This window comes from Staphylococcus caledonicus, from assembly GCF_016238465.1.
GTDB classification, from domain to species: Bacteria; Bacillota; Bacilli; order Staphylococcales; family Staphylococcaceae; genus Staphylococcus; species Staphylococcus caledonicus.
In genome coordinates this window covers 1-57671 of record NZ_JABTXV010000003.1, presented here as the reverse complement: position 1 = coordinate 57671, position 57671 = coordinate 1, and the positions used below count along the sequence as shown (strand labels likewise).

The 57671-nt window shown below is 35.0% G+C and carries 50 protein-coding genes, 1 tRNA gene, 1 other RNA gene, 2 pseudogenes and 1 riboswitch (1 of these 55 running past the window's edge); of the genes and pseudogenes, 36 read left to right on the top strand and 18 right to left on the bottom strand.

Translation table 11 applies throughout. The features are described 5' to 3' along the window. Positions 1-235, bottom strand: the 5' portion of a protein-coding gene (locus HS848_RS10005; protein ID WP_198612216.1) for an XRE family transcriptional regulator. The gene continues 23 nt to the left of window position 1, outside the view; the window shows 235 of its 258 coding nt (coding positions 1-235); it begins with the start codon at positions 233-235; the stop codon falls past the left edge of the window. A 403-nt stretch (positions 236-638) separates the two neighbouring features. Here HS848_RS10005 and HS848_RS10000 point away from each other — a divergent pair, with 403 nt between their 5' ends. Further along, positions 639-887 carry a GlsB/YeaQ/YmgE family stress response membrane protein gene (locus HS848_RS10000; protein ID WP_119527553.1) on the top strand — a complete coding sequence of 83 codons (249 nt, stop codon included), beginning with the start codon at positions 639-641 and terminating at the stop codon, positions 885-887. Between the two features lie 71 nt (positions 888-958). On the opposite strand, the gene HS848_RS09995 is transcribed toward HS848_RS10000, so the two are convergent. Further along, a complete protein-coding gene (locus HS848_RS09995; RefSeq protein WP_198612215.1) occupies positions 959-1216 on the bottom strand; it encodes a hypothetical protein in 258 nt (85 codons plus the stop codon). Positions 1217-1686: 470 nt separating this feature from the next. Here HS848_RS09995 and HS848_RS09990 point away from each other — a divergent pair, with 470 nt between their 5' ends. Continuing rightward, on the top strand, positions 1687-2265 hold the full coding sequence (locus HS848_RS09990; protein ID WP_198612214.1) for a histidine phosphatase family protein: 579 nt from the start codon (positions 1687-1689) through the stop codon (positions 2263-2265). Between the two features lie 56 nt (positions 2266-2321). On the opposite strand, the gene HS848_RS09985 is transcribed toward HS848_RS09990, so the two are convergent. The 4 genes from HS848_RS09985 to HS848_RS09970 all read right to left on the bottom strand — a co-directional run bounded on the left by HS848_RS09985 (position 2322) and on the right by HS848_RS09970 (position 6662). Next, positions 2322-2957, bottom strand: coding sequence for an NDxxF motif lipoprotein (locus HS848_RS09985; protein WP_198612213.1), 636 nt, complete (start codon positions 2955-2957; stop codon positions 2322-2324). A gap of 316 nt (positions 2958-3273) precedes the next feature. After that, positions 3274-4797, bottom strand: coding sequence for an alkyl hydroperoxide reductase subunit F (gene ahpF, locus HS848_RS09980; protein WP_198612212.1), 1524 nt, complete (start codon positions 4795-4797; stop codon positions 3274-3276). Between the two features lie 14 nt (positions 4798-4811). After that, positions 4812-5381 (bottom strand): alkyl hydroperoxide reductase subunit C, encoded by a 570-nt coding sequence (ahpC, locus tag HS848_RS09975; RefSeq protein WP_107507694.1) that lies wholly within the window; start codon positions 5379-5381, stop codon positions 4812-4814. A gap of 501 nt (positions 5382-5882) precedes the next feature. After that, the gene (locus HS848_RS09970; RefSeq protein WP_198612211.1) at positions 5883-6662 is read right to left on the bottom strand and encodes a 2-keto-4-pentenoate hydratase; all 780 of its coding nucleotides are present in this window, start codon (positions 6660-6662) and stop codon (positions 5883-5885) included. A 158-nt stretch (positions 6663-6820) separates the two neighbouring features. Here HS848_RS09970 and nfsA point away from each other — a divergent pair, with 158 nt between their 5' ends. Next, positions 6821-7576, top strand: coding sequence for an oxygen-insensitive NADPH nitroreductase (gene nfsA, locus HS848_RS09965; protein ID WP_198612210.1), 756 nt, complete (start codon positions 6821-6823; stop codon positions 7574-7576). Between the two features lie 86 nt (positions 7577-7662). Here the strand turns inward: nfsA and HS848_RS09960 are convergent, their stop codons facing one another. Further along, the gene (locus HS848_RS09960) at positions 7663-9051 is read right to left on the bottom strand and encodes an L-cystine transporter (RefSeq protein ID WP_107507697.1); all 1389 of its coding nucleotides are present in this window, start codon (positions 9049-9051) and stop codon (positions 7663-7665) included. Positions 9052-9275: 224 nt separating this feature from the next. Here HS848_RS09960 and HS848_RS09955 point away from each other — a divergent pair, with 224 nt between their 5' ends. The 3 genes from HS848_RS09955 to HS848_RS09945 all read left to right on the top strand — a co-directional run bounded on the left by HS848_RS09955 (position 9276) and on the right by HS848_RS09945 (position 10842). After that, entirely contained in the window at positions 9276-9641 is a 366-nt protein-coding gene (locus tag HS848_RS09955; RefSeq protein ID WP_107507698.1) for a YbaN family protein, read from the top strand. Positions 9642-9657: 16 nt separating this feature from the next. Continuing rightward, positions 9658-9987: an antibiotic biosynthesis monooxygenase gene (locus HS848_RS09950; protein WP_198612209.1), complete on the top strand. Its 330-nt coding sequence runs from the start codon at positions 9658-9660 to the stop codon at positions 9985-9987. A gap of 66 nt (positions 9988-10053) precedes the next feature. Beyond that, positions 10054-10842 (top strand): SDR family NAD(P)-dependent oxidoreductase, encoded by a 789-nt coding sequence (locus tag HS848_RS09945; RefSeq protein WP_198612208.1) that lies wholly within the window; start codon positions 10054-10056, stop codon positions 10840-10842. A gap of 329 nt (positions 10843-11171) precedes the next feature. Here HS848_RS09945 and HS848_RS09940 read toward each other — a convergent pair. The 3 genes and pseudogenes from HS848_RS09940 to HS848_RS09930 all read right to left on the bottom strand — a co-directional run. Beyond that, a pseudogene (locus tag HS848_RS09940) lies at positions 11172-11670 on the bottom strand (DNA-binding protein); the annotation flags it as partial. 118 nt (positions 11671-11788) lie between these two features. Further along, the gene (locus HS848_RS09935) at positions 11789-12457 is read right to left on the bottom strand and encodes a hypothetical protein (protein WP_198612207.1); all 669 of its coding nucleotides are present in this window, start codon (positions 12455-12457) and stop codon (positions 11789-11791) included. 145 nt (positions 12458-12602) lie between these two features. Then, positions 12603-13010, bottom strand: a complete 408-nt coding sequence (locus tag HS848_RS09930; RefSeq protein WP_198612206.1) for a general stress protein — start codon at positions 13008-13010, stop codon at positions 12603-12605. Between the two features lie 213 nt (positions 13011-13223). Then, positions 13224-13326, top strand: a riboswitch (purine riboswitch). A 255-nt stretch (positions 13327-13581) separates the two neighbouring features. On the opposite strand from HS848_RS09930, the gene xpt reads away from it, so the two are divergent. The 4 genes from xpt to guaA all read left to right on the top strand — a co-directional run bounded on the left by xpt (position 13582) and on the right by guaA (position 18642). Continuing rightward, positions 13582-14163 carry a xanthine phosphoribosyltransferase gene (xpt, locus tag HS848_RS09925; protein ID WP_198612205.1) on the top strand — a complete coding sequence of 194 codons (582 nt, stop codon included), beginning with the start codon at positions 13582-13584 and terminating at the stop codon, positions 14161-14163. Then, positions 14160-15428 (top strand): xanthine permease PbuX, encoded by a 1269-nt coding sequence (pbuX, locus tag HS848_RS09920; RefSeq protein ID WP_198612204.1) that lies wholly within the window; start codon positions 14160-14162, stop codon positions 15426-15428. Before xpt ends, pbuX begins: the two co-directional genes overlap by 4 nt. A gap of 38 nt (positions 15429-15466) precedes the next feature. After that, the gene (guaB, locus tag HS848_RS09915) at positions 15467-16933 is read left to right on the top strand and encodes an IMP dehydrogenase (protein WP_198612203.1); all 1467 of its coding nucleotides are present in this window, start codon (positions 15467-15469) and stop codon (positions 16931-16933) included. Positions 16934-17100: 167 nt separating this feature from the next. Beyond that, entirely contained in the window at positions 17101-18642 is a 1542-nt protein-coding gene (gene guaA / locus HS848_RS09910) for a glutamine-hydrolyzing GMP synthase (RefSeq protein WP_107508244.1), read from the top strand. Positions 18643-18888: 246 nt separating this feature from the next. On the opposite strand, the pseudogene HS848_RS12925 reads toward guaA, so the two are convergent. Next, positions 18889-19663: pseudogene (locus tag HS848_RS12925) on the bottom strand (DUF1828 domain-containing protein). 154 nt (positions 19664-19817) lie between these two features. Between HS848_RS12925 and HS848_RS09900 the strand changes: the two are divergent. Beyond that, positions 19818-20042, top strand: a complete 225-nt coding sequence (locus tag HS848_RS09900) for a hypothetical protein (RefSeq protein ID WP_198612202.1) — start codon at positions 19818-19820, stop codon at positions 20040-20042. Positions 20043-20985: 943 nt separating this feature from the next. On the opposite strand, the gene HS848_RS13040 is transcribed toward HS848_RS09900, so the two are convergent. Further along, on the bottom strand, positions 20986-21048 hold the full coding sequence (locus tag HS848_RS13040; RefSeq protein ID WP_103165687.1) for an alpha family phenol-soluble modulin: 63 nt from the start codon (positions 21046-21048) through the stop codon (positions 20986-20988). A gap of 517 nt (positions 21049-21565) precedes the next feature. Here HS848_RS13040 and HS848_RS09890 point away from each other — a divergent pair. The 7 genes from HS848_RS09890 to HS848_RS09860 all read left to right on the top strand — a co-directional run bounded on the left by HS848_RS09890 (position 21566) and on the right by HS848_RS09860 (position 30538). Continuing rightward, positions 21566-23065: an NADH dehydrogenase subunit 5 gene (locus HS848_RS09890; RefSeq protein ID WP_198612201.1), complete on the top strand. Its 1500-nt coding sequence runs from the start codon at positions 21566-21568 to the stop codon at positions 23063-23065. 15 nt (positions 23066-23080) lie between these two features. Then, positions 23081-25651, top strand: a complete 2571-nt coding sequence (locus tag HS848_RS09885; protein ID WP_198612200.1) for a DUF2309 domain-containing protein — start codon at positions 23081-23083, stop codon at positions 25649-25651. Between the two features lie 68 nt (positions 25652-25719). Next, a complete protein-coding gene (locus HS848_RS09880; RefSeq protein ID WP_107508240.1) occupies positions 25720-26088 on the top strand; it encodes a DUF2294 domain-containing protein in 369 nt (122 codons plus the stop codon). 542 nt (positions 26089-26630) lie between these two features. Beyond that, positions 26631-27317, top strand: coding sequence for a phosphatase PAP2 family protein (locus HS848_RS09875; RefSeq protein ID WP_198612199.1), 687 nt, complete (start codon positions 26631-26633; stop codon positions 27315-27317). A gap of 33 nt (positions 27318-27350) precedes the next feature. Beyond that, on the top strand, positions 27351-28202 hold the full coding sequence (locus tag HS848_RS09870) for a patatin-like phospholipase family protein (protein ID WP_198612198.1): 852 nt from the start codon (positions 27351-27353) through the stop codon (positions 28200-28202). A 62-nt stretch (positions 28203-28264) separates the two neighbouring features. After that, a complete protein-coding gene (locus tag HS848_RS09865) occupies positions 28265-28996 on the top strand; it encodes an alpha/beta hydrolase (protein ID WP_198612197.1) in 732 nt (243 codons plus the stop codon). A gap of 213 nt (positions 28997-29209) precedes the next feature. Next, positions 29210-30538 (top strand): sodium-dependent transporter, encoded by a 1329-nt coding sequence (locus HS848_RS09860; protein ID WP_198612196.1) that lies wholly within the window; start codon positions 29210-29212, stop codon positions 30536-30538. Positions 30539-30629: 91 nt separating this feature from the next. On the opposite strand, the gene HS848_RS09855 is transcribed toward HS848_RS09860, so the two are convergent. Both HS848_RS09855 and HS848_RS09850 read right to left on the bottom strand, forming a co-directional pair. Next, positions 30630-31169 (bottom strand): hypothetical protein, encoded by a 540-nt coding sequence (locus HS848_RS09855; RefSeq protein ID WP_198612195.1) that lies wholly within the window; start codon positions 31167-31169, stop codon positions 30630-30632. A gap of 185 nt (positions 31170-31354) precedes the next feature. Continuing rightward, positions 31355-31885, bottom strand: coding sequence for a pentapeptide repeat-containing protein (locus HS848_RS09850; protein WP_198612194.1), 531 nt, complete (start codon positions 31883-31885; stop codon positions 31355-31357). Between the two features lie 280 nt (positions 31886-32165). On the opposite strand from HS848_RS09850, the gene HS848_RS09845 reads away from it, so the two are divergent. The 6 genes from HS848_RS09845 (at position 32166) to HS848_RS09820 (ending at position 38143) form a co-directional block, all read left to right on the top strand. Beyond that, the gene (locus tag HS848_RS09845; protein ID WP_198612193.1) at positions 32166-33062 is read left to right on the top strand and encodes a PLP-dependent cysteine synthase family protein; all 897 of its coding nucleotides are present in this window, start codon (positions 32166-32168) and stop codon (positions 33060-33062) included. A gap of 5 nt (positions 33063-33067) precedes the next feature. Beyond that, positions 33068-34216 carry a bifunctional cystathionine gamma-lyase/homocysteine desulfhydrase gene (locus HS848_RS09840; protein ID WP_198612192.1) on the top strand — a complete coding sequence of 383 codons (1149 nt, stop codon included), beginning with the start codon at positions 33068-33070 and terminating at the stop codon, positions 34214-34216. Positions 34217-34449: 233 nt separating this feature from the next. Beyond that, positions 34450-35472, top strand: coding sequence for a methionine ABC transporter ATP-binding protein (locus HS848_RS09835; protein ID WP_198612191.1), 1023 nt, complete (start codon positions 34450-34452; stop codon positions 35470-35472). Beyond that, positions 35473-36132: a methionine ABC transporter permease gene (locus tag HS848_RS09830; RefSeq protein WP_198612190.1), complete on the top strand. Its 660-nt coding sequence runs from the start codon at positions 35473-35475 to the stop codon at positions 36130-36132. Positions 36133-36174: 42 nt separating this feature from the next. Further along, on the top strand, positions 36175-37020 hold the full coding sequence (gmpC, locus tag HS848_RS09825) for a dipeptide ABC transporter glycylmethionine-binding lipoprotein (protein WP_107508230.1): 846 nt from the start codon (positions 36175-36177) through the stop codon (positions 37018-37020). A 313-nt stretch (positions 37021-37333) separates the two neighbouring features. Next, entirely contained in the window at positions 37334-38143 is an 810-nt protein-coding gene (locus HS848_RS09820; protein WP_198612189.1) for a LysM peptidoglycan-binding domain-containing protein, read from the top strand. Positions 38144-38225: 82 nt separating this feature from the next. Here the strand turns inward: HS848_RS09820 and HS848_RS09815 are convergent, their stop codons facing one another. After that, positions 38226-38504 carry a hypothetical protein gene (locus HS848_RS09815; RefSeq protein WP_103165656.1) on the bottom strand — a complete coding sequence of 93 codons (279 nt, stop codon included), beginning with the start codon at positions 38502-38504 and terminating at the stop codon, positions 38226-38228. Positions 38505-38827: 323 nt separating this feature from the next. Here HS848_RS09815 and HS848_RS09810 point away from each other — a divergent pair, with 323 nt between their 5' ends. Then, entirely contained in the window at positions 38828-39220 is a 393-nt protein-coding gene (locus HS848_RS09810) for an NUDIX hydrolase (protein WP_198612188.1), read from the top strand. Between the two features lie 178 nt (positions 39221-39398). Here the strand turns inward: HS848_RS09810 and HS848_RS09805 are convergent, their stop codons facing one another. From HS848_RS09805 to gltC, 3 genes are all read right to left on the bottom strand, one after another. Then, on the bottom strand, positions 39399-40202 hold the full coding sequence (locus HS848_RS09805; protein WP_198612187.1) for a YibE/F family protein: 804 nt from the start codon (positions 40200-40202) through the stop codon (positions 39399-39401). After that, on the bottom strand, positions 40199-41320 hold the full coding sequence (locus HS848_RS09800) for a YibE/F family protein (protein WP_408642069.1): 1122 nt from the start codon (positions 41318-41320) through the stop codon (positions 40199-40201). The genes HS848_RS09805 and HS848_RS09800 overlap by 4 nt, the downstream gene beginning before the upstream one ends. Positions 41321-41451: 131 nt before the next feature. Then, positions 41452-42339 (bottom strand): glutamate biosynthesis transcriptional regulator GltC, encoded by an 888-nt coding sequence (gltC, locus tag HS848_RS09795; RefSeq protein WP_198612186.1) that lies wholly within the window; start codon positions 42337-42339, stop codon positions 41452-41454. A 161-nt stretch (positions 42340-42500) separates the two neighbouring features. Here gltC and gltB point away from each other — a divergent pair, with 161 nt between their 5' ends. From gltB to recR, 11 genes are all read left to right on the top strand, one after another. Beyond that, complete coding sequence (gene gltB / locus HS848_RS09790; RefSeq protein ID WP_198612185.1) at positions 42501-47021, top strand: glutamate synthase large subunit; 4521 nt, start codon at positions 42501-42503, stop codon at positions 47019-47021. An 18-nt stretch (positions 47022-47039) separates the two neighbouring features. Further along, positions 47040-48503 (top strand): glutamate synthase subunit beta, encoded by a 1464-nt coding sequence (locus tag HS848_RS09785; RefSeq protein ID WP_198612184.1) that lies wholly within the window; start codon positions 47040-47042, stop codon positions 48501-48503. Positions 48504-48605: 102 nt separating this feature from the next. Next, a tRNA-Ser gene (locus tag HS848_RS09780) sits at positions 48606-48698 on the top strand. A gap of 231 nt (positions 48699-48929) precedes the next feature. Beyond that, on the top strand, positions 48930-50372 hold the full coding sequence (gene treP, locus HS848_RS09775; RefSeq protein ID WP_198612183.1) for a PTS system trehalose-specific EIIBC component: 1443 nt from the start codon (positions 48930-48932) through the stop codon (positions 50370-50372). A gap of 105 nt (positions 50373-50477) precedes the next feature. Then, positions 50478-52115: an alpha,alpha-phosphotrehalase gene (treC, locus tag HS848_RS09770; protein WP_198612182.1), complete on the top strand. Its 1638-nt coding sequence runs from the start codon at positions 50478-50480 to the stop codon at positions 52113-52115. Between the two features lie 29 nt (positions 52116-52144). Further along, the gene (gene treR / locus HS848_RS09765) at positions 52145-52894 is read left to right on the top strand and encodes a trehalose operon repressor (RefSeq protein WP_198612181.1); all 750 of its coding nucleotides are present in this window, start codon (positions 52145-52147) and stop codon (positions 52892-52894) included. A gap of 252 nt (positions 52895-53146) precedes the next feature. Further along, positions 53147-53416: signal recognition particle sRNA large type (gene ffs / locus HS848_RS09760), an RNA gene on the top strand. Between the two features lie 184 nt (positions 53417-53600). Then, entirely contained in the window at positions 53601-54131 is a 531-nt protein-coding gene (locus HS848_RS09755) for a GNAT family N-acetyltransferase (protein WP_198612180.1), read from the top strand. Between the two features lie 168 nt (positions 54132-54299). After that, complete coding sequence (gene dnaX, locus HS848_RS09750) at positions 54300-56018, top strand: DNA polymerase III subunit gamma/tau (protein WP_198612179.1); 1719 nt, start codon at positions 54300-54302, stop codon at positions 56016-56018. A 159-nt stretch (positions 56019-56177) separates the two neighbouring features. Next, the gene (locus HS848_RS09745) at positions 56178-56495 is read left to right on the top strand and encodes a YbaB/EbfC family nucleoid-associated protein (protein ID WP_107508217.1); all 318 of its coding nucleotides are present in this window, start codon (positions 56178-56180) and stop codon (positions 56493-56495) included. Positions 56496-56501: 6 nt separating this feature from the next. Continuing rightward, positions 56502-57098 (top strand): recombination mediator RecR, encoded by a 597-nt coding sequence (recR, locus tag HS848_RS09740; protein WP_103165590.1) that lies wholly within the window; start codon positions 56502-56504, stop codon positions 57096-57098. Positions 57099-57671 lie beyond the last annotated feature (573 nt).

Genomic DNA, 57671 nt, shown 5'->3' with positions numbered 1-57671 from the left:
CGAATTGTTTTTGGTATTCTTTGTATTTACTTTCGACTAACATTTGATATGGTGTGTCGAAGAAGTCTGCAAGGATCATTGCATCTTTGAATTTTGGTTCATGTTGATGGTTTTCCCATTCCCACAATTGATGTGGCTCATAGTGTGTACCATATTTTTTATTTATTAATTCTGTTAGTTCATTAATTTCTAAGTTTCTTTTTGTTCTTAAATTAAAAAGTGTATGTGAACTCATAAAGCATAACCTCCTCAAACTTAAAGTTTGTATTAAATATTAATTGTCTAAATTTCTTACTAATTAACTTCTCCAACAAACCCATTTAAGTCATTCATAAATCTAACCCTAGTTATTTTTCTATATTATTCCTGTTCACGATATTTATCAAGTGTTTAATTTAAGCCGACATTATAATAATTTCCAATTAAATTAACGCAATAAGTGAAGAACAATTAGTTGTTCCATATAAAATTAAAAGAAAAAATTAGATAAATATGAAAACTATACATAGATTTATTAAAATATATTCTGTTCTAAGTTCTAAAAAAAGTTTAAAAAATTTCAATAAAAATGTTTATACATGTGATGAGGTGGTACAAGTAAGAAGTAAATAAAAATAGAAAGTAAGGAGAGTTAAACTATGGGCTTTATTATTATGTTAATCGTCGGCGGCTTAATCGGTTGGATTGCCGGTATGATTATGGGTAAAGATATTCCAGGCGGTATCATCGGTAACATTATTGCCGGTTTAGTCGGTTCATTTGTAGGTGGTAAATTATTAGGTACTTGGGGTCCTGTATGGGGCGGAGTGCCAATTATCCCAGCATTAATCGGTGCAATTATCGTTATTTTCGTAGTATCATTAATTTTACGTGCTTTAAGAAAATAATATTAATAGATGATAAAAGAGGGCTACTTGTGAAAAGTAGTCCTCTTTTTTGATATATATCAATTGGAAATTTAGTTTATGATAATTCTACTAGGTGATTGAGTTGCTGTATTATACTTATGCACATCGTCATAATCATAATTTTTAATAATTTCACAACCTAATGGATGTCTACCGTTATCTACATGGTTATTGATTTCTTCAAGTACCTCTAAAATTTCATATTCAGGCGTTTCGGTATTGAAAGAATATTTAAATATATGACCGTGAGTTGATCTTACAGTGGCAATAAGTTCTTCATCTATCATTTTATAATCTAATAATTCCATTATTGCACCCCCAGTATTCGTAATTTGCTACCTTCAATGTATCACTTAAAAGCGCATAATGACAGGGGTTTTACTTAAATGTGAATGATTATCATTTCATAAATAATATGTGGTTATTAACTTCATTTTTAAAGGAAAATAAATTAAAAAATGGCATAAAAATAGGGTGACGTCGGGTTAAGGCGTCACCCAGGAGTATTATGTTCATGAATATAAAAGACTTTGTAGTTATCACTAACTACACATTTATAGTATCATGTATTCTATTCCAAAGACAATCATAAATCCTTAAAAAATACGAAATTTTTTCATTACTATAAAAATTGTAAAAATTTTTAATTGAGAGATGTTTATTATATTTAGATGTTTTATTGTAAGACTGCCTTCTGTCCTTATTATCAGATTGAATAAATATTATTTTTTTGATTTAGTAAGAGTAAGTAATTTTAAAAGAAAGTGAGGTTTTGAAAATGAAAATGTATTTAGTGAGACACGGTGAATCTCAATCTAATTATGACAATAAACATCATCGTGCTTACTTTTGCGGGCAATTAGATGTGTCGCTAACAGAGAAGGGCGTGGCAGGAGCGAAGGCTCTAGAAACGTATTTTAAAGATATACAAGTTGATCATGTTTATGTTTCGGATTTAACACGAACTCAAGAAACGTATCGCCATATCTTTCCTTATAAAATACCTACAACCGTTACGCCGTTATTACGTGAACGTTCGCTAGGTGTCTTTGAGGGCAAATATAAAGATAAATTGTCACAAGAAGAACAGTTTAGTCGTTATTTTAATCATCCCGATTATAAAGATTTTAGACATAGTTTCACGCAAAAAGCTCCAGAAGGTGAAAGCTATAGAGACGTTTATCACAGGGTTCAATCATTTTTTGAAAATGTGGTAAATAAAGAAGACAATGCCATTGTTATTGTTGCGCATCAAGTGGTAATCAGATGTATTCTCGTTTACTTTGAAATGATAACCGAAGAAGACGCTTTAGACTATAATGTGGAAAATTGTAAGCCATATTGCATAGAAATATAAAAAAACTCCCAATATTGATTAGAGTTAACATAACTTAATCATATTGGGAGTTATTTCTATTTATCTAATACATCAGTTTTAATATTTTTATCATCTAGGAATTTCTGAATCTTGTCTTGTTGTTTACCGTTAACATCGCCGGCATAATGCGTAGGTACGTCTACTACATTAATTGTATTTTGAGGCTCGTAATTGAGTTCTTCAATACTTTTATCAACGTCAGAAATTGTACTATTTAACGCGTGGAAATAGTTAATAATGCGGTCTACATTTTCTTTATATCCGCTAGGAAGAGTCTTGTTTTTAACAAATTTCTTGAAATGTAAATCGTTTTTAACAGCTAAGTTAGAAAGATTGCTAAGTTTTTTAGCTTGTTCGTCTGTTACTCGAGTTTGCCCAGTACTTTGACGATCAATTTCACTTTGCATTACATATTTATTATCTAAAATATCACTATTAACGTCTAAATATTTTTTAATTGCTTTATTCATTTCATCTTCGCTAAGTTTTTGACCTTTTTTATCAGATGAAAAGATATCGCTCTCAGTTAAATTTTTAGCGTGCTCTGGCGCGTTAACACCATTTTTATGATGCTGATTACTACTTGTATTTTGATTATCTTCTTGGGGCGCACAGGCACTTAAAGTAAGTAACAATGTTAAAAAGACACCTATTATCATACTCTTTTTCATAGATTTCAATAATCTCCTTTATCAGTCAAACATCTACTTTTAAGCATAACAATAGAGTATCATTTATAGAAAAAGATTTGAACGTCTGAAGCTTAAAATTATTCATAATCTATGAACAATTTGTGGCAATTTTAAAAATGCTCATTTTATTAATTTTTGAAAAGTATATAAAGTCAGGAGAAATATAAAAAAAGCAGAATGCTCATTAAGAGCTTCTGCTATACGACGATATTTGATAGGTTAAGTGTTTGTTTATAGAAATAAATTCTAACAGTTTTTGGAATAGTAGTTTGGTTAACTTAATTTATAATAATTATTAATTTCTAATGATATAATCAAACGCGTTTAGGCCTGCATTGGCACCAGCGCCCATTGAAATAATAATTTGTTTATTTTTTTGATCAGTCACGTCACCAGCAGCAAAGATTCCTGGAACATTAGTATTGTTATTACGGTCGATAACAATTTCTCCACGTTGATTCAATTCTACTGCGTCACCAATCCAACTAGTATTTGGAACTAAACCAATTTGTACGAAGATACCGTCTAGGCTTAATTCTTTCATTTCACCTGATTCTAAATCTTCGTAACTAATACCAGTTACATGGTCTTCACCTAAAACTTCAGCAGTTCTAGCATTTGTGTGAATGTCTACGTTTGATAGAGAACGTAAACGCTCTTGTAATACAGTATCTGCTTTAAGTTCTGATGAATATTCAAATAAAGTAACGTGTTTAACAATACCGGCTAAATCAATAGCGGCTTCAACGCCAGAGTTACCGCCACCTATAACTGCTACGTCTTTATTTTCAAATAAAGGTCCGTCACAGTGTGGGCAGAAAGCAACCCCTTTATTGATTAAGCGATCTTCGCCAGGGATATTAAGTTTACGCCAGCTTGCGCCTGTTGAAATAATAGCAGTTTTTGTTTCAAGAACTGCGTCATTTTCAAGTGTTACGCGAATAGCTTGGTCAGTTTTCTCAATATTTGTAGCGCGGATACCTGTCATAGTATCAATATCGTAATCTTCAATGTGTGCTGCTAAATTAGCTGAAAATTGAGAACCTGTTGTTTCTTTAACAGTAATAAAGTTTTCAATACCTGCTGTATCGTTAACTTGTCCACCAATGCGGTCAGCTACGATTCCTGTACGTAAACCTTTACGTGCAGTATAAATTGCAGCACTACCACTTGCTGGTCCACCACCGATGATTAATACATCGTATGGGTCTTTATTTTCATATTCAGAAGCGTCTTGAGTGCTTCCTAATTTAGTTAAAATATCTGAAATAGTCATACGACCATTGCCAAATTCTTCGCCGTCTAAGAACACTGCAGGTACTGCCATGATATCTTCTGATTCTTCACGGAAGACAGCACCATCAATCATTGTATGAGTAATGTTAGGGTTAACAACACTCATTAAGTTTAGTGCTTGTACGACATCTGGACATTTTTGACAAGTTAAACTTACATAAGTTTCGAAGTTGTAATGACCTTCTAAACTTTTGATTTGGTCGATAATTGATTGTTTCTCTTTAGGCGCACGACCACTTACTTGTAAGATAGCAAGTACAAGTGAGTTAAACTCGTGGCCTAATGGAATACCAGCAAATGTTACGCCGTTTTCTTCTTCAGGTTTACTGATTGTAAAACTTGGCGTACGTTTTAATTCTTTTTCAATAATTGTGATGTGCTCAGACATCTCAGCGATTTCATCTAAAAGTTCTTTTAACTCTTTAGATTTATCATCAGAACCTATACTAGCTCTGAATTCGACATCGCCTTCCATAAGGCCTAAGAGTTGTTGTAATTGTTCTTTCAAATCAGCATTAAGCATTTTTTAATGCCTCCTTAAATTTTACCTACTAAGTCTAATCCTGGTTGTAATGATTCAGAACCTTCTTCCCATTTAGCTGGGCATACTTCACCTGGATGTTTACGTACATATTGAGCTGCTTTGATTTTGTTTACTAATGTGCTAGCGTCACGGCCGATACCGTCTGCATTGATTTCAGCTGCTTGTACTACGCCATCAGGGTCAACGATGAATGTACCACGTTGAGCTAAACCAGCTTCTTCATCTAATACATCGAAGTTACGAGTGATTGTTTGAGAAGGGTCACCAATCATGTGGTATTGGATTTTGCTAATAGCATCTGAATGATCGTGCCAAGCTTTGTGTACGAAATGAGTATCAGTTGAAACTGAGAATACATTTACACCTAAGTCTTGTAATTTGTCATATTGATTTTGTAAATCTTCTAATTCAGTTGGACATACGAATGAGAAGTCAGCTGGATAGAAGCATACTACACTCCATGAACCTTTTAAATCGTCTTGGCTTACTTCTTTGAATTCGTCATTTTTAGGATCATAAGCTTGCGCTGTGAATGGTAAAATTTCTTTGTTAATTAAAGACATAACTTAAATTCCTCCTGATTTTCGTTAATTTAATTAGAACTACATAATAATAATTGCTTATTTATAATAATTCTAATCTCTTAGTTAATATTATTGCACTTCAGTTCTTATTCGTCAACTTAATGTGCTTATAGTCGTGAAATCATTGTTTTAATAGTGTCAAATTAGGATTTTTAATATTATGTTAAGAAGTTTAAGAAGTATTGAATTTTAAGATTTTTTGTTAAATAATATAAAGTTCAAATACCTCTTACTATCAATTATCCTTTATCATTCTCAACTAAACATCTGTATTTGATAATGAATAGTATCTAGGAGGATTTATTTTTGGAAAATGAAGAAGTAAAATGCCAACGAGAAACGTTTATATATAGTGAAGAAGATGAAAAAGAAAGAGGATAGGATAGAAACTATGAAATTTCAAAGGTTTCGTTATCCCGTCCCCACAAGGTTGTCTAAATTAAAAGCCAACACATATATCAATGTTATTTAAAATGATTGCTATTCTACAACTTGAACTGTAACAGAACCGACTTTATCATATTCAGCAGTATAATTACCTTGTTCTAAGTGTAAAGGAGAGATGAAAGTACCTGATGAAATAAACTGACCTTTCTTAAGTTGTTTACCATGAGAATGTAACTTTTTATTGAGCCACTTAACAGCTTCAACTGGGTTACCGAGTACTTCACTAGAATGACCTGTTTCAATTTGAGTCCCGTCTTTAAATAATTTCAAATTAATATCTGCAAATTTATCATAATCGAGCGGTGCTACGCGTTCGCCAACAACAATTAAACCTGTTGCCGTATTATCTGAAATCAAATCACCTAAAGTAAAGTTAGGGAACCAGTCTTTATAGCGAGCGTCAGGAATTTCTATACCTGCAGCTATTTTCACACTTTCTAATATCGTTTGGTTATCTGCATCTTCAGGAAGATCGGCTGTCAGCTCAAAAATGATTTCAGGTTCTAATAATGGATCAAATAAATTAGATAATGATACCTTAGCATCATTAAATACGACTTGATTTGATAATATCGTTCCGTAAGCTGGCTCGTCAGTATTAGCAATGGCCTGTGTAGCAGCGCTTGTCATGCTTACTTTGTAGCCTTTAACAGTAGTGTCATATTTAGTGTTGAGTTGGCTAATTAAATCATCTTGCGTTTTATATGCTTCGGGTTCGCTAATATTGAAAGATTTACTTACAAATTCGATTGGTTGTTTAGAAGCGTATGCTTGATATAAGGCGTTTGATACTTCTTTATTTGCTTGAGTCATAATATCTCTCCTTAAATATCTGAAAATTGTTATTATTATGATAACTATAATTATGTATTCATGCAAATTGTTTAAGTCGTATTGTGAGGTCATTTTTAAAGAAAAATAAAATATAAATTGTTACGATATAAATACTAAGGATAAAAGGAGAGAATGTGATGGCAGACTATGTTTATGATTTAATGAAAAGACATCATTCGGTAAGAAAATTTAAAAATAATCCGTTAAGTGAAGAAACAGTAAGAAAGTTAGTTGAAGCTGGCCAAAGCGCTTCTACATCAAGCTACTTACAAACATATTCAATTATTGGCGTTGATGATTCTAGAATAAAAGAACAATTAAAAGAGGTCTCAGGGCAGTCTTATGTTGTAGATAATGGTTACCTATTTGTATTTGTTTTAGATTATTATCGTCATAGTTTAATTAATGAAAAAGTAGATACTGATATGGAAACGTCTTTTGAATCAGCAGAAGGGCTATTAGTAGGCGCAATTGATGTAGCACTGGTATCTGAAAATATAGCTTTAGCCGCTGAAGATATGGGTTACGGTATCGTTTATTTAGGTTCATTACGTAATGACGTAGGTCGCGTGCGTGAAATTTTAGACTTACCTGAGTATGCATTCCCATTATTTGGAATGGCAGTAGGGGAACCTTCTGAAGATGAAAGTGGCTCGCCAAAACCACGTTTACCATTTGAACATGTCTTCCATAAAAATGTATACAATAGTAACAAAAAAGAACAACAAGAAGAATTAGAAAAGTATGATGAGCGTATCAGTAATTATTATCAAGAACGTACAAACGGACAACGTTCAGAAACTTGGTCACAACAAGTAGCCGGTTTCTTAGGTAAAAAAGCTCGTTTAGACATGTTAGAACAATTAAATAAAGCAGGCTTTATGAAAAGATAAAGAATACAAAAAAGCGTAGCCATTCATTCCATAATGTTGATATACAACAACATTGGAACATCGGCTACGCTTTATTATCCAAATCATTAATTAGTAGATAAATCACCATATTGATCTGAATTGAATTTTTCTTTATCAAGATTACCTGTTAGTTTAGCTGTACCTGTACCAGCAAGCATTGAGTCATTAACGTTTAATGCAGTACGACCCATATCAATGATAGGTTCGATAGAAATAAGCACACCAGCTAAGGCTACTGGTAAATTAAGTGTTGATAAAACAAGGATTGAGGCGAATGTTGCGCCGCCACCAACACCAGCAACACCAAATGAACTAATAACTACTACTCCGATTAAAGTCAGTATAAATTGTAAATCGATATCTACATGTGCAACTGGTGCTACCATGATTGCTAGCATCGCTGGATAGATACCTGCACAACCATTTTGTCCAATTGATAAACCAAATGAAGCTGAGAAGTTAGCTATACCGTCCGGCACACCTAAACGTTGTGTTTGTGTTTGAACATTTAATGGTAATGAACCAGCGCTTGAACGTGAAGTAAAGGCGAAAAGCAATACTTCTAATGTTTTCTTAACGTAACGAATAGGGTTAATACCCATAACCGCTAAGATAATTAAGTGAATAATATACATTGTGATTAAGGCAGCATAAGATGCAACCATAAATTTACCTAGCGTCCAAATGGCTTCAAAGTCACTTGTAGCAATCGTAGATGCCATGATAGCAATGATACCGTATGGTGTTAATCTTAAAACAAAAGTAACAATTGCCATAACTAGAGAGTAAATAGCATCGATACCACGTTTTAATAAATCACCGTGTTCTGGTTGTTTACGTGCTACACGTAAGCATGCAAATCCTACAAAGACCGCGAAGATAACAACAGCAATTGTTGAAGTCGTTCTTTGACCTGTGAAATCTAAGAATGGATTACTTGGTAATAATTCTAAAATTTGTTGAGGTAACGTATTTGCCGTTAAATCTTTGGCCTGACTACTAATTTCACTTCCACGTGAATTTTCTGCGCTACCTAAGTCAATGCTTGAAGCGTCTAAGCCAAATACAATTGCATAAAAAATTCCTACTATAGCAGCTATTGCTACAGTCCCAATTAAGAACATAAAAATATAAGAACCAATTTTAGCGAATTTATCACCAATTTGTATTTTGCTAAATGCAGAAACAATTGAAATAAAGATTAGTGGCATAACTATCATTTGTAATAAAGCAACATAGCCGTCTCCGACAATACTAAACCAGTCTGTAGTTGTTTCGATTACTTTAGAGTTAACGCCATATATTAGATGTAAAGCTATCCCGAATACAATCCCTATACCTAGGGCAGTAAATACTCTTTTAGGGAATGACACATGTTTTTTAGCCATAATAAATAGCCCAATAATAAAGGCGATCATTATAACAATATTAATAATTGTAAAAAGCGTCCCCATGAAATTAGTCTCCTTTGCGCAATTTTTAATTCCGATATACTTAATAAGAATAATACTGTTTAGTTGTTAATTCAATACCTGAAGGCAAAAAGATGCAGATAACCTTATTTTTATTATTAATTTAATTAAACTTATAAAATTATTTATTAATTGTTTTGCTAGTTATTTACTATGGCAATTTTCTATTATATAATTGAAAATGATTATCATTAGGAGGTTTGTTTTTGAAATACATTTTAATAACGGTGGGGATCTTATTTACCATAATTGGTTTTATAGGTGTCGTCTTACCTTTATTACCAACAACGCCCTTCTTATTAGTCGCAGTTATTTGTTTTTCTAATAGCTCAGAAAAATTTAGAAAGTGGCTAGTAAACACTAAAATATATAAAAATTACGTTGAAAGTTTTAAAAATAATAGAGGCTATACCTTGAAAAATAAATTTAAACTTTTACTTAGTTTATATATAGTAATTGGGTTTTCGATTTTTATGATTGATAACACTCTTGTAAGAATTGGTTTAGTAATAATGGTATGTCTACAAACGATAGTTCTATTCACTTTTGTAAAAACACTTCCGGAAAATTAAAAGGGGGACATAACTCATGTTTATGGCTGAAAATCGATTAGAATTGAAAAAAGGTAGTGCTAAAGAAACAGCAGAACGCTTTAATAAGCGACAAGGTATTGAAAATATTAAAGGTTTTAAAGATATGATGGTAACCATCACTAATGACACTAACGATGTAGATGAAGTTAAAATACTAACTATTTGGGAGTCTAAAGATGCATTTAACAATTGGTTACATTCAGATGAATTTAAAAATGCACATAAAAATGTAAGACAACATAGTGAAGATAGTGAGAGCCCTATTCTAAAAAATGAAGTTATCACTTATGAAGTCGCTTATAAATATAAAAAATATGATAAATAGCATTAAATAAAACTATTTGGGTACTCTAATATCTTATAAAGAACTTTAAGTTAAGGAGAGATATAGATGAGTGAAAGAAAATTAGTAATGATTACTGGATCATCTTCAGGTCTTGGCTTTGAATTAGCAAAATTATTTGCCCAAGATAACTTTGATGTAGCGATGTCAGGTTCAAGTGAAAGAATCTATGAATCTGCTAAAGAAATTGAACGATTAGGTGTAGAAGCTTATCCATTTCAAGCTGACGCTGGAACATATGAAGGCGTAGAAGACTTTTGGAATTTTGTGGCTTCTAAAAATAGAAATCTTGATGCTGCAGTATTAAATGTTGGGATAAGTTTAGGTGGCGCCTTTTTAGACAATCCGTTAGAAAAAGAACTTAACCTTATTGATATTAATATTAAAGGTACTGTGCATATGGCAAAAAGAGTAGCACAACATATGGATAAAAATGGAAAAGGCGATATTTTAATTGTTTCTTCACTTTCAGCAACATTACCAACACCTTACGAAACGGTATATGGACCGTCTAAAGCCTTTGGTTTCATGTTTGCAGAAGCGTTAAGAGAAGAATTAAAAGAAAGTAATATCAATGTAACAGCAATGTTGCCTGGTGCTACAAATACTGATTTCCATCATAATGCTGGTATGGATTCAAGTTACTTTGGAGACGACAGTATTAAAAATGATAAAGGATTAGTTGCGAAACAAGGTTACGAAGCATTGAAAAACAAACAAGACCATGTTGTTTGCGGTGACGAAGCAACTAAAAAAGAAGCAGAAGAAAATAGAAAAACACCAGAAGACGTTAAAGCAGCTAGACACGCTAAAAAAGCAAAATTAAATCAACGTTAAAGCTATGATTGATTATTGAAATTTATAAGCATATATAAAAAATAGCCTTAAGATGACTTTATCTAAATCATCTTAAGGCTATTTCTGATGAGCAATCATGGTCTCACTTTTGGGTTTTGCTTGTGACGATGAAACCCTTAAATTATATTAAAGTTCTTTAGATTATTAAAGATTAAACAAACGTGCTAAAAATCCTTTTTTCTCTTCAGTTGGTCTGCCGAGAGGTGAAGATTGTGACTGTTGTGTTTTAATATCTTCTTTTAATGTATCAATCGATTGTTGATTATTATCATTAATCTCTTTAACTAAACTATTTTTAGTGTATTCTGATTGTTCTTTTTGAGCAGTTTGAATAGCTTCTTGAGAATTTTGAATCGCAAGTAATGATTGATTGTTAGTTTCTAATTTTTCAGTGATTTGACTTTGTAGCTCTTTTAATTCATTTTGTTGTTGGTGAACTTGGCTAATCATTTGACCAAGCATTTGACGTTCTTCACGCATTTTTTGAATTTCAGAGCGTAAATCATCTACTAATTGAGAAACGCTATTGTCAGTAGGTAATTGTTCATTATCATCTTTGACAATGACTTGTAAAAAGTCTTTTTCCTTTTCTAATTCTTCAAAGGCTAAATCATAACTATTTGTTTGTTTAACTTTTTCAGCAATATCTTGGAAAAGTTCAATATCTTCATCTTTAAAATCAGTAGCTTCACGGCCACGGTATTCGGTCTTACTAAGTTGGTAGCCACGTTCTTCTAAATGTTGGACAATTTTACGGACTTGTTTTTCACTTAGTTCGACGCGTTGAGCAAATTCTTTAGTTAACATAGCTCGAAGTCCTTTCGTATTAATATTTATGTACACTGACGTTTGTCTTCGGTCAGTGAAACGTCAGTCTAACCTCGCATACTAGTTTAACCCTTTATATTGCTCATTTCAAGTGTTCTTACAAGGGAAGACGTAAATTCATTCTCTCTAAAAGTGGATAAATAATTTCTCTTGAGATACCATTAGCAAAAACGTATTTAAGTATATAGTTCGATTTCACACTAGCTGGATAAATGTCTTTTGTAAGTTCAATATTAGATTTAATAAACAAGTCTACCTCAAAAGGCTCTTCATTCTTAGTATAGTTAGGATGAAGATAATTAATTTCACTTTGTTTTTCAAAGCCATTGTCTAATAATAGCTGTTGACGATGTGCTAACTTTTCTTCATCAAATTCTACCTCTGTGCTATGTTCTTTTGGTACTTCTATCATCATAAAGTTAATATCGCGAGAATGTACTTTTTGAGCTAGTTTATTTAATTGGCCTTCAATTTTTTCAAGGGTATGCACAAATAACTCATCATAGTCTGATGAAGGAGCTACCATTAAGTGAACTAGAAAGGCTGAATTAGTCGTGGCTTCATAATGAGCCAAGGCGAGGCTCACGACTTCATTCTTTTCTTTGCCAATCACAATAGCATAATCATTTTCAGTTTTGTTGTTTTGTAAGGATTGTTTAACTAATGAGCTATTCTCATAAAAGTTAATATCCAATTGTTGATTGTAGAATTCGACCGCTTTATCAAAATATTCATCTTTTAAAGATTGAATTGTATGAAATTCCACGACGTCACCCCCGTAATTTTTTGTTATAGTATAGCACATTTCCAAATAGGATAGCTTATATAAATTCATGAATAATAAAAACACCGTAAAATGAACTATTGTGAAAGTTCATCTTACGGTAATTTGTGGTTATTAGAATTAGTAATTATGATTTAGGACCTTTAGATTCGTTAGCATAATGCGTAATATCGATTTCTTCATAAGCTGAATTGTTTTCTTCAACTTCGTTGTGTGAAGTGTTGTCTTTATTAGCAACTACTAAATATTTGCCTTTTAAGACTTCTTGTTTATACTCTTCTAAACGATCTTCAGTTAAGTTGAAACGAGTTAAGACAGCTTCTTCGCCGTCTTCGCCGGTTAATAATCTTGACATACGGTCGCTAAATGAACCACTTGTAGCAATTAATGTAATTTGAGAGTTATGTAAATCATCTAAGTGTAATTTACTTTTACTAACTACGACTAATTCGTTTTCTGAATAGCCTTCAGCTTTTTTCTTTTCGATAACGTTATAAATTTCATCTTGTTTGTCTAATACAGTAAAGTCTGCCATATTAATCGCCCTCCATCTTTCGTCCTACTTTTATTAAAATATACCCTAATAAGCGTTGATAAAACTAAACTATACTTATTATATAATTAAATCAATGGTGTTTACAAATAACGCTTTATTTCGTCTTGTTATACGCTTACATTTGTAAATATTGTAATATCGGGCTCCAACTCTCTTTATAATATTGAAAATAAGGCGAAAATTTGCTATCATCAGTAAATAATTTATATCGCTCATATAATCTGAAGAATATGGCTTTAGAAGTTTCTACCATGTTGCCGCAAACGACATGACTATGAGTTCAGTAACAATACAGCTAGAAAATAGACGTATATTTAAATGCTATCTAGAAATACGATATTACGATTGTTTGATTTTAGAGTATGACTAAGCTTTCAAACTGGCTCTATGGGGTTGAACAACTTTTGAAAATAAAGTATTTAAACGATACATTTAAACCGTCATCTTCTTGAAATTGTATATTACAATGTATTGGCTGTTCACTCATAGATCCTGGAACTCGTTACGACGTTTGAGGATTTTTTTGTATACAATTTTAGGAGGTTTTGAAGTGGAAGCGCTCAGACAAAAGGTCAAAGAAGATGGCGTTGTTATTGATGAGAAGATTTTAAAGGTTGATGGTTTTTTAAATCACCAAATCGACGCGAAGTTAATGCATGAAGTAGGTAAAGTTTTTTACGAGCAGTTTAAAGATCAAGGTGTAACAAAAATTTTAACTATTGAAGCTTCAGGTATTGCACCGGCTATAATGGCTGCACTACATTTTGATGTGCCTTGCTTATTTGCGAAAAAGGCTAAACCAAGCACATTAAAAGATGGATTCTACGCTACTGATATACACTCTTTTACTAAAAATAAAACGAGTACGGTCATTGTTTCTGAAGAATTTTTAGATGAAAATGACACGGTTTTAATTATCGATGACTTCTTAGCTAATGGAGATGCTTCTTTAGGCCTCTATGATCTTGCACAACAAGCAAAAGCTAAAACTGTAGGTATCGGAATTGTTGTTGAGAAAAGCTTCCAAGATGGCAGACAAAGATTAGAAGAGGCAGGTTTAACTGTGTCTTCATTATGTAAAGTAGCCTCTTTAAAAGGTAATAAAGTTACTTTATTGAGTGAAGACGAATGAAGAATTTCATTTTAAGTCTGCAACATCTATTGGCAATGTATGCGGGAGCTATTCTAGTACCAATTATCGTTGGTACAAGCCTTAAATTCACTCCTGAACAAATCGCTTATTTAGTAACCGTCGATATTTTTATGTGTGGGGTTGCAACGTTCTTACAAGCGAATAAAGTGACAGGTACTGGTTTACCTATTGTATTAGGATGTACGTTCACTGCCGTAGCGCCTATGATTTTAATAGGCCAAACGAAAGGGTTAGATGTACTTTACGGCTCTTTATTCTTGTCAGGTATTCTAGTCGTCATCATTGCACCGTTCTTTTCATACTTAGTCAAGTTCTTCCCGCCTGTCGTTACCGGCAGTGTGGTAACTATTATTGGTATTAATTTAATGCCAGTTGCGATGAATTATTTGGCCGGAGGAGAAGGCGCCAAAGACTATGGTGATCCTAAAAATTTAATTTTAGGAGGCGTAACGCTAGTCGTTATTTTAGTATTGCAACGGTTCACTACAGGCTTTTTAAAATCGATTGCCATACTCATAGGCTTAGTCATAGGTACTATATTGGCGAGTTTATTAGGTGTAGTAGACGTTAACCAAGTTGGAGAAGCACATTGGCTTGGCATTCCTAGACCATTCCGTTTCTCAGGCTTTGGCTTTGATGTCGGTGCTACTTTAGTGTTTACGATTGTAGCAATTGTCAGTTTAATTGAATCTACAGGCGTGTATCATGCATTGAGTGAAATCACTGGTAGAAAGCTTGAACGTAAAGATTTCCGAAAGGGTTACACTGCGGAAGGTCTTGCGATTATTCTAGGATCAATCTTTAATTCCTTCCCTTACACTGCTTATTCTCAAAATGTTGGCTTAGTATCTCTCTCAGGTGCTAAAAAGAATAAAATTATATATGGCATGGTTATTTTACTTCTAATCTGTGGTTGTATTCCTAAATTAGGTGCACTGGCTAACATCATTCCTTTACCAGTCTTAGGTGGCGCTATGATTGCTATGTTTGGCATGGTCATGGCATATGGTGTTAGTATTTTAGGACACATCGATTTTAAAAACCAAAATAATTTACTGATTATTGCAGTGTCTGTAGGTTTAGGAACAGGTATCAGTGCAGTACCACAAGCCTTTAAAGCTTTAGGTGAGCAATTTGCGTGGTTAACTCAGAACGGCATTGTATTAGGTGCGATTTCAGCCATTATTCTTAATTTCTTTTTTAATGGCTTGAAGTATAAACAAAGTGAAGAAAATGTGAAATAATAAGACTAACTTTATAAAAAATGGAGGCTGTATTATAAATGTGGGAAAATAAATTTGCTAAAGAATCATTAACTTTCGACGATGTTCTATTAATTCCAGCTGCATCAGATGTGTTACCAAGCGATGTGGATTTAAGTGTGGAATTATCAGATAAGATTAAATTAAATATCCCAGTTATCTCAGCGGGTATGGATACAGTAACTGAATCAAAAATGGCAATTGCTATGGCACGTCAAGGTGGTTTAGGTGTCATTCATAAAAATATGGGCATTGAAGAACAAGCTGAAGAAGTTCAAAAAGTTAAACGTTCAGAAAATGGCGTTATTACAAATCCATTCTTCTTAACTCCAGATGAAAGTGTATATGAAGCGGAAGCATTAATGGGTAAATACCGCATCTCTGGTGTACCTATTGTCAGTGATAAAGAATCAAGACAACTTGTTGGTATTTTAACTAACCGTGACTTACGTTTCATTGAAGACTTTTCAATTAAAATTTCTGACGTAATGACAAAAGAAAACTTAATTACTGCTTCAGTTGGTACAACATTAGATGAAGCTGAAACAATTCTTCAAGAACATAAGATTGAAAAATTACCATTAGTTGAAAATGGTCGTCTAGAAGGTTTAATTACGATTAAAGATATTGAAAAAGTTCTTGAATTCCCGCATGCAGCAAAAGACGCACACGGTCGCTTATTAGCAGCGGCAGCCATCGGTACGTCTAAAGATACAGAAATCCGTGCGCAAAAATTAGTAGAAGCTGGCGTTGATGCATTAATTATTGATACAGCACATGGCCACTCAAAAGGCGTAATTGAACAAGTTAGAAAAATGAAAGAAAAATATCCTGACATTACTATCGTTGCAGGTAACGTAGCTACAGCAGAAGCAACACGCGCTTTATTCGAAGCAGGTGCAGATGTTGTTAAAGTTGGTATCGGACCAGGTTCAATCTGTACTACTCGTGTAGTAGCAGGCGTAGGTGTACCACAAATTACAGCCGTTTATGACTGTGCAACTGAAGCTCGTAAACACGGCAAAGCAATTATCGCTGATGGTGGTATTAAATTCTCAGGCGATATCATCAAAGCTTTAGCAGCTGGTGGACATGCTGTAATGTTAGGTAGTCTTCTTGCTGGTACTGAAGAAAGCCCAGGCGCAACTGAAGTCTTCCAAGGTAGACAATATAAAGTTTACCGTGGCATGGGTTCTTTAGGAGCTATGGAAAAAGGTTCAAACGACCGTTACTTCCAAGAAGATAAATCTCCTAGAAAATTTGTTCCAGAAGGTATCGAAGGTCGTACAGCTTATAAAGGCCCATTACAAGATACAATTTATCAACTTATGGGCGGCGTAAGAGCTGGTATGGGTTACACTGGCTCACCTGATTTGAAAACGTTACGTGAAGAAGCTCAATTTACACGTATGGGCCCTGCTGGTTTAGCAGAAAGTCACCCACATAATGTACAAATTACTAAAGAATCACCAAACTATTCATTTTAATATCAAGTTGAACGAGTAAGTTTGTGAGATAAAACTAGAGGACGCTTTTCTATTTAAATGTGATTGTTGAATGGGGTAATTCATTTTCAAGAAGACCTTAAAGCAAGGCATTGGGAAAGCGTTTCTCTACTATTTACATAAATTAAATTTAAAGGAGACCCACAATTATGGAAATGGCTAAAGAACAAGAGTTAATTCTTGTCTTAGACTTCGGTAGTCAATACAACCAACTTATTACGCGTCGTATTCGTGAAATGGGCGTTTACAGTGAATTGCACGATCATGAAATGTCTATTGAAGAAATTAAGCGTATGAATCCTAAAGGTATTATTCTTTCAGGTGGTCCTAATTCAGTTTATGAAGAAGGTTCATTTACAATTGACCCTGAAATTTATAATTTAGGCGTGCCTGTATTAGGTATTTGTTACGGTATGCAGTTGACGACGAAACTTTTAGGCGGAAAAGTTGAACGCGCTAATGAACGTGAATATGGTAAAGCTACAATTAATGCAAAATCTGATGAGTTATTCTTCGGTTTACCTGCTGAACAAACAGTGTGGATGAGTCACTCTGACAAAGTAATTGAAATTCCTGAAGGTTTTGAAGTGATTGCTGATAGTCCAAGTACTAATTATGCTGCGATTGAAGATAAAAAACGCCGTATTTATGGTGTGCAGTTCCATCCGGAAGTACGTCATACAGAATATGGTAATGACTTATTAAGAAACTTCGTTCGTCGTGTATGTAATTGTACAGGTGAATGGACGATGGAAAACTTTATTGAAATTGAGATTGAAAAGATTCGCGAACGTGTTGGCGACCGTAAAGTATTATGCGCGATGAGCGGTGGGGTAGATTCATCTGTAGTAGCAGTATTATTACATAAAGCTATTGGTGATCAACTTACATGTATCTTCGTAGACCATGGTTTACTTCGTAAGGGCGAAGGCGACATGGTGATGGAACAATTTGGTGAAGGCTTTGATATGAATATTATTCGTGTTAATGCTCAAGATCGCTTTATGAATAAATTAAAAGGCGTGTCTGATCCTGAACAAAAACGTAAAATCATCGGTAATGAATTTGTCTATGTATTTGATGATGAAGCGGCTAAGTTAACAGATGTTGATTTCTTAGCACAAGGTACATTGTATACCGATGTGATTGAATCTGGGACTAAGACTGCTCAAACGATTAAATCTCACCATAACGTAGGTGGATTACCTGAAGATATGGAATTCGAACTGATTGAACCTATCAATACGTTATTTAAAGATGAAGTACGTGCATTAGGTATTGAGTTAGGTATTCCAGAACATTTAGTTTGGAGACAACCATTCCCTGGACCAGGTCTAGGTATCCGTGTCTTAGGTGAAATTACAGAAGATAAATTAGAAATCGTACGTGAATCTGATGCGATTTTACGTGAAGTCGTACGTGAAGAAGGTCTTGAAAGAGATATCTGGCAATACTTTACAGTTTTACCAGGCATCCAATCTGTAGGTGTAATGGGTGACTACCGTACTTATGATCATACTGTAGGTATCCGTGCTGTAACTTCTATTGACGGTATGACAAGTGACTTTGCCCGTATTGACTGGGAAGTTCTACAAAAGATTTCAAGCCGTATCGTTAACGAAGTAGACCACGTAAACCGCGTTGTCTATGACATTACTTCTAAGCCACCAAGCACCATAGAATGGGAGTAAAAGGTATAGATGACAACACCCTTTAGCCATAACGGTTAGAGGGTGTTTTTGTGTTTGATTGGAAGGATATAAAAGTAATAAATATAAAATGCTATAATTTTATTATTAGGAATTGTATAATATTAATTGTAAAGATCAGTTTATGAGGGTTTGTTATACGCATATGCGTATAGGAAACCCCTTTTTTATGGGGTGATAATTTAAATGAGTGAAAAAGAGTATCGAAGTCATCGAAAAAAACTTTTATTAAGTGGTCAAAGCTGTTTTGATTTGATTTTTATTGGACCATCTTAATATTGAAAGATTTTTATGTTCTGCTACTTGACTAGCTTTAACATTAATAGGGTGATCTACATCGTTAGCGATTATAAACATTCTTGGGTCTAAATTGTTTTTGGAAGGTCTATTAGGTTTAACATCCCTATATATATACATCATTAGTTACTTTATTAAAGTCTAAGTTATTTGCAAAGTTAATAAGTATTTCTGCTTTAGATTTTGTTCCGAGTAAGATGTAATCAATAGAATATTTTATACCAGATTCACTAGAAACAGAAACTTTCGCAGCTCCTACTATTTCGCCTTCATATATAAAATTAAACACATCTTCATAGAAGAGGTTCGCAGCATTACTTTAGGACTCCATTGTAATATCATAAATTTTCAATATGCCTTGAATTAAATTGTGCTTAGATTTAGCAAAACTTTCATTTTTAACCTTTGCGATAATTTCGTCATTTTCTAAATTTAAATTAAATTGTTTTAAAACACTTTGAATTATCTTCTCTCTAGTTTTAGTATTTATATCAATACCAAACATTTCTAACTCATTTACAGTTAAACCGTCGTCTGATAGTATAATTTTTTCATTAGGTAATGCATAGGCATAAATTTTAATATAATCATTTAAGTGGTTTTTAAATGGAGTGGTAATTTCTGTAGAATTATCTAACTCTTTATATTTATAACTTTGTTTTAACCAACTAAAATATTCATCCATTTTTTGTTCGATAGGTTCCATTAATTATCTCTCCGTTTCGCCTATGTAAATTTAGTTCTCCATTTGTAACGTCAGATTAAGAAATAACATTTCCTAGCTCTACAACCTTTGTGTCACATATAATTTTTGGTATATTGAGTCTATATTTATTTTATTGCTAAGGGATTGGGTAATTTTGAAAATAATTAACTTATTAAGCTATATGGCTTTAGGCTTTATGATAGGGTACATCATCTACGGTGTGATTATGATGATTGGTCAATTTATGGGCTTAACTGAATATGAGCACCAACTTGCGATAGTAGGTCTTTGTGTCATTTTATTAGGCGATTTAACGAAAAATGATTTATTTAAATTTATTACTCTTGCAGGTGGTGTATACCTTGTATTAATTGGCTAACCATCGTCTTAAAAGCTCACTTAATGTTGTACAACTACACCAGAAACTCATTTTCAACTTAAAAAACTCCACATTTATAACCTAGCTAAATTTGGAAAAAGGGTAGCGTGAACATAGTCAATAACACGATATTTGTGATAAACAAGGAAATATTTAAAATGATTTTAGAATTGAGAAGTAAACATAAAGCGTTAGACATTAATGTGAAGAATAAGATAAGCGCACCTGGCCAATACCATAGGCTAAAGAAAGTGTGTCGGTATAAATTGGTAAATAACGAAGAATAGACAATAAAAAGACATACCATAGTTAAAAAAATCGATAACAGATTAATATAATTTAATGTTTTCATTGATGTTTCCTTTCTAAGATGAAATGGGAGTTAGCTAGAAGTCTAATATAATTTCAAAGGCCTCGTGGGCGTGTCGTTGATAAATTTTAGATATTTTTTATATAAATATCTCAAGGTTTTATTCTACAACTTTTTAAAAAGTGTTTGTTTTAATACTTAATTTATATTATCTGTGAAATTTTACGCTTTTACAAGCTTAAATTGTCACAATTAATCAAGGGAAAAATTAAATTTTTGAGAGAATTTTAAAACTTTTTTAAGCGTTTTCACATAATTGTTACATGCAAACGAGGAAAAGTGTGGTATTTTATAGTTAAACAAAGAAATTCATTTTATCCATGAGCGTCCAATTGATAATTTATCGGTTGGACGTTCACTTTTTACATAACAAAAACAAGAGAATGAGACATTAATGATTTGTGCTCTGGGAAACCGATAAACGGTGTCCCAAAAGCAGGATTCTCGGCAGATATCGTCACGATTCGACAAAATTTGAAAAACAATTTTGCTCATCGTTCGGTTCTGCTCAAATCCTAAACACTTTTGTCCCAACCTCTTGCTTCTTTTAATTTTATGTACGAAATATGCGAATTATTTTGTAGCTAAGTCGATGATGAATTTAACAATTTCAATAATACCTGAAATGATTGACATTTGGAATTACCTCCTTATTAAATGTTATCTAAAGTATAACGTTGAAATATCAATAAAAGAGCGTTATTTCCTAAGTTATTGAAAGCGCTTCGTAAGTGTTGGATTGAGGACAAGAAATCACATCTTTTCATGCCTAGTTGCTTATTTTCTATAAATGTAAGCAAAAGCGAAATCACAAAACTATTCCTAACCGCCTAGGAGATTGACATTTATTCAATATTTTCTTATATTGTATTTATTACGTCTAAAATTTACATAGGTTTGTATCAGGCAATTGTGCAAGGTGTGTTCATCGTTGTGCACTTGAAGGGTAAGACATGTGTAGCTAAAACATACATACAAGGTAGCTTGAAAAAGTATTTATATATTAATTAAATGCGTTCATAAAGAAGCCTGCAATAGTTAGTTAAACCTTCCATTATAGGGATAAAACTAGACTATTGCAGGCATTTTCTTATATTGTTAATACTATAAGCACTATGAAAATTAAAAAGTTTTAAAACATGGAGGAGCGGCAATGTTAAGTTCAAGTTTATTACTGACCTTATTTTTCGTAACGCTTGTCATTGCAGTGTTAAGTGGAATAATATTTTTAATTCCATCTGTTCCTGTAAAATACATACGTTTACATTTAACTTTACTCTTATTACCTGTCATTGTAGGAGTCATCGGATTAATAACAGTAAATGGCAGAGAAGTCGTTGGCGTTTTTGCATTAGATAAACTCGCTTGGCTAGTAGGCGTCTTCGTCTTAGCTTTAGGTTTTATTATTCAAAAGTTCTCAACACGATATTTACTTGGAGATCGCAACTACCGTAAATATTTTCCTTTGTACACTTGTACGACGGTATTTGCTTCAATTGGCTGGTTAAGTAATGATTTACGTTTAATGGTAGTTTGTTGGGGGCTTACGTTATGGTGTCTAACTCAACTGATACGACTTAATCAATCATGGAAAGTGCCGGCAGAAGCTGCAAAGGTTTCAGCACGTTCGTTTATCATTGGCTGGGGAGCGTTACTTTTAGCAGTGGTCGTCTTTTACATAGGTACCGGAGAATGGGTCATTGATCCGTCACAAGACTATGACAACGTAATGGGTTATGGTTTGAAATTAGTTGTAGATTTATTACTTGTACTTGCTGTGATAATTCCAGCAGCACAATATCCTTTCCAAAGTTGGTTAATTGAGTCCGTTGTAGCACCTACGCCAGTATCGGCCATTATGCATGCTGGTATTGTGAATGCTGGAGGAATTATCCTTACACGTTTTTCACCAGTGTTTGATAATAATATTGCTTTAACTGTACTCTTAATCATTTCTAGTATTTCAGTACTTATTGGTTCAGGAATTAGCTTAGTACATGTGGATTATAAACGTCAGTTAGTGGGCTCAACGATGAGTCAAATGGGCTTTATGCTTGTGCAATGTGCATTAGGTGTTTATTCGGCAGCGATCATTCATTTAATTTTGCATGGTGTGTTTAAAGCGACATTATTCTTACAATCAGGTTCTATCGTCAAACGTTTTAATATTCCGACGCCACCAAATGTGAAACGCTCATACGCATGGACGGTGTTAGGTAGAACCCTTGCTATAGCCATAGCAGTTATCTTTTTCATTATGAGTGACCATACGTCGTATACATTAATTAGTGCGTTCATTCTTGCATGGTCATTATCTGTATCTTGGAATCAACTCGTAGCACTTAATAGAGGTGTAATGGGCCGTGTAATCGGTATTGCTATGCTCATTATCGTAGCAGCAGTATATGTGGTAACGCATCAAATATTTGTGAATCTATTACATAACGTCTACATGATTACATCACATCCACCATTAATAAGTGTGATTATTTGTATAGCCATCCTAGTGCTAGGTAGCATATTTAGTATTTGGGTCGCACGTCGTCGTGATTCAATAGCTTTTGCGAAAGTGTATTTATGGCTCGTTAAGATTGGAGAAGCCAAATTTAAATCTGTTGAAAGCCATCCTAACTATTTGAAGAAATATTTATAAGAGGTGAAACCTTACATGACTATAACTAAATATAATATTGAAGACACTGTTAAATCGGCACGTCGTGTGATTACACCACTTTCACCTATTTCGATATTTGCGGCACGTAACCCTTGGGAAGAAATGGAACATCAGACATTCGATCAAGTAGCCCAATGGTTTAAACACGTACGTGACATTGACTTATATCCAAGCCATGCTTCCGTGATGACTGCTTTGGAAAATGGCGAAATCGACAAATCTCTCGTAGAAGAAGAACTTAAACAAGCGGTTCAATCATACGAAACTGCAGTGCCACAAGACCATATCGACACTTATTGTAAAAACGCAATGCGTATTCAAGATGTACCAACCGATTTAATTACTAAAGAAGCATATTTAAAGATAGAAGTATCAAAACTTAAAAGCGTCTTTGAAAATGAACCGTTTAAATATGCACGTTCAAAAAGCGCTAACGCCTTTAATGCTAAAGGCGAATCGCTTATGGATGAATTAAACACGCATATTATTAAATGGTCAAAGCTTTATTTAGATAATTTCCAATCGAGTTGGACGATGCCCAAACGTGAAGAAGGATTTTACATAGCGTGGCTACATTTAGCGCAACATGATCCTATGTTGACGAAGACACAACGCAAAATGGTCAAAACATTACCAAATGATTATAGAGAAGCTTTAATCATGGCTTTAAATCATTTAGATATCGCAGAAGATGAACGTGAATCATATTTAACAGGACATCTATTATCCTTACCAGGTTGGGCCGGCATGATGTATTATCGCGCCGAACAACGTGAGCGAGAAGCAGATTTATTAACACAATATTTAGCCATCCGTTTAACAATGGAATGTATTCTATTAGATACTGAAAAAATGAGTCGCCCGGCAGTCTTAAATGTCGAAAGACGTATTAAAGAATTGGTAAGTAAGTGGCTTTACTATGGTGAAATGTCAATTGATGAATGGGCCTCTATGAGTATTTCAGACCAAATTGAACATTTAAGCTTTGCGCATGACTTTAATCCACTTTATTTTAAAAAATTATGGCTTGAAGCATGGGAAGAAACACATGAACGTAAACTAGTTGAAGATATATACGATACTTCTAATGCTCAAGAGAAACCGTCTACACAAGTGCAATTGGCATTCTGTATCGATGTACGTTCAGAACCATTTCGTCGTCATTTAGAAAGTGAAGGACCATTTGAAACGATTGGTATTGCTGGATTCTTTGGCTTACCAATTCGTAAAGAAGTGTTAGACGAACAGTTCAGTCATAACTCTTTACCAGTTATGGTGCCGCCTGCATACACAATCAAGGAATATGCAGATCGTCATGCCTTAAATACTTATAATCAACAACAGAACTCAGTGACGTCTATGTTTTATACGTTTAAATTGATGAAACATAATGTTTTACCAAGTTTACTATTACCAGAACTCAGTGGTCCGTTCTTAAGTTTAAATACGTTAGCCAGTACATTAATGCCGAAGAAAACAGGCAACTTTGTACGCAAATTTACTAAAAACTGGTTGAAAAAGCCTGAAGCTAAGTTAACAATTAACCGTGAACATGGGGCGTATGGAAATTTACCGATTGGTTTTACTGAAGAAGAACAAGTCGCCTTTACAAAACAGGCGTTACAACTTATGGATTTAACTACAAATTTTGCGCCGTTAATCGTTTTCGGCGGACATGGTAGTCAATCCAATAACAATCCATATCATGCGACATTAGAGTGTGGCGCATGTGGCGGTGCTTCAAGCGGTTTTAACGCCAAATTACTCGCAACGATGTGTAACTTGCCTCATGTACGAGAAAGCTTAAAAGCTGAAAATATTAACATTCCAGATGAAACCGTATTTGTCGCAGCTGAACATAAAACATCAGTCGACGAATTAGAATGGATTTACATGCCAGAATTAACGCCTGAAGCACAACAAGCATTTAACACGTTAGAAGAAGCGATGCCTCGAATTAGCTATAAAGCGAATTTAGAACGCCTAGCACAACTTCCAGGTTTAGACCAAGGTCATGTAAAAGATCCTGTAGCTGAGGCACACCGCTTTGCGAACGACTGGAGTGAAATTCGCCCAGAATGGGGACTTGCGCGTAATGCAGAGTTTATTATCGGACAACGACGAATTACTGAAGGTACGAACTTAGAAGGACGTGCTTTCTTACATAATTACGATTGGCAAAAAGATTCCGATGGTCAAATACTGAACACAATTATTTCAGGGCCTGCCCTTGTAGCTCAATGGATTAATTTACAATACTACGCCTCAACGGTAGCACCACATTTTTACGGAAGTGGGAATAAAGCGACGCAATCGGTAACTTCAGGCGTAGGAGTAATGCAAGGGAATTCGAGTGACTTACTAGCGGGACTACCTTGGCAATCTGTCATGGCAGCAGATAACAAGATCTATCATTCACCTATTCGTCTATTAGTAGTGATTCAAGCGCCAGACAGTCACATTAAGGCCTTGCTTGAGAATAATATTAAATTTAAGCAGAAAGTGGATAATCACTGGGTACGCTTGGCAAGTATCGACGAACATGATAGTTGGAAAGATTGGTAGGGAGTTCGGTTTTTCCGAAAATAGTGATAAAATAAGGTTAATCTATCAATAGGAGAATTATGATTACCATGGCTAAATCTAAAGGTGCTTACGAAGCAGAAATTAGTACAGCAATCACGCAATGGGAAAAAGACTTTCTCGGTCGAGGTTCCCTATCGGTCAAAACGGACATCTTACGCGATATGATTATCGTCAATTTACAAGGTGTATTAACGCCAGCAGAATATCGTGTATGTGAAACGCAAGAAGGTTTACTGAACATTAAACGTACTCGCTCAGAACTTGTCGAGTCAGGACAAGACGATTTAATGCAGCTGATATTAGATATTACAGGCATTAGTGTGAACAGCTTTCATAGCGATTTAAGTACGATTACCGGAGAGCGTGTCATCGTGTTCAAATTAGAGGATAACTTTGAAAAGACTTTACAAAACTAAATAGTCACCTTATGGGGGCGAGACAATGAAATCTTTTAATTATATTAGATTTTGTTGGCGCTCCCATTTTGTTTACTAAGCTAATTTTGACGATTTAGTGTACAATTTACACAAAGGCATGATGAGAGTTGAGAGAAACACATATCAATATGTTAAATCGATTGCAGAATTTTAATGATTTAATCAACATATTTAAGAGACTGAGACGTTAATGATTAGTGCTCTGGGAAACTGATATACGGTGTCCCAAAAGTAGGATTCTCGGCAGATACCGTCACGATTCGCCAAAGGGAGCGGTACAGAAATCTAATGAAATTTCGAAGATTTCGTAGTCCCGCCCCGGCAAGGTTGACTAGAAATGAAGAAAGTGAGGTTCGAACGCATCTTCATTTCAGACAACTACTGCCTAATTATAGAGTAGGATATAATATACTTTTTGTTCATCGTTCGGTTCTGCTCAAATCCTGAGCACTTTTGTCCCAACCTCCTTATGATTGTTTTAATATAGAGAAATAAATGAAATTAGAAATTGGTGAAGTAGTATGAAACAAAAGAGAGAATTTGCACCATCGATAACCGTTCCCATGTTTATCGTAGGGTTACTTATTTTTATTTTTGCAGCTTTGAATGTAATTTGGGATACGTGGATCATTCAACATATAGATTTAGCGTCATTACATTGGGTTACAGAACAATTTGGTAAGCCACAACGAAATTTCCAAGGGAATATTTGGCATAATTTTATTACATTTTGTGCAGAAATTGGCGAAGTTAAATCTATTTTATATATCACAGCATTTTTAGCCCTCATCTTGCTTTTTAAAAACTATAAGCTATCTATTTGGCTAATACTTAGTATTTATACTGGCACGTTATTAAACTATTTAATTAAGCAAATGGTTGAAAGACAACGTCCGTATAATCATTTAATACGTGACCATGGGTTTTCATTCCCTAGTGGACACTCTAATGCAAGTACATTACTAGCGCTTACCTTGCTTATTGTCGTTATACCGATTATTAAAAGTAAAGCGTTAAGGTTGATTACTAGCTTAATTACAGTCGTTATTTGGCTAGGCGTATTATGGTGTCGAGTATATTTTCATGCCCATTATATTATCGACGTCGTTGGAGGCGTGTCACTAGGTATGTTGTGGATAGCATTGTATCTAATGATTATTCCGTTGTTTTATCTTAATTTTCCTAAAAAGCCTGAGAATAGTAGGTAGTTCAAAGTCGTTTAAAAATAAGGAGAGATGGCGATGACAGAAGAACGTACATTAGTATTAGGTGGAGGCGGCATTACTGGCATTGCTTGGCAAGCTGGGGTGTTGGCCGGATTACTAGAGAATGGTGTGAACGTGGATAAAGCGGATAGAGTGATTGGAACATCCGCGGGTGCGTTTGTTGGTGCGATATTAGTAAATGGCTATGATATGAAAGATTATTATTATGAATTAGATGAGAGAAGAGATAATAATGATAGGGCAACGCTATCGTCTGATATTTATCGTTTATGGCAAAATGCCTTTGTCGTAGGACGCGATGATGCGCAAAAAGTAGGACAAATGTTGGGAGATATTGTCTATACAAGACCGTCTCATATTGATTTAGAAGAACGTAAGCAAGCAGTGCGTCAACGTTTAGGTGATGTTGAATGGAAAGATATTTTAGACATTACGGCGATTAATGCTAGAACGGGAGACGTTGGAGTATTCAATTCGCGAAGTGACGTAACACTTGAAGATGCGATTACTGCGAGCGGGGCTGTGCCAGGAATTTGGCCTCATATTCGTTTGAATCATAGCGACTGGATAGATGGTGGTATGGTGTCGCCAACTAATGCGATGTTAGCCAAAGGTGCTAAATCCATTATTATCTTAGCTCCATTAGCTGATGGATTAGGGATGATACCAAGCGTTTATGATGATGCTAAACAGTTAAGCGAACAGAGTCATGTGTTGGTTATTCAACCGGATAGTGCTAGTGAAGCAGAAATTGGGAATAACATTTATAATCCAGAGAATATTATCAAAGTAGGTAATGCAGGTTATCGTCAAGGCCTTTCACTCGCTCAACGTATCCACGAAGAATATAACGAGTGGGTAGATTAATTTTCAATATTTAAGACGGCCGGCAGTATAAAAATTGTTATTTGAAAAGGGAGAGATACTCAATGAAAGTTAAGTCGCCACATCCAATTCATCTTACAGGTACACGTGACGAAGCGATATTATTACTACATTCATTTACAGGGACGATTCGTGATATTAAACCGTTAGCCACTGTCCTTAACAATCAAGGTTATACGTGTTACGCCCCTAATTATAGTGGGCATGGTTTGCCATTAGATCAATTTGTTCAATTTAATATTGATGACTGGTGGAACGATGTCCTGTCTGGATATGAATTTTTAAAAAATGAGGGCTATAAAACGATATATGCGACTGGCGTTTCATTGGGTGGACTATTCACTTTAAAATTAGCAGAAACAGTCGAAGTTGCGAAGATTGCGGTTATGTCTGCACCAAGTGAAAAGGACGAAGCAGGTATTGTATGGCGAATGGAACGTTATGGTCAACGTATGAACCAGTTACTCAATTTAGATGAAGTTGAAGCGCAAAAACAAATAAGCGTGATTGAGGACTATCGTCCAAATATTACTAAGTTTAAACACTTTATTTCAGATATTACGGCACATTTAGAAGATATTCGCACACCTGCTAGAATCTTATATGGGGAAAAAGATGAAGCTTCATATCAAGAAAGTGCGCATTACATTTTCGACCATATCAATAGTGGCGATAAAGAGTTATCAAGTCATCCGTTATGTAAACACCTTATGACACATGGCGACGGTAGTGATAATGTTGAACAAGAAATCGTTGAGTTTTTCATTTCAAAATAATAAAAATACTAAACAGGTTTGAGCATATAAGTAAATGTTCAGACCTGTTTTTATTTGGCAGTAAAAATAAATAAATTCACATTTTACATCTCGTAAGTTAACTGTTTATATCTTTGGAAATGAACTTTTACATATATTGCACTTTAGGCGAAGACATGATAAAGTAGTACTTAATTGCATAAACGCTTTAACGCGTTAAAGGGAGTGAGTTTAATGAGTAGCCAATCTGAATGGAAGACGTCGACTGGATTTATTTTGGCAAGTGCTGGTTCAGCAATAGGACTAGGTGCAATGTGGAAATTTCCATATATGGCCGGCATTTACGGAGGCGGCGCATTCTTACTTTTATTCTTATTATTTACAATATTTATAGGACTACCACTATTAATTATGGAATTTACAGTAGGTAAGATGGGACGAACTTATACTACTAAAATATATAGTAAGTTAACAGGTAAAAAGTGGCTAAATATTATTGGATGGAACGGGAATTTAGCCGTGTTTATTTTATTTGGTTTCTACAGTGTAATCGGTGGATGGATTATTATTTATATTGGAAATGTTATTTTACAAATGCTCTCTATCGAGAAAGCCTCATTAACTAATATTAATTTTGAAGCCATTATTAGTAATCCTTGGCTAACAGTGTTAGGACAAGGCATTTTCATCTTTTTAACAATGATAATTGTGATGTTAGGCGTTGAAAAGGGATTAGAGAAAGCATCTAAAGTAATGATGCCTCTATTATTTATCTTTTTAATTATCGTAGTTATTAAATCTTTATCTTTAGACGGTGCGCTAGACGGCGTGCGCTATATTTTACAGCCTAGATTAGAAGAAATTTCAATGAAAGGTGTGTTATTCGCATTAGGTCAATCGTTCTTTACGCTCTCTTTAGGAACAACAGGGATGATCACGTATGCGAGTTATGCCCCTAAAGAAATGACAATTAAATCATCTGCTATTTCAATTGTTATTATGAATATTTTAGTGTCAGTATTAGCTGGATTGGCTATTTTCCCAGCTTTACAGTCGTTTGGATATGAACCACAAGAAGGCCCTGGCTTATTGTTTAAAGTTTTACCATTAGTATTTAGTCAAATGGGCTTCGGCAGTGTCTTCTACTTTATATTCTTGATACTCTTCTTATTCGCAGCTTTAACATCATCAATTTCACTATTAGAACTTAATGTTTCTAACTTTACGAAGAACGATAATACGAAACGTAAGCCGGTTGCGCTAATCGCTAGTGTACTAGTCTTTATTATCAGTATTCCAGCAACATTATCGTTTAGTAGTTTAAGTGGCATTACATTTGGCGCAGGTACAATTTTTGATAATATGGATTTCGTCGTGTCTAATATACTCATGCCATTAGGCGCATTAGGTACTACATTGGTAGTAGGCCAATTGTTAGATAAAGACGCTTTAAAAGAAAGCTTTGGTAAGGATAAATTTAAATTATTTGCGCCATGGTACTTTTTAATCAAATTCGTGATGCCTATAGTCATTATACTTGTGTTTGTCGTTCAACTATTTTAATAAAAAATAAAGTGGAAGCCAAAGCGCATCGTAGGGATATCTAGTCTTACAGCCATGCGTTGGCTTCCACTTTTTGTATTCACTTCTCACTTTATTTGAAAAGGGCATTTAAATAATCACGTTCAGTTTTTAATAATTCGATATAGTCTTCTGACATAATTTCTTTACCGATTTCTATATTTTTAGAGTTGATGAATGTAACTAATTTATGATTTTCTTCTTTAGAGTCAAAGAAAGTAAGCGATTGTTTAATCATTTCACTTTCTGAATATAAAATTAACGTACGTCCATACACTAAATCTTCTTTACTGCGTTGGTAAGAAGCTTCTAAAAAGTCGTAGATTTTATCGCCTTCGTTATATTCAAATGCTACGTTGACGTCGCCATGTACTTTATCGGCAATATTTGAAAGTCTAGATTTTTCTGCAGGATCTTCAGGTCTAAATTGGTCTCTAATATATTCTTTCCATTTACCAATTTCAGTGTTAATTCTTTGTTTTAAGTCTTCATCTTCATTGTTATTCTCAAATTTTTCAACTAATTGTTTTAATTCATCAATATCCATTAAATCGTCTTTTTTAATGTTACTTGCTTCAAATTCTTCATAATGATGATTTTCATGTGTAGACATCAAGTTTCCCCCTTTTACATACTTCACTTTTTATTCCTTTAAATTTATTATTTAAAACATTTCAAAACAGTATTAATCAAGTCATTGAGCCGCGCGACATATAATTCAATTTAATATATAAAATCTTCGCACATAAAAAACTGTCGTCCTAGCTATTTAACTAGGCGACAGTTTCGCGTAAAAACTTACATATTTTCAAATCTTACATCGTGTTTACGCAACTCTTTCATTACTTTTTCAGGAATTGAAGAGTTATTAATTGAAACGTTCTTGAATGTACAGTCTTTAATTTTTATACCATCTAAATGACATAAATCTAATGCTACATTTTCAAAAATAACCTTCTTAAACACCACGTCTTTAAACGTCACGTTACGTAAACTACAATCTTTAAAGTAACTATGTTCAATTGTTAAAGCGTTAAATTGGCTATCATCAAATGTTGTGACACTAAAGTCCACTTTGCTTATTAACGTCTTAAAGAAATTAATATTTACAAAGATACTGCTGTTAAAATCACAACTAACAAATTTAGAATTAGAGATTGCATTCACATTCTTAAAGATACCTTCAGAGAAGTTACAGTTTTTAAAGCGACCTTTATTCACTTCTAATTCATCATACATCGCATTTCTAAAGTTACTATTACTGTAGTTTAAATTTTTATATTGCTCGTTCGTAAAAACGGATAACGATAAATCTGCCTTTGAGGTCATTGTATATGCTCCTTTATAGTGTTGTTTATGAACAGTCATTGCCCATTTCTCGCATAATCATCATCATTATGGTAACACGAGCGCTAAGGTAAACGATAGTTATTAAGTTGCTCCTTATTTACTAAAATTTTTACGAAAAATGTAAGGTTCAGCATTTTGCAATCATTCATCGGATAGCGTATAATCCATAGTGTTTAAGTATGGATTTATGAGGAAATGAATATTATATACAGAAAGTGGGTTATATTCAGGCGAAAGGGAGCGTACTGAATGACAAATTATGATTGCATATGACTTAATAGGACAGACGCCACTTGTATTATTAGAAAGCTTTAGTGATGACAATGTTCAAATTTACGCTAAGTTAGAACAATTTAATCCAGGTGGAAGTGTAAAAGATCGTTTAGGTAAGTATTTAGTGGAAATTGCTTTAGAAGAAGGTCGTGTGCAAGCTGGTGACACGATTGTAGAAGCGACTGCAGGTAATACAGGTATTGGATTAGCAATTGCAGCTAATCGGTATAATTTAAATTGTGTAATCTTTGCGCCGGAAGGATTTTCAGAAGAGAAGATTTCGATTATGCGTGCATTAGGTGCAGAGATTAAACGTACAGCAAAAGATAAAGGCATGATAGGTGCGCAACAAGAAGCACGTGCTTATGCCGAAGCAAACGATGCCGTATATATGAACCAATTTGAAACGACACATAATCCGGCAGCTTATACGCATACATTAGGTAAACAATTAACTGACGCCTTGCCACACATCGATTACTTCGTAGCCGGAGCTGGCTCAGGTGGAACGTTTACTGGCGTGGCTCAACACTTACAATCATTTAACATTAAGAATATTATCGTCGAACCAGAAGGCTCAGTGCTTAATGGTGGTGAAGCGCACGCTCATGATATTGAAGGTATTGGCTCTGAGAAATGGCCAGTATTTTTAGATAAATCACTAGTAGATGATATTATTACGGTAAGTGATAAGCTTGGTTTTGAAAATGTAAAACGCCTAGCACAACAAGAAGGCTTGCTTGTAGGAAGTTCCTCAGGTGCAGCTTTACAAGGTGCTTTAGAAATTAAAAAACGCATCGATAAAGGTATTATTGTAACCATTTTCCCAGACGGTAGCGATCGCTATATGTCTAAACAAATCTTTGACTACAAAGGAGAATAATTATAATGAAGAAAAAAACACAAATGATTCATGGTGGACATACGACGGATGACTTCACAGGTGCAGTGACAACGCCAATTTATCAAACAAGTACTTATTTACAAGATGATATCGGCGATTTACGTCAAGGATATGAATATTCTCGTACTGCCAACCCAACACGTACATCATTAGAAAGTGTCATCGCTAATTTAGAGAATGGTAAACACGGCTTTGCCTTTGGTTCAGGTATGGCTGCAATTAGTGCAGTTATTATGTTATTAGACAAAGGCGATCACCTTATTTTAAACTCTGACGTCTACGGTGGAACATACCGTGCATTAACAAAAGTCTTTACTCGTTATGGCATCGGTGTGGATTTCGTAGATACAACACATATTGAAGAAGTTAAATCTTATATCAAACCAGAAACTAAAATGTTGTATGTAGAAACACCTTCAAATCCACTATTACGTGTCACTGATATTAAACGTACAGCAGAAATTGCAAAAGAGCATAACTTAATTTCTGTTGTAGATAATACATTTATGACACCTTATTATCAAAATCCATTAGACTTTGGTATTGATATCGTCTTACATTCAGCTACGAAATATTTAGGTGGTCATAGTGACGTGGTAGCCGGCTTAGTTGCGACAGCTGATGATGAGTTAGGCGAACGATTAGCGTTCATTTCTAATTCAACTGGTGGGGTGCTTGGACCTCAAGACAGTTATTTACTAGTACGTGGTATTAAAACATTAGGATTACGTATGGAACAAATTAATCGTAATGTGGAAGCCATTGTAGAGATGTTACAAAACCATCCTGCCGTACAACAAGTCTTCCATCCAATAATTAAAGAACACCTAAACCACGACATTCACGCTGCTCAAGCTAGTGGACATACAGGTGTTATTGCCTTTGAAGTGAAAGATACAGAAGCGGCAAAACAATTGATTCATAAAACAAATTACTTCACTTTAGCTGAAAGTTTAGGTGCAGTAGAAAGTTTAATTTCAGTACCTGCCTTAATGACACACGCGTCTATTCCACCAGATGTACGTGCTAAAGAAGGTATCACTGATGGCTTAGTACGTCTATCTATCGGTATTGAAGACACAGATGACTTAGTTGAAGATTTAAAACAAGCAATCGACTCATTAAATAAATAATAAGTTAAATATCATTTGAAGAGTGAAACAGGGTAACTATATGCCTTGTTTCACTTTTTTTGTTTTTAAAAATTACACATAATAATTAATAACTACAACACAACAAAGAAATAAAAACCTAAATTTCAGAAAAATTTTATTTTTTCAAAAACTATATTGACTGACAATAAAGTTTCACATATAATTCAATTATTCCTATAGGGATAATCAGGATTGTGTGAGGGTGAAGATGATTGATTGAATTTAAAAATGTGAATAAAGTATTTCATAAAAAGAGAGAACAGATTCATGCTTTAAAAGATATCTCTTTTAAAATCGAGCATCATGACATATTTGGAGTAATTGGATATAGCGGTGCCGGTAAAAGTACGCTCGTACGACTGGTAAATCAATTAGAAACTGCTACTGAAGGCCAAGTTATTGTTGATGGCCATGAAATTAATACATATAGCGAAAAGGATCTTCGCAAAGTTAAAAAAGATATCGGTATGATATTCCAACATTTTAATCTTTTAAACTCAAAAACAGTATATAAAAATGTAGCAATGCCACTGATTTTAAGTCATAAAAGCAATGCTGAAATTAAAGAGAAAGTAGAAGAAATGTTGGAGTTTGTAGGCTTAGCAGATAAGAAAAATCAATTTCCAGACGAACTCTCAGGTGGTCAAAAACAGCGTGTAGCGATTGCGCGAGCACTTGTCACAAACCCTAAAATTTTATTGTGTGATGAAGCTACTAGTGCGTTAGACCCTGCAACGACGAGTTCAATTCTTCAGTTATTAAAAAACGTCAATCGTACATTTGGTGTCACAATCATGATGATTACGCATGAAATGAGCGTTATTCAAAAAATTTGTAACCGTGTAGCCGTGATGGAACAAGGTAAGGTTGTAGAGCTTGGTACTGTTAAAGAAGTCTTTAGCCATCCACGAACAACGACTGCTAAAAGTTTTGTATCTACGGTAATTAGTACAGAGCCGTCGCCAACCTTACGTCAATCATTTGAACGAGACGACGCTAATTACACAGACTATAAACTATTCTTAGATAAACGCCAAATAGAACAATCTTTAATTACTGATCTTATTCATCAATACAACGTAAATGTAACGATTCTCTTTTCTTCTATGTCAGATATTCAAGATGAAACGGTATGTTACTTATGGTTGCGCTTCGAACATGATCAATACTTCGAACGTTCCAACATCGAAAGCTATTTTGAAACACATCATATTCAATATGAGGAGGTGCGTTAGATGTTTGGTTCAGGTATAGACACATCTCAATTATTACAAGCACTTTATGAAACTCTGTATATGGTGACTGTTGCACTTGTAATTGGTGCGTTGATTGGTATTCCGTTAGGTATTTTGTTAGTGGTTACTCGTAAAAATGGAGTATGGCCAAATGTTATTATTCATCAGATTCTTAACCCGGTTATTAATATTTTGAGATCTATTCCATTTATTATCTTGTTAATTGCTATCGTTCCTTTTACTAAATTATTAGTAGGAACGTCAATTGGTACGACAGCAGCGATTGTACCCCTTACGGTCTATGTAGCACCGTATATCGCACGATTAGTGGAAAACTCTTTATTAGAAGTAGACGACGGAATTATTGAGGCTGCCAAAGCAATGGGTGCATCGCCGTTTCAAATTATTCGTCATTTCTTATTGCCAGAAGCTTTAGGTTCACTCGTTTTAGCCATTACTACTGCGATTATCGGCTTAATTGGTAGCACAGCAATGGCTGGAGCAGTCGGTGGAGGCGGTATCGGTGACTTAGCGCTCGTTTATGGTTACCAACGCTTCGACACACTAGTAATTATTATTACAGTTATTGTATTAGTTATTATCGTTCAAATTATTCAGTCATTAGGTAACATAATTTCTAGAATGATTCGCAGAAATTAGTTATTTAAATATAAATTTTCCAACTCGGGGAGGCATTTTCAAATGAAAAAAATTATCGGATTATTATTAGCGTCGTTACTTGTCTTAGCGGCGTGCGGTGGAGGCGGCAATAATAAGAAAGTTACAATTGGTGTAGCTTCTGATGATACTGCTGCTTGGGAAAAGGTCAAAGAATTAGCTAAGGACGATGGTATTGATATAGAAATCAAACACTTCTCAGATTACAATGTACCGAACAAAGCGTTAAGTGATGGTGACATCGATATGAACGCTTTCCAACATTTCGCATTCTTAAATGAATATAAAAAAGCGCATAAAGATGCAAAAATAGAAGCATTAAGTACTACAGTCTTAGCGCCATTAGGTATTTACTCTAAGAAAGTTAAAGATGTGAAAGATATTAAAGATGGCGCACAAGTAACAATTCCAAACGATGTATCTAACCAAGCTCGTGCCTTAAAATTATTAGAAAAAGCAGGATTATTAAAACTTAACGATAATTTCGGTTTAAGTGGTACAACAAAAGATATTAAATCTAATCCTAAACATTTAAAAATTAAAGCCGTAGATGCACAACAAACTGCTCGTGCTCTAGATGATGTAGATTTCTCTGTAATTAACAACGGTGTAGCAACTAAAGCCGGTTTAGATGCGAAGAAAGATCCTATCTTCTTAGAAAAGTCTTCTTCAGATGCAGTTAAACCTTACATCAATATTGTAGCAGTAAACTCAAAAGATAAAGATAATAAAACATACAAAAAAATTGTAGACCTTTATCATGGTAAAGAAGCGCAAGAAGCATTGAAGAAAGATACAAAAGATGGCGAAAAACCTGTTAACTTATCTCAAAAAGATATTAAAGACATTGAAGATAGCTTATCTAAATAACCTTAATATATGACTAGAAGCCAAATAAGTGCCAGTTCACTTATTTGGCTTTTTTGTATATAAGAGTCAGTTATATTAAATAAAATTCTGAATTGTGTGGTAATTTATATAGTTTCAATTTTATAATTAGTACATTAAAACTTCATAAATATGTAATCAAATTGAAATGGAATATCATAAAGAAATATATTAATTTTATATAAGTAGGAAACTTGATCGGACGGAACACAAATAATTATGATAAGTGTCTAATACAACACGATTAAAGTGGTGAGTTAACCAAAACAACTATACGCTTAAGGAGGCGCTTTGTATGAAGAAAAAACTTCTTGCGACAGCAATTGTAGGGACAGGTGCATGTAGCGTGCTATTTGCACATCAAGCTGAAGCATCAACAACACATACAGTTCGAAGTGGAGAATCATTATGGTCTATTTCGCATAAATATGGTATTACAGTATCTCAATTAAAATCTTTAAATGGCTTATCATCGAATCTTATTTTTCCAAATCAAGTATTGAAGGTGTCTGGTTCGTCTAGTTCATCTAATTCATCAAATCGACCATCTTACAGTGGTGCGAGTAATACATATACAGTAAAAGCTGGAGACAGTTTGTCTTCAATCGCTAGCCGTTATGGCACTACATACCGTCATATTATGAATTTAAATGGGTTAAATAATTTCTTAATCTACCCAGGACAAAAATTAAAAGTCTCAGGTACAGCGAGTGCTTCTACACCTAGACCAACGACAACTCAAACATCAAACTACTATAATTCACCTAAGTTTAGTCATAGTAATTTATATGATTGGGGTCAATGTACATGGCATGTGTTTAATCGTCGTTTAGCAATTGGCAGAGGCATTAGTACATATTGGTGGAACGCGAATAACTGGGATGATGCGGCTATCAGAGATGGTTATAGAGTAGATTACCGACCAGCAGTTGGGGCTATTGCACAATCAGATGCAGGATATTATGGTCATGTCGCTTTTGTAGAAAGAGTAAATAGTAATGGTAGTATTTTAGTCTCAGAAATGAACTTCAGTGCAGGCCCAGGAATCACAACATATCGCACAATTTCCGCATATCAATTACGAAATTATAAATTTATTCATTAGTATAAAATAGGCATACAAAGAGATTTTAATTAGAACCCTCTTTGTATGCCTATAATTTTAGAATTGACTTTCCAGTAAATTTTTATTGGAAGTTATAGTCTTCTTTAACTTTTCTAAAGCTTGAAGCTAAGCGTGTTACATTAATAATAAATGAAGTAAATGCTGCTAGTTTACGGAATTTACGTGGTGATTTCATTGATACTACGAAATCAATAATTGTACCTACTGCGCTTAAGCCTAATGATAAATATACTAAGTTTTTATTTTTAGCATCAAATTTAATACCATTATAGCCATCAACGATAAATCCAGCAGTACTTACTAAACTTGAAAAACGTGCTAATCCTGATTTTTTTGCCATGAATAAAACCCTCCGAACAGTTTAATGAGCTAGGACATTGATTGTCTATACCTTGTGGCGCCGATAAATGGTCCCTTTGAAGTCAGAACTACGATGAGTTTGGGACACCGGTTATCAGTTTCCCAGAGCACAAATTATTAATGTCTCAGTCTTATTAGTCCTTTACAATCTAAATAACTTTGTCCTAACCATAGTTTCAATTTTATAGTAGTTCACTAAAATAGAATTAGATTTAGTTTGCTTCTAATAATATATGTTAACATCATACTAAAATAAGTTGTTTTTTTGAAGTCATAATATTTAAAAACGAAAGGGCGATGGATGTGATAAAGTGCGTGTGTTTAGTTGAAGAGACAGAAGATCAAATTTTATTAGTACAAGTACGTAATAGGGAGAAATATTATTTTCCAGGTGGAAAGATTGATGAAGGGGAAACACAATTAGAAGCGATTCAAAGAGAAATTAAAGAAGAATTGCGATTAGAATTTTCGCCCCAAGATTTTACATATATAGGTACAGTGGTAGGAGACGCTTACCCACAACCAGATACATTGACTGAGCTTAACGGTTTTAAAGTAAATAAACGAATTGATTGGGATAATGTGGAAATTGACCATGAAATTACAGATATACGTTGGTTTGATAAGAATGACACTACTTTAATAGCACCAGCAGTAGTAAAATGGATTGAAACATTTTCAAAAAATGCACAGTAAAAATTATTTATAATGGTAAGAGAGAACCTAGTCCCTAATATTTTAGGATTGATGCCTTCGATAAACGAAACTCTAAAAGTAGAATGCCGGGAGATTTCGTCCTAAAATCACAAAAATTAAGAGAGCATCGATAGAAATCTTTGAATAACTTAGATTTCTGTCGACGCTCTTTTTTATACTATGCTTCATTTTCAGAAGAAGCGTGAGTATCATCAATAGTTTGTTGATTAAACTTAGGGTTTTTAATTAATATAGCAGTAATCCAAGCGGTAATTGGAATACTGATTGCTACGGCAATACCGCCTAACAGAATTGAAACGAATTCTTGTGCGAAAATCTTAGAATTGAGAATATGGCCAAATGAATAATGCAGTTGAAAGAACCAAAAGAACAGGGTTAATTGTCCACCAAAATACGCTAAATAAATCGTATTGGCTGATGTGGCTAAGATTTCTCTACCTACTCTCATGCCAGAATGAAATAACTCTGTACGCGATAATTGAGGATTTGTTTCACTCAATTCATACATTGGTGAACTAATTGTAATCGTTAAATCAATGACGGCAGCAATGACCGCTAAAATAATAGTGAAAATAGAGAACTGCACCATATTGATGCCAATATTCATTGAAAAGATATACGTTTCATCTTGTTGTTCAGTCGCAAATCCTTGTAAGTGACCGATATTAACTGATAAATAAATGCCTAAGATTAAAATAATTGTCGTTGTTATCGTACCGATGAAGGCTGCTTTCGTCTTGGTATTATAACTATTTAAGATAAATAAATTACATGCCGCGATAACTATACAAAAGACAAATGACACGAGATAAATGGGGGTGCCTAACATAATAAACACAATACTAATGATTAGGATAATAAAGTTTAAAAAGAGCGTTAAATATGAGATTAGGCCCTTTTTCCCACCAAAAATAAGCATTAAAACTAATAATATTAGTGCTAATAAAACGATTGAGTTCATCGTGTCACACCCTTCCATTTAAGCCACAGCACCATTAAACCAATTGTCACCGGTATAGTTAGGACGATACCGATACCTCCCGTTAAGGCTCGCGCAATTTCTAAAGACCAATTCATCGAAATGGTATAAGTAAAGGTATTAGCATTTTTCAAATAAATTAAAAACATCGCTAAACTGCCTGATAGATATGAAAAAAGTAAGATGTTAGTCATTGTACCCATAATATCTTGGCCGATATTACGCCCAGCAAGCGCCCAACGTGAGATAGAAATATTAGGCGTTCGCTGTAAAATTTCATACATACCACTCGATATGGTAATCGCTACATCCATAACTGCACCTAATGAACCGATTAGCACCGATGCTAAAAAGACTTCTTTAGGCGGTAAGGTTAAAAAGCTCATCGTTTCGTATTTGATACCTGTGCCGCCAGTGAGCATTATAATAAGCTGAGTGATACCTATGCATAGAAACGTTCCAATCAGGGTGCTTACCGCTGTGATCCACGTCCTTATGTGGAGACCAGTGACCAATAATAAAGTCACTATTGTAGAAATGACGATGGCCCCACTCATCAATAAAAATAAACTTATTGAGGGATGTTGGTCGTGGATAGCGATTGTTGTGATAACGGCAGCGGTATTGAATATTAGAGATAGGATAGATTGAAGCCCTACATTCCGACCTACAAATAGTAGGACCATAATAAATATACCGACGATAGCTACAGTTAGACTATCGCGCTTTTTCTCTAAAATTGTAGCGTCTTTCGGACTATGTTGAATGTGCATGAGCACCTTATCATTAGTATTAAAACGTTCAGAATCTGCTTGCGATTGAACATATGTATTAGTTATCGTAGTACTTTGATTTTTAAATTTACCATTAAGTATGTTTACGGTTAAATGCTGTTTATATTTTAAATCAGAATTATGATGTTCATCTGTTATTTTATGTGCTTTACTTGTTTCTACATGAGTCACTTTCCCTATAGGAGTATTATAAAAAGACGCATTAAAGAAAGTAAAAATGAATAATCCTATTAGCAGTATTGCAACAATCGCGATGAGCCAATTCATAATACTATAGTGTAAAAGTGCGTGTCTCTTTTTATTCATGAATCCTAACCCTCATTTATTTTTCAATTTCTCCCCTTGTTATGACAGAATGATTATACGCTTCTCGTTATAATGATTCAAACAGTAACTATGCAACTCAAAAATTTAACACTCGATAGTTTTAGCGATAATTAATGATATGTCGTTACTTTACTGAGTAGCTGTTGTATTAAATTTAAAAAGTTGAGAATATCCGCCTTTTTATTATCTTTTTTAGCAACAATCGCAAATGATCGTTTGAGTTCTGTATGGGCTAATGAAATATCGTGTAATTGATGATTGGTATCTGAAAGAGAAAGATAGTCTGGTGCTATCAAATAGCCTCGTTGTTGTTGAATAAGATAATGCGCTAACGTTTCTGTTCCTAAGGTATGAACGGACGTCTTAAGTACACTGTTTAAACGTCGCTCTATACTATCCGCCAGTGGTTTTAACGCATATAATTGTTGTTCTGCAAATTGTATCAAAGGCGGTTGGACTGTTAAAGCCATAGTATCATCCTTAGGGACATAAATATGATAGGTTTCTTCAAATAATGGTTTTAAAGATAAGGTAGTATTGCGTTGTAATTCAGGTGTTACTTCGACTAGACCTGCATCAATCAAACCAGTGTTTAAAGCATCTATAATAGCCGACGTTGTCATTAGTGAAGGAACGATTTGACTATCATAGTCACGTTCAAATGCTTGAATCACCGCCATCATCATGTGCGAGGCATAACTTTCTTCAAATCCCACATTAATCAGACGTGCATTTTCAAGATTTTGTTGTTGAAAAAGGGCTACCGTTTCGTCTAGCTGTTCCAAAATTTGGGTAGCCTGATTTAACAATGCCTTACCTTGTGAAGTTAAATAGATATTTCTTCCTTGTCTGTTAAATAAAGTAACTTGGAGTTCTTGTTCTAACAATGTAATTTGTCTACTTATAGCTGATTGCGCAATATTTAACTCTAGTGCCGCCTCGGAAAGATGTTCCCGTCGTGCTACTTCAATGAAATATTTTAGTTGTTTAATTTCCAAGCTAATTCCTCCGAACTGTATGTAGATTCTTGTATGTCGTAAACCTTCTAATTATTAGAACAGTCTCATCTATTTAATATATTGTTCAGATAGTTATTTTACATTATATTAATTATTATTAATAGTAAATTTTCTGAAAATTCTTAAAAGGAGTGGGCATCATGTTTGATGAAGAATTAAAAAGAGGGCTATATGACTACCGTGAGGAACATGATGCATGTGGTATTGGATTCTATGCCAATATGGATAATTTAAGATCTCACGATATTATAGAAAAGTCATTAGAAATGTTGCGTAGATTAGACCATCGTGGTGGGGTTGGCGCCGACGGTATAACTGGTGATGGCGCTGGTATTATGACGGAAATTCCATTTGACTTCTTCGCTCAACATGTCGACCTTAACTTACCTAACGAAGGAGAATATGCGGTAGGTCTTTTTTTCTCTAAAGAGGAGATTGCGGGCTCACGCCATGAAACGCAATTCAATCACTATTTTGAAGATGAAGGGTTAAAGGTGATTGGCTATCGAGATGTGCCAGTTGATACACAAGCGATTGCTCCACATGTAGTAGCAACCATGCCACATATTCAACAGGTATTTATAGATTTAGCAGCACATCCAACACCTGTAAAACAATTATTTTTAGCTAGAAAACAAATCGAACACTATGCAGAAACTCAAGATTTAGAATTATACTTCACAAGTTTGTCGCATAAGACCATTGTCTATAAAGGCTGGTTACGTTCTGACCAAATTAAAAAATTGTATCTAGACTTAAATAATCCGATGTATCAATCAAAGTTGGGACTTGTGCACTCAAGATTTAGTACTAATACATTTCCAAGCTGGAAACGTGCGCATCCCAACCGTTTATTAATGCATAACGGTGAAATTAATACTATTAAAGGTAATGTAAATTGGATGCGTGCACGTCAACGTCAACTAATTAAAACTTTATTTGGGGATGAGCATTACAAAATTCAACAAATTGTGGATGAAGATGGTAGTGACTCAGCTATCGTCGATAATGCTTTAGAATTCCTATCTTTAGCCATGGAACCTGAAGAAGCTGCTATGTTACTTATTCCAGAACCATGGTTGTATAACAAATCAAATGATGCGCATATTAGAGCATTTTATGAATTTTATAGTTATTTAATTGAGCCTTGGGATGGACCAACAATGATTTCATTCTGTAATGGGGATAAAATTGGCGCATTAACAGACCGTAATGGCTTACGTCCTGGACGCTACACTATTACTAAAGACAACTTTATCGTTTTTTCTTCTGAAGTAGGTGTCGTAGATGTACCAGAAGATAATGTTGCTTTTAAAGGACAGTTAAATCCAGGGAAATTGTTATTAGTCGACTTCAAATCACATAAGGTTATCGAAAACAATGATTTGAAATCTCATATAGCACGTCGCCATCCATACCAACAATGGCTTGAAGACTATAAAATTGATTTGAAATTAGATCAAACTATATATAATCAATCTTTATTAGCATCGCAACAACTCTTTAAACTACAACAACAGTTTGGTTACACCAAAGAAGACATCAATAAATATATGACTGACTTAGTCGTAGGTAAAAAAGATCCTATTGGAGCGATGGGCTATGATGCGCCACTTGCCGTGTTAAATGAGCGACCGGAATCGTTATTCAATTATTTTAAACAATTATTCGCACAAGTAACGAATCCACCTATTGATGCATATCGAGAAAAGATTGTAACAAGTGAATTATCTTATTTAGGTGGCGAAGGTAATTTATTGCGTCCTGATCCATCAGTGTTAAATCGAATTCAACTGTCAAAGCCTGTTTTAACACTCACACAATTAGATAAGATTAAACAAAGTCAGTTTGACGTGAAACATTTATCCACTCTATATCATGAAGATTTGGAAACAGCATTAGAACGTTTAGGCGCAGAAGCGATTCAAGCAACACGTGAAGGCTATACTATTTTAGTTCTTGATGATAGCAGTCTTATCTCTAATATGGCTATTGGAGACGTAGAGAAACCACGCTATGCCATGCCTATGTTATTAGCTATTAGTCATATTCATCAATTATTAATTAAAGAAGATTTACGTATGAAGACAAGTTTAATCGCTTTATCGGGTGAAACGCGCGAAGTACACCATGTCGCTTGTTTACTCGGTTACGGTGCCAATGCGGTGATTCCGTATTTAGCACAACACACTATTGCGCATTTAACTGATAGTGGCCGACTTAAAGGGATTATTGCCGACAATGTTAAAACGTACACCGATGTGTTATCTGAAGGTATAATTAAAGTTATGGCGAAAATGGGCATTTCGACAGTCCAAAGTTACCAAGGAGCTCAAATTTTTGAAGCGGTAGGCCTATCACAAAGCGTTATCGATAAGTATTTTGCAGGTACACAATCTAAGTTATCGGGTCTTAGCATTCAACAAATTGATACTGAAAATAAAGCTCGTCAAAATAACCAAGCACAGTATTTAGAATCAGGTAGTACATTCCAATGGCGTCAACAAGGGCAACATCATGTGTTTAATCCAACTACTATTCATTTATTACAACATGCTTGTCGGGACAATGATTATCAACAATTTAAAGCCTTTACTCATGCAGTTCATACCCATAGAACGGACCATTTACGTGATTTATTAGAATTCAAAACGCAACGACCAATTGATATTAGCGAAGTAGAATCGATTGACGCTATCGTAAAACGTTTTAATACGGGAGCAATGAGTTACGGTTCTATCTCAGAAGAAGCACATCAAACACTGGCTCAGGCGATGAATCGATTAGGTGGAAAAAGTAATAGCGGTGAAGGTGGAGAAAATCCTAAACGTTATGAAATTCAACCAGACGGTAGCTCACTAGCAAGTGCTATTAAACAAGTAGCATCCGGACGTTTTGGGGTAACAAGCGATTATTTACAACATGCACGTGAACTTCAAATTAAAGTGGCGCAAGGTGCGAAACCTGGTGAAGGGGGACAACTACCAGGTACTAAAGTGTATCCTTGGATTGCTGAAACACGTGGTTCAACCCCAGGGATTGGCTTAATTTCGCCACCACCACATCATGATATTTATTCAATTGAAGATTTAGCACAGTTAATTCATGATTTAAAGAATGCGAATAAAGAGGCAGATATTGCAGTGAAATTAGTTTCTAAGACTGGTATAGGCACTATTGCTTCAGGGGTAGCTAAAGCGTTTGCCGATAAAATTGTAGTTAGTGGTTATGACGGGGGCACTGGTGCTTCACCTAAGACGAGTATTCAACATGCTGGGTTACCATGGGAGCTCGGTTTAGCTGAAACGCATCAGACTTTAAAATTAAATGACTTACGTAGTCGTGTACGTTTAGAGACTGACGGTAAGTTATTGACAGGTAGAGATGTAGCCTTAGCGTGCGCACTAGGTGCTGAAGAATTTGGATTTGCGACTGCACCACTTGTCGTATTAGGGTGCATTATGATGAGAGTTTGTCATAACGATACATGCCCTGTAGGGGTGGCTACGCAAAATAAAGATCTTAGAGCACTGTTCAAAGGTAAAGCAGAGCATGTCGTTAACTTTATGCACTTTATAGCTGAAGAATTGAGAGAAATACTCGCTTCACTGGGCTTAAAGACTGTTAAAGAGCTAGTAGGTCGTACAGATTTATTACAACGTGCGAGTCAAATTAACCCTAACTCAAAAGCGGCATCACTCGATATTGATAAGTTATTACATCAAGTCGAAGGGCCGAATACTAAAGAAATCAGTCAAAATCATCACTTAGACAGTGGTTTCGATTTAAATTATTTATTTAGAGATGTTAAACAAAGTATTGAAGATGGACAAAAATTTGAACAAAGTTATGTGATTAATAATGAACAACGAGATGTTGGAGTCATTACAGGTAGTTATATTACCCAACAACACGGTAGCAAAGGATTGCCACCACACACAATTACTGCTTACACCTCAGGACACGCGGGACAAAGTTTAGCAGGCTTTGCGCCACCAGGTCTATTCATTCATCATACGGGGGATGCGAATGATTATGTTGGAAAAGGACTTTCAGGAGGCGAAGTAGTTGTCAAAGCACCAAATTCACAACGAGAGAACGATATTATCGTAGGAAATGTATGTTTCTATGGTGCTTCACGAGGCAAAGCCTACATTAATGGTAAAGCTGGAGAACGATTCTGTATCCGTAATAGTGGCGTCGATGTTGTTGTTGAAGGAATTGGGGATCATGGTCTGGAATATATGACAGGGGGACACGTGATAATACTAGGAGATGTAGGTAAGAACTTTGGTCAAGGTATGAGTGGCGGGGTTTGTTACATTTTCCTAAGTGATATTGAGCAATTTAAACGTGTAAATACATTGCCGACACTAGCGTTTAAGAAAGTAAGTTATGAAGAAGAAAAAGAATTGCTTAAAAGCATGTTAGAAGCACACTATCGCTATACACAAAGTACGAAAGCTAAAGCTATTTTAAGTCACTTTGAAAATGTAGAAAATAGTGTAGTAAAAGTTATACCAAAAGATTACGAATTAATGATGCAAAAAATCGAATTACAACATCGTCGTTTACCTCAGTTAGATGAAGCGAAACTGGCAGCTTTTTATGATGAACGTACATCAATTGATCAAGCCTTACAGCCAGCAGTTATATACTAAAGGAAGGAGTACACTGTTATGGGCGAATTTAAAGGGTTTATGAAATATGAAAGACAAACACTGTCCGAACTATCATTAGCTGAACGCATCAAACACCATAAGGCATTTCAACAATGTTTCTCATGTGAAGATGCTTCAGTACAAGGTGCAAGATGCATGGACTGTGGTACACCATTTTGTCAGACAGGCCTTCCTTTTGAAAGGGAAACTATTGGCTGTCCATTAGGTAACTATATTCCTGAATGGAATGACTTGGTTTATCATCAAGACTTCAAAGAGGCTTACCACCGATTAAGTGAGACTAATAATTTTCCGGACTTTACAGGACGCGTGTGTCCAGCACCATGTGAAAATTCATGTGTAATGAAGATTAATCGTGAAGCAGTAGCGATTAAAGGGATCGAACGGACAATAATTGATGAAGCGTTTGATAATGATTGGGTTAAACCAAAGAAACCGGCTAAACGTTTAGCCCAATCAGTGGCTATTGTTGGAAGCGGGCCATCTGGACTTGCAGCGGCTGACGAATTAAATTTCAAAGGATATCAGGTAACAGTATTTGAAAAAGCAGCAGAACCTGGTGGCTTACTCATGTACGGTATACCTAATATGAAACTAAACAAAGCTGTAGTTCGGCGACGGATTAAGTTAATGACCGAGGCAGGCATAGTATTTAAAACGGGTGTTAACATCGGGGTAGACATCACACGAGAAGAGCTCGACCAACAATATGATGCAATCATTTTGTGTACAGGTGCTGAGAAAGCACGCGACTTACCATTAGAAGGGCGTATTGGTCAGGGTATACATTTTGCTATGGACTATCTTACTGAACAAATGCAATTACTTAATGGTGAAATTGATGAACCTACGATTACAGCGAAAGATAAAAACGTTATTGTGATTGGTGCCGGAGATACTGGCGCAGATTGTGTAGCTATGGCTTTGCGTGAAAACTGTAAATCTATTGTTCAATTTGATAAAAATAGTCGAGCATTAGAAGCAAATAAGTTTGAAAGAAACACGTCTTGGCCTTTAGCGTTACCTGTATTTAAGATGGATTACGCACATAAGGAATACCAAACACGCTTTGGTAGAGAACCACGTGCTTATGGTGTACAAACCATGCGTTATGATGTCGATTCTATCGGTAATATTCGTGGCGTTTACACTCAAATCTTAGAAGAAACATCAGATGGTAAGGTAGTCATGGATGACACTGAAAGACATTGGCCAGCGGATTTAGTACTTTTATCAATTGGCTTCGAAGGTGTAGACTCAACACTTCCAAAAGCATTTGACGTGGCGACACAACAAAATAAGATTGTCGCAAACGATATCGATTACCGCACTGACCAAGAGAAGATTTTTGCTGCAGGAGATGCACGAAGAGGGCAAAGCTTAGTAGTTTGGGCTATTAAAGAGGGACGCGCCGTGGCTCAATCAGTGGACAAGTACTTAAAACAACGAATCTTAGTGTAAAACGGCTTTTAAAGCCTTGAGATGATAAAAAAATTGTATAATTTAAAATTAAAAAGGTTGACTTCCAATGGATAACGCTGTATGATAGTTATTGTGTTTATTGGAGGAATACCCAAGTCCGGCTGAAGGGATCGGTCTTGAAAACCGACAGGGCCTTAACGGGCCGCGGGGGTTCGAATCCCTCTTCCTCCGCCATTATAATTAAAATCCAAGACTAATAAAAATATAAAAAAGACAAGTACTCATAAGTAGATGGGTACTTGTCTTTTTTGTTTGTCTTTATTTTGGAATGTTAGATAGCCCGTCTCCTTAGTTAATACACTTTTTCAAACTCACAATAAACTTTGTGACAGTTAAATGAAAGCCTTTACAAAACTTGTCTAGACAAGTTATACTTTAGGCAACAAAGTTAAGGGAGTGAAAGGTGTGGCTGTAAAACGAAAAGATGTCCAAGATATCGTTAAAGCGATAGGTGGGAAAGAGAACGTCAATGCCGCGACGCATTGTGTAACGCGCTTACGTATAGTGTTAAAAGATGATAACAAAGTAGACAAAGATGCCTTAGATGATAATAAACTAGTGAAAGGTCAATTTAAAGCTGATAACCAATATCAAATTGTTATTGGTCCTGGTACGGTTGATGAGGTTTATAAACAATTTATAGCGGAAACTGGCGCAGAAGAAGCATCAAAAGAAGAAGCAAAAGCAGCTGCAGCTAAAAAAGGTAATCCTTTACAACGATTGGTGAAACTATTGGGAGATATCTTTATTCCAATTTTACCTGCTTTGGTGACAGCCGGTTTGTTAATGGGGATTAATAACCTTTTGACGATGAAAGATTTATTTGGAGCTAAGCCACTTGTAGAGCAATATCCACAACTTGGTGATATTTCAAATATTATTAATGTCATTGCGAGCACAGCATTTATCTTCTTACCAGCTTTAATTGGTTGGAGTAGTATGAAGGTGTTTGGCGGAAGTCCTATTTTAGGGTTAGTCCTTGGCTTAATCTTAATGAACCCACAACTTGTGTCACAATACGACATCGCTAAAGGCCATATCCCTACTTGGAACTTATTTGGTTTAGAAATTAAACAGTTAAACTATCAAGGACAAGTCTTACCAGTATTAATTGCTGCTTATGTCTTGGCCTTAATAGAAAAAGCACTGAATAAAGTCGTCCATGATTCTATTAAAATGCTTGTGGTAGGTCCAGTTGCATTACTTGTTACAGGGTTCTTATCATTTATTATTATTGGACCAGTAGCATTAGCAATTGGAACAGCTATTACAGGCGCTGTACAATTCGTCTTTGAACATGCCGGTTGGTTAGGTGGCGCAATTTATGGTTTCTTCTATGCACCGTTAGTCATCACTGGTTTACATCACATGTTCCTAGCCGTGGACTTCCAATTAATGGGCAGCAAATTAGGCGGTACATACTTATGGCCAATTGTCGCTATTTCAAATATCTGCCAAGGTTCAGCTGCATTCGGTGCATGGTTAATTTATAGACGTCGTAAAATGGTGAAAGAAGAAGGTTTAGCCTTAACATCAGGCGTATCAGCCTTCCTAGGTGTAACAGAACCAGCGATGTTTGGTGTGAATTTACCGTTAAAAGTACCTTTCTTCGCAGCAATTTGTACTTCAAGTGTGTTAGGTGCTATTGTGGGCGCAAACAGAGTACTAGGTAGCGTCGGTGTTGGTGGCATCCCAGCTTTCATTTCTATTCAAAGTGAATACTGGTTAGTCTATCTTTCAGTAACCTTCCTTGCTGTATTTGTACCTGCCATTCTAACAATTATTTTCTCAAGATTTACGACGGTTAAAGCTAAGAAAATGGTCGAAACGCCTGACGAATCAAAATAATCATATATAACAACTATAAAGACGTTCACGCAACACATTACAAGTTCTTGAACGTCTTTTGCTTTTAAAAAATAAAATTTAAATTTTAGAGAAGGTGGAATACTTATGGCTCAGAAAGATTTAAAAAAATCAGTCGTCTATCAAATATATCCCAAGTCATTTAATGATACAACAGGTAACGGCGAAGGGGATTTAAACGGTATTATTGAAAAGTTGGATTATCTTCAATACTTAGGCGTCGATTATATTTGGTTAACGCCTATCTATGAATCTCCAATGAATGATAATGGATATGACATTAGTAATTATTTCAAAATCAACGAACAATTCGGCACATTAGAAGAATTTGAAACATTAGTCACTGAAGCACATCGTCGTGACTTGAAAGTCATGTTAGATATCGTCATCAACCATACCTCTACTGAACATTCCTGGTTCAAAGAAGCAATCAGTTCAAAAGATAATCCGTATCGTGATTATTACTTCTTTAGACCTTCTCAAGACGGACCGCCAACTAACTGGGAATCTAAGTTCGGCGGGAATGCTTGGAAATATGATGAAGCTACAGATGAATACTATTTGCATCTATTTGACGTGACACAAGCGGATTTAAATTGGGATAACAAAGAAGTGCGTCAGTCTCTTTATGACGTCGTTAATCACTGGATCAATTTCGGTGTAGATGGCTTCCGTTTCGATGTGATTAACCTTATTTCCAAAGGTGAATTTAAAGATTCTCCGAAAATTGGGAAAGAATTCTATACAGACGGCCCACGCGTACATGAGTATTTACACGAATTGAATCGTGAAACTTTTGGAGATAGAGATATGATGACAGTAGGTGAAATGTCATCGACGACGATTGAGAATTGCATTAACTATACTCGTCCTGACCGTCAAGAATTAAGCAGCGTTTTCAATTTCCATTATTTGAAGGTCGACTATATTAATGGAGAAAAGTGGTCGAATGCGAAGTTAGATTTTCTAAAACTAAAAGAAATCCTTATGGAATGGCAAGTCGGCATCAGTCAAGGTGGCGGTTGGAATGCGATTTTCTGGTGTAACCACGATCAGCCACGTGTCGTCTCACGCTTTGGAGATGATTCAACTGAAGAGAACCGCCAAGCAAGTGCTAAGATGTTAGCTATTGCTTTACACATGTTGCAAGGTACACCTTATATTTACCAAGGTGAAGAAATTGGCATGACCGACCCACATTTTAATACGATTCAACAATATCGAGATATTGAATCATTAAATGCGTATACAAATTTAAAACATAAAGGCTTAGCCGAAGATGAAATCCTGACTATTTTAGGACAAAAATCACGTGATAATTCCCGTACGCCTATTCAATGGACGGCAGGTCATCAAGCAGGATTTACTACAGGCACACCTTGGATTGACATCCCTAATAATTATAAAAACGTAAATGTAGAAGCGGCTATTGAAGATAATCATTCTATCTTACAGACTTATCGTCAACTTATAGCGTTGCGACATGAACATGATATTATTACTTATGGTGAGATTGAACCACTCTATATGGAACATCCTCAATTATTTATTTATCGCCGACATTATAACAATCAGTCTTGGCTAGTGATTGCTAACTTTTCAAAAGAAACGGCTGAACTACCTGAAGATCTTAATACTACAGGCGATATTATTATGCAAAATGGCTCTATCGAAAATGGGGACATATCAGGGTTTGGCGCTATAGTAATTGAGTTACAAGAGTAAGAAATTTGAGTTAATAACGGAGAAAGCATATGGCAGCACAAAAATTTATAACGATATACGAAGCGTTAAAGCAGTCTATCATTGATGGGACTTACTCATATGGAGAACAGTTACCGTCAGAACACGACTTGTTAGAACAGTATCAATCTTCGCGCGAAACGGTAAGAAGGGCACTTCATTTACTTGCGGAAGAGGGTATGATTCAAAAGATTAGAGGCAAAGGGTCTATCGTCATTGATCAAAAAATGACTGAATTCCCTTTTTCAGATTTAATCAGTTTCAAAGAAGTGAAAGAAGAACTAGGCTTACAACACGACACGATAGTGCTAGTTAATGAAGTAATTGAAGCGGAACAAGTGCCTTACATTAAACAACAATTAGGTCTTAACTCGAATGATAAGCTTATCCATGTGATTAGAAGTCGCAATATTAATGGCAAGACGAAGATTTTAGATGAAGACTATTTCTTAGCTTCAGTAGTACCAGAGATTTCGAATACTGTAGCGCAAGATTCGATTTATAATTATTTGGAAAATGAATTAGTCCTGGAGATTAGTTATTCAAATAAATCTATCACGTTTGAACCGTTTACTGAACGAGAATATGATGTTTTTGGAAATATCGAACCTCCTTATACAGCGACAGTCAGAAGTGTGGTCTATCTTAAAGACACGACCCAATTTCAATATAACGTGTCTAAACATTTAGCCACAGAATTTAAATTCAATGAATTCTCAAGACGACATAAAAATAAAGATGGAAATGGGACAGAAATCTAGGGAGTGAGACAGAAATCTAATGAAATTTCTAAGATTTCGTTGTCCCCCCGGCAAGGTTGACTAGAAATGAAGAAAGTGAGGCTCGAACGCCTCTTCATTTCAGACAACTACTGCCTAATCGTAGACTAGAAAATAATATTTTTACTTATCATTTGCTTCTACTTAAATCCTAAACATTTTTGTCTCAACTTTATAAATAGATTGAACTTTAAACTTGCATAAGGAACTCTGTTTATAGTATTATAAAACTTACCGTGCTAGGTGGGGAGGTAGCGGTTCCCTGTACTCGAAAACCGCTTTATGCGAGACTTAATTCCTTCGTTGAGGGTGTGGCTTTGTGAAGTCTGCCCGAAGCACGTAGTGTTTGAAGATTTCGGTCCTATGCAATATGAACCCATGAATCATGTCAGGTCCTGACGGAAGCAGCATTAAGTGGATCCCCATATGTGCCGTAGGGTAGCCGAGATTTAGCTGTCGACTTCGGTAACGTTTATGATACACACTCGATTCGAAGGTGCACGGTTTTTTTAATAAATATAACTACGTTTAACATATAAATGATAAGTGAGTGGCTTTGAATACAAAGTCGCTCCTTTTTTGTATAAAATGAGAAGGTATAGTGATTGGATAATTTAGAAAAATAATTTGTCTTTGTATTGAGAAATCATTTTCAAAAAATAAAAGACAGATAATAGGGGGAGGATTTATGCAAATTTATTTAAGTACGTTAACTGAGGTGGACTACGCTGAAACATTAAATAAGATTGAAGAGATTTATGACGCTCAGGCAGGAGTAGACGGCAAAGCGCAACGTAAGCTTATTTCAAATCTACGTAAAGCACCGACCTATAATTATGAATTAGAAGTGATAGCGAAGAATGAGGACGCTGCTATTATTGGCCATATTATGTTGAGTGAAGTGACGCTTGTAGCAGAAGAAGATAGTTATAAAGCGTTAGAAGTCGTGTCCTTAATTGTTGACCCTGATGTGCGTAATCAAGGACTAGGGAAAGCGTTAGTTCAAGCTATTGAAGAGCGCGCTAAATCTCAACATTACACTACGATTATAGTAAGTCATAGTTCCGATTATTTTAAACAACTTAGCTATGAATTAGCTGAGGAACATCATATTTTTCCGGAAAATGCTGACGCTTCTACAATTCGCGTGAAGTTTTTATGGGATCAATTAAATGACTACCCACATGGAACTGTGCATAGAAGTAGCGAAGAAGGTTAATTTGAGTTAATCATTTACATGAGATTAGAACATTTATAGTTTACGGTCTGAGGAATTAATTAGCGAGCCTTAGTCTCATCAAAATGTCCTAATCTTATAAGAAATTAATTGAATTCTAGAAGTCGTTGCGTGATATAATGGGTAGTAATTGTTAACGGAGGTGCGAATGTGAATTATCAAGCTTTGTATCGAATGTTCAGACCCCAAAGCTTTGACGATGTGGTCGGTCAAGAACATGTAACTAAGACGTTGCGAAACGCTATTTCAAAAGGTAAACAATCTCACGCCTATATTTTCAGTGGTCCACGTGGTACTGGTAAAACAAGTATTGCTAAGGTCTTCGCAAAAGCAATCAATTGTTTGAACCCTCAAGATGGAGAGCCATGTAACGAATGCGCAATTTGTAAAGGGATTACACAAGGGACAAATGGCGATGTTATTGAAATAGATGCCGCAAGTAATAACGGTGTCGATGAGATAAGAAATATTAGGGATAAAGTTAAATACGCACCTAGTGAATCAAAATATAAAGTGTATATTATTGACGAGGTTCATATGCTTACTACAGGTGCTTTTAATGCTTTATTAAAAACATTAGAAGAACCTCCAGCACATGCGATTTTTATTTTAGCAACAACTGAACCCCATAAAATTCCACCTACTATTATTTCACGTGCACAACGTTTCGATTTCAAAGCAATTGGCACAGAACAGATAGTTGACCGTTTACGCTTTGTAGCCGAAGAACAAAGTTTAGACTATGATGAAGCGGCGCTAGAATTTATTGCGAAAGCTTCAGAAGGCGGTATGCGTGATGCGCTAAGTATTATGGACCAAGCTATTGCCTTTGGTGATGAACATCTAAAACTACAAGATGTACTTGATGTTACTGGTAGTGTCGATGAAGCTGCACTTAATGCTTTGTTTAAAGATGTAGTAGAAGGTAATGTCAAAGAGGCCTTCACACGTTATCATCGTTTTACTGCAGAAGGTAAAGAAGTGAATCGTTTGATCAATGATATGATTTACTTTGTACGAGATACGATTATGAATAAAACGGTTGAATCTGAAGCGGAACATGATGCGTTGATGAACTTTGATTTAGAAACTCTATATCACATGATTGATATCATTAATGACACATTGGTTTCAATTCGATTTAGTGTTAATCAGAACGTGCATTTTGAAGTTCTATTGGTGAAAATTGCTGAAATGGTAAAATCACAACCTGAAACGGTACAAAATGTGGCAACAACACATGTAGCGTCAGAGCCGAATAATGAAGTATTATTACAACGCATGGAACAACTTGAGAATGAATTGAAAACACTCAAAGCACAAGGTGTACCACAAGCTAATAATAGTAGAAGCGGCAATACGTCTAATTCAAATCGTAGAGGTAAACGACAAAGTAAAGATACCTTCTCAATGACAAATATTGCGAAAGTACTTGATGAAGCGAACAAAGAAGATATTCAATTATTGAAAAAACATTGGTTAGAAGTAGTAGATTACGCTAAAAGTAATGATAAAAAATCATTAGTGAGCTTATTACAAAATTCTATTCCAGTCGCTGCTAGTTCGAAACGTGTATTAATTCAGTTTGAAGAAGAAATCCATTGCGAAATCGTTAATAAAGACGAGGAAAAACGTAGTAGTATTGAAAACGTGGTTAGAAATATTATTAATAAAGATGTTGAAGTCGTCGGCGTGCCTTCCGATCAATGGATGAAAGTACGTTCAGAGTACATCAATAACCGTAAACAGTCAGAGAATGAGGATGCTTCTTCTGATTCTAATGCTAAAGAGGAAACGCAAGAAGCAGATATAGCACAAAAAGCACGAGACTTATTCGGAGAAGATACCGTACATTTAATAGATGAATAACACTTATATAGAAGAAAGACGTTTTATTTTTGGGAAAATGTAGTTATCTAAAGTGAAGCATTTTGGAAAACAGTAACACATGACAACAAATATAAACGTATGTATAATAAAATATAAATTAAAAGATAATGTCGATACATTTAAGGAGGAAATGATATTATGCGCGGTGGCGGAAATATGCAACAAATGATGAAACAAATGCAAAAAATGCAAAAGAAAATGGCTCAAGAACAAGAAAAACTTAAAGATGAACATATTGTAGGAACAGCTGGCGGTGGCATGGTTTCAGTTACGGTTACTGGTCATAAAGAAGTAATCGATGTTCAAATCAAAGAAGAAGCGGTAGATCCAGATGACATCGAAATGTTACAAGATTTAGTATTAGCTGCAACTAACGAAGCGATGAATAAAGCAGACGACTTAACACAAGAACGTTTAGGTAAACACACTCAAGGCTTAAACATCCCAGGAATGTAATTGTAGATGCATTATCCTGAACCCATATCTAAATTAATAGATAGTTTCATGAAACTGCCAGGCATTGGACCCAAGACGGCTCAACGTCTGGCGTTTCATACTTTAGATATGAAAGAAGACGATGTTGTCCAATTTGCGAAAGCCTTAGTAGATGTTAAACGTGAACTTACCTATTGTAGTGTGTGTGGTCACATTACTGAAACAGATCCTTGCTATATTTGTGAAGATAAACAAAGAGATCGTTCAGTAATCTGCGTAGTCGAAGATGATAAAGATGTTATTGCTATGGAAAAGATGCGAGAATACAAAGGACTTTACCATGTCTTACACGGCTCCATCTCACCTATGGATGGTATTGGACCAGAAGATATTAACATTCCTACATTAATAGATAGATTAAAAGACGAAGAAGTTAAAGAGCTTATACTAGCTATGAACCCAAACCTTGAAGGTGAATCAACAGCAATGTATATTTCAAGATTGGTTAAACCAATTGGTATTAAGGTAACTAGATTAGCTCAAGGATTATCAGTAGGCGGAGATTTAGAGTATGCTGATGAAGTAACGCTATCTAAAGCAATAGCTGGTAGAACAGAAATGTAAACAAAGAAGTCGCTAAATTTTAGAGAACAATGTGGTATGAGATAGGATGACATACTATCGTAGAAGCCTAAGAGCTAAGGCGTATCTACTGTGTACTCTAAGATATAGCGATTTTTTAATTTTATTTAAAAAACATGTAAATTTTTTAAAGTTTGTTATTTAGTTGCTTAGTTAGTGATATATAGGGTAATTATATTGTTTTGAGTATTGTTAAACAAACTATTCGTTTACTGAAACAGATAAAGTTCGTTTTTGGGAACAAATAATGACTTTTTAGAGATGGTTAGTGTAATTTTTACAGTTGTTAAATCGCTAGAAAGCCTGTATAGTATATATCTGTTGAACGAAACAAATCAACGAACATTAAAAACACTTCAAAAAATAATTTCAAAAAGTTATTGACTTTCTAATCGATAGCGAGTATAATTATTTCTTGTGGTAACGAAATGAACATTGAAAACTGAATGACAATATGTCAACGTTAATTCCAATAAGTAACTTAAATGTTACAAACATTATTTAGTATTATGAGCTAATCAAACATCATAAATTTTTATGGAGAGTTTGATCCTG

Excerpts from the sequence above, each read along its gene's own strand:
- HS848_RS09840 (WP_198612192.1), top strand. The coding sequence starts at position 33,068 with ATGAAGAAAAAAACACAAATGATTCATGGTGGACATACGACGGATGAC.
- HS848_RS09860 (WP_198612196.1), top strand. The coding sequence starts at position 29,210 with ATGAGTAGCCAATCTGAATGGAAGACGTCGACTGGATTTATTTTGGCA.
- treR (WP_198612181.1), top strand. The coding sequence starts at position 52,145 with ATGGCAGCACAAAAATTTATAACGATATACGAAGCGTTAAAGCAGTCT.
- HS848_RS09985 (WP_198612213.1), bottom strand. The coding sequence starts at position 2,957 with ATGAAAAAGAGTATGATAATAGGTGTCTTTTTAACATTGTTACTTACT.
- recR (WP_103165590.1), top strand. The coding sequence starts at position 56,502 with ATGCATTATCCTGAACCCATATCTAAATTAATAGATAGTTTCATGAAA.
- HS848_RS09830 (WP_198612190.1), top strand. The coding sequence starts at position 35,473 with ATGTTTGGTTCAGGTATAGACACATCTCAATTATTACAAGCACTTTAT.
- HS848_RS09870 (WP_198612198.1), top strand. The coding sequence starts at position 27,351 with ATGACAGAAGAACGTACATTAGTATTAGGTGGAGGCGGCATTACTGGC.
- ahpF (WP_198612212.1), bottom strand. The coding sequence starts at position 4,797 with ATGCTTAATGCTGATTTGAAAGAACAATTACAACAACTCTTAGGCCTT.
- HS848_RS09950 (WP_198612209.1), top strand. The coding sequence starts at position 9,658 with ATGTTTATGGCTGAAAATCGATTAGAATTGAAAAAAGGTAGTGCTAAA.
- guaA (WP_107508244.1), top strand. The coding sequence starts at position 17,101 with ATGGAAATGGCTAAAGAACAAGAGTTAATTCTTGTCTTAGACTTCGGT.
- HS848_RS09930 (WP_198612206.1), bottom strand. The coding sequence starts at position 13,010 with ATGGCAGACTTTACTGTATTAGACAAACAAGATGAAATTTATAACGTT.
- HS848_RS09855 (WP_198612195.1), bottom strand. The coding sequence starts at position 31,169 with ATGTCTACACATGAAAATCATCATTATGAAGAATTTGAAGCAAGTAAC.
- HS848_RS09800 (WP_408642069.1), bottom strand. The coding sequence starts at position 41,320 with ATGAATAAAAAGAGACACGCACTTTTACACTATAGTATTATGAATTGG.
- HS848_RS09745 (WP_107508217.1), top strand. The coding sequence starts at position 56,178 with ATGCGCGGTGGCGGAAATATGCAACAAATGATGAAACAAATGCAAAAA.
- HS848_RS09845 (WP_198612193.1), top strand. The coding sequence starts at position 32,166 with ATGATTGCATATGACTTAATAGGACAGACGCCACTTGTATTATTAGAA.
- treC (WP_198612182.1), top strand. The coding sequence starts at position 50,478 with ATGGCTCAGAAAGATTTAAAAAAATCAGTCGTCTATCAAATATATCCC.
- HS848_RS09875 (WP_198612199.1), top strand. The coding sequence starts at position 26,631 with ATGAAACAAAAGAGAGAATTTGCACCATCGATAACCGTTCCCATGTTT.
- HS848_RS09880 (WP_107508240.1), top strand. The coding sequence starts at position 25,720 with ATGGCTAAATCTAAAGGTGCTTACGAAGCAGAAATTAGTACAGCAATC.
- HS848_RS09865 (WP_198612197.1), top strand. The coding sequence starts at position 28,265 with ATGAAAGTTAAGTCGCCACATCCAATTCATCTTACAGGTACACGTGAC.
- HS848_RS09850 (WP_198612194.1), bottom strand. The coding sequence starts at position 31,885 with ATGACCTCAAAGGCAGATTTATCGTTATCCGTTTTTACGAACGAGCAA.
- nfsA (WP_198612210.1), top strand. The coding sequence starts at position 6,821 with ATGGCAGACTATGTTTATGATTTAATGAAAAGACATCATTCGGTAAGA.
- HS848_RS09815 (WP_103165656.1), bottom strand. The coding sequence starts at position 38,504 with ATGGCAAAAAAATCAGGATTAGCACGTTTTTCAAGTTTAGTAAGTACT.
- HS848_RS09890 (WP_198612201.1), top strand. The coding sequence starts at position 21,566 with ATGTTAAGTTCAAGTTTATTACTGACCTTATTTTTCGTAACGCTTGTC.
- gmpC (WP_107508230.1), top strand. The coding sequence starts at position 36,175 with ATGAAAAAAATTATCGGATTATTATTAGCGTCGTTACTTGTCTTAGCG.
- HS848_RS09805 (WP_198612187.1), bottom strand. The coding sequence starts at position 40,202 with ATGAACTCAATCGTTTTATTAGCACTAATATTATTAGTTTTAATGCTT.
- HS848_RS09755 (WP_198612180.1), top strand. The coding sequence starts at position 53,601 with ATGCAAATTTATTTAAGTACGTTAACTGAGGTGGACTACGCTGAAACA.
- HS848_RS10000 (WP_119527553.1), top strand. The coding sequence starts at position 639 with ATGGGCTTTATTATTATGTTAATCGTCGGCGGCTTAATCGGTTGGATT.
- HS848_RS09990 (WP_198612214.1), top strand. The coding sequence starts at position 1,687 with ATGAAAATGTATTTAGTGAGACACGGTGAATCTCAATCTAATTATGAC.
- HS848_RS09960 (WP_107507697.1), bottom strand. The coding sequence starts at position 9,051 with ATGGGGACGCTTTTTACAATTATTAATATTGTTATAATGATCGCCTTT.
- guaB (WP_198612203.1), top strand. The coding sequence starts at position 15,467 with ATGTGGGAAAATAAATTTGCTAAAGAATCATTAACTTTCGACGATGTT.
- HS848_RS09785 (WP_198612184.1), top strand. The coding sequence starts at position 47,040 with ATGGGCGAATTTAAAGGGTTTATGAAATATGAAAGACAAACACTGTCC.
- HS848_RS09820 (WP_198612189.1), top strand. The coding sequence starts at position 37,334 with ATGAAGAAAAAACTTCTTGCGACAGCAATTGTAGGGACAGGTGCATGT.
- HS848_RS09995 (WP_198612215.1), bottom strand. The coding sequence starts at position 1,216 with ATGGAATTATTAGATTATAAAATGATAGATGAAGAACTTATTGCCACT.
- ahpC (WP_107507694.1), bottom strand. The coding sequence starts at position 5,381 with ATGTCTTTAATTAACAAAGAAATTTTACCATTCACAGCGCAAGCTTAT.
- HS848_RS09970 (WP_198612211.1), bottom strand. The coding sequence starts at position 6,662 with ATGACTCAAGCAAATAAAGAAGTATCAAACGCCTTATATCAAGCATAC.
- HS848_RS09885 (WP_198612200.1), top strand. The coding sequence starts at position 23,081 with ATGACTATAACTAAATATAATATTGAAGACACTGTTAAATCGGCACGT.
- HS848_RS09945 (WP_198612208.1), top strand. The coding sequence starts at position 10,054 with ATGAGTGAAAGAAAATTAGTAATGATTACTGGATCATCTTCAGGTCTT.
- gltB (WP_198612185.1), top strand. The coding sequence starts at position 42,501 with ATGTTTGATGAAGAATTAAAAAGAGGGCTATATGACTACCGTGAGGAA.
- pbuX (WP_198612204.1), top strand. The coding sequence starts at position 14,160 with ATGAAGAATTTCATTTTAAGTCTGCAACATCTATTGGCAATGTATGCG.